At 69.2% G+C, this 54,527-nt stretch carries 60 protein-coding genes and 1 tRNA gene (2 of these 61 only partly in view); 26 read left to right on the top strand and 35 right to left on the bottom strand.

The window, feature by feature from the left end:
* Window positions 1–1,287: the 3' portion of an FAD-dependent oxidoreductase gene (locus HCT63_RS11100; protein WP_167004159.1), read on the top strand. The gene continues 54 nt to the left of window position 1, outside the view; 1,287 of the gene's 1,341 nt are visible here — the last part of the coding sequence; the start codon falls outside the window, past its left edge; the stop codon is at window positions 1,285–1,287.
* A gap of 9 nt (window positions 1,288–1,296) precedes the next feature.
* Here HCT63_RS11100 and HCT63_RS11095 read toward each other — a convergent pair whose 3' ends face one another.
* The gene (locus HCT63_RS11095; protein WP_167004157.1) at window positions 1,297–2,028 is read right to left on the bottom strand and encodes an SDR family NAD(P)-dependent oxidoreductase; all 732 of its coding nucleotides are present in this window, start codon (window positions 2,026–2,028) and stop codon (window positions 1,297–1,299) included.
* A 132-nt stretch (window positions 2,029–2,160) separates the two neighbouring features.
* On the opposite strand from HCT63_RS11095, the gene HCT63_RS11090 reads away from it, so the two are divergent.
* From HCT63_RS11090 to HCT63_RS11080, 3 genes are all read left to right on the top strand, one after another.
* On the top strand, window positions 2,161–2,988 hold the full coding sequence (locus tag HCT63_RS11090; RefSeq protein WP_167004154.1) for a hydrolase: 828 nt from the start codon (window positions 2,161–2,163) through the stop codon (window positions 2,986–2,988).
* A 75-nt stretch (window positions 2,989–3,063) separates the two neighbouring features.
* The gene (locus tag HCT63_RS11085) at window positions 3,064–3,306 is read left to right on the top strand and encodes a hypothetical protein (protein ID WP_167004151.1); all 243 of its coding nucleotides are present in this window, start codon (window positions 3,064–3,066) and stop codon (window positions 3,304–3,306) included.
* Window positions 3,307–3,314: 8 nt separating this feature from the next.
* Window positions 3,315–3,620 carry a hypothetical protein gene (locus tag HCT63_RS11080; RefSeq protein ID WP_167004148.1) on the top strand — a complete coding sequence of 102 codons (306 nt, stop codon included), beginning with the start codon at window positions 3,315–3,317 and terminating at the stop codon, window positions 3,618–3,620.
* Here HCT63_RS11080 and HCT63_RS11075 read toward each other — a convergent pair.
* Entirely contained in the window at window positions 3,610–4,128 is a 519-nt protein-coding gene (locus tag HCT63_RS11075) for a MarR family winged helix-turn-helix transcriptional regulator (RefSeq protein ID WP_167004145.1), read from the bottom strand. The genes HCT63_RS11080 and HCT63_RS11075 overlap by 11 nt on opposite strands.
* A 105-nt stretch (window positions 4,129–4,233) precedes the next feature.
* Between HCT63_RS11075 and HCT63_RS11070 the strand changes: the two genes are divergently transcribed.
* Together HCT63_RS11070 and HCT63_RS11065 are read left to right on the top strand one after the other, a co-directional pair.
* A complete protein-coding gene (locus HCT63_RS11070) occupies window positions 4,234–4,866 on the top strand; it encodes an NAD(P)H-dependent oxidoreductase (protein ID WP_167004142.1) in 633 nt (210 codons plus the stop codon).
* A 136-nt stretch (window positions 4,867–5,002) separates the two neighbouring features.
* Window positions 5,003–6,862 carry a glycoside hydrolase family 3 protein gene (locus tag HCT63_RS11065; RefSeq protein ID WP_167004139.1) on the top strand — a complete coding sequence of 620 codons (1,860 nt, stop codon included), beginning with the start codon at window positions 5,003–5,005 and terminating at the stop codon, window positions 6,860–6,862.
* A gap of 63 nt (window positions 6,863–6,925) precedes the next feature.
* On the opposite strand, the gene HCT63_RS11060 is transcribed toward HCT63_RS11065, so the two are convergent.
* The gene (locus HCT63_RS11060) at window positions 6,926–7,501 is read right to left on the bottom strand and encodes a TetR/AcrR family transcriptional regulator (protein WP_167004137.1); all 576 of its coding nucleotides are present in this window, start codon (window positions 7,499–7,501) and stop codon (window positions 6,926–6,928) included.
* Window positions 7,502–7,670: 169 nt separating this feature from the next.
* Between HCT63_RS11060 and HCT63_RS11055 the strand changes: the two genes are divergently transcribed.
* Both HCT63_RS11055 and HCT63_RS11050 read left to right on the top strand, forming a co-directional pair.
* Window positions 7,671–8,054, top strand: coding sequence for a hypothetical protein (locus tag HCT63_RS11055; protein WP_167004135.1), 384 nt, complete (start codon window positions 7,671–7,673; stop codon window positions 8,052–8,054).
* Window positions 8,051–8,560 (top strand): hypothetical protein, encoded by a 510-nt coding sequence (locus tag HCT63_RS11050; RefSeq protein WP_167004132.1) that lies wholly within the window; start codon window positions 8,051–8,053, stop codon window positions 8,558–8,560. The genes HCT63_RS11055 and HCT63_RS11050 overlap by 4 nt, the downstream gene beginning before the upstream one ends.
* Window positions 8,561–8,748: 188 nt before the next feature.
* Here the strand turns inward: HCT63_RS11050 and HCT63_RS11045 are convergent, their stop codons facing one another.
* Together HCT63_RS11045 and HCT63_RS11040 are read right to left on the bottom strand one after the other, a co-directional pair.
* Entirely contained in the window at window positions 8,749–9,843 is a 1,095-nt protein-coding gene (locus tag HCT63_RS11045) for a HAMP domain-containing sensor histidine kinase (protein WP_167004129.1), read from the bottom strand.
* Window positions 9,836–10,531, bottom strand: coding sequence for a response regulator transcription factor (locus HCT63_RS11040; protein WP_167004126.1), 696 nt, complete (start codon window positions 10,529–10,531; stop codon window positions 9,836–9,838). The genes HCT63_RS11045 and HCT63_RS11040 overlap by 8 nt, the downstream gene beginning before the upstream one ends.
* Window positions 10,532–10,618: 87 nt before the next feature.
* Between HCT63_RS11040 and HCT63_RS20265 the strand changes: the two genes are divergently transcribed.
* The 6 genes from HCT63_RS20265 (at window position 10,619) to HCT63_RS11015 (ending at window position 14,673) form a co-directional block, all read left to right on the top strand.
* Entirely contained in the window at window positions 10,619–11,125 is a 507-nt protein-coding gene (locus tag HCT63_RS20265) for a D-alanyl-D-alanine carboxypeptidase family protein (protein ID WP_243842989.1), read from the top strand.
* Entirely contained in the window at window positions 11,122–11,517 is a 396-nt protein-coding gene (locus HCT63_RS11035; protein ID WP_243842988.1) for a VanZ family protein, read from the top strand. Before HCT63_RS20265 ends, HCT63_RS11035 begins: the two co-directional genes overlap by 4 nt.
* A gap of 245 nt (window positions 11,518–11,762) precedes the next feature.
* Window positions 11,763–12,740: a helix-turn-helix domain-containing protein gene (locus tag HCT63_RS11030; RefSeq protein WP_167004120.1), complete on the top strand. Its 978-nt coding sequence runs from the start codon at window positions 11,763–11,765 to the stop codon at window positions 12,738–12,740.
* Between the two features lie 68 nt (window positions 12,741–12,808).
* Window positions 12,809–13,714, top strand: coding sequence for a DUF1838 family protein (locus HCT63_RS11025; protein ID WP_167004117.1), 906 nt, complete (start codon window positions 12,809–12,811; stop codon window positions 13,712–13,714).
* 46 nt (window positions 13,715–13,760) lie between these two features.
* Complete coding sequence (locus tag HCT63_RS11020; RefSeq protein WP_243842987.1) at window positions 13,761–14,156, top strand: DoxX family protein; 396 nt, start codon at window positions 13,761–13,763, stop codon at window positions 14,154–14,156.
* Between the two features lie 55 nt (window positions 14,157–14,211).
* Window positions 14,212–14,673, top strand: a complete 462-nt coding sequence (locus HCT63_RS11015) for a GNAT family N-acetyltransferase (protein ID WP_167004114.1) — start codon at window positions 14,212–14,214, stop codon at window positions 14,671–14,673.
* Window positions 14,674–14,858: 185 nt separating this feature from the next.
* Here HCT63_RS11015 and HCT63_RS11010 read toward each other — a convergent pair whose 3' ends face one another.
* From HCT63_RS11010 to HCT63_RS10940, 15 genes are all read right to left on the bottom strand, one after another.
* On the bottom strand, window positions 14,859–15,419 hold the full coding sequence (locus tag HCT63_RS11010) for a DUF1269 domain-containing protein (protein WP_167004111.1): 561 nt from the start codon (window positions 15,417–15,419) through the stop codon (window positions 14,859–14,861).
* An 85-nt stretch (window positions 15,420–15,504) separates the two neighbouring features.
* Window positions 15,505–15,900, bottom strand: coding sequence for an SHOCT domain-containing protein (locus tag HCT63_RS11005; protein WP_167004108.1), 396 nt, complete (start codon window positions 15,898–15,900; stop codon window positions 15,505–15,507).
* An 84-nt stretch (window positions 15,901–15,984) separates the two neighbouring features.
* On the bottom strand, window positions 15,985–16,896 hold the full coding sequence (locus HCT63_RS11000; RefSeq protein ID WP_167004106.1) for an alpha/beta hydrolase: 912 nt from the start codon (window positions 16,894–16,896) through the stop codon (window positions 15,985–15,987).
* Window positions 16,893–17,654 (bottom strand): 3-hydroxybutyrate dehydrogenase, encoded by a 762-nt coding sequence (locus HCT63_RS10995; RefSeq protein ID WP_167004103.1) that lies wholly within the window; start codon window positions 17,652–17,654, stop codon window positions 16,893–16,895. The genes HCT63_RS11000 and HCT63_RS10995 overlap by 4 nt, the downstream gene beginning before the upstream one ends.
* The gene (locus HCT63_RS10990) at window positions 17,651–18,319 is read right to left on the bottom strand and encodes a TetR/AcrR family transcriptional regulator (RefSeq protein ID WP_167004101.1); all 669 of its coding nucleotides are present in this window, start codon (window positions 18,317–18,319) and stop codon (window positions 17,651–17,653) included. The genes HCT63_RS10995 and HCT63_RS10990 overlap by 4 nt, the downstream gene beginning before the upstream one ends.
* On the bottom strand, window positions 18,316–19,890 hold the full coding sequence (locus HCT63_RS10985) for an AMP-binding protein (protein ID WP_167004098.1): 1,575 nt from the start codon (window positions 19,888–19,890) through the stop codon (window positions 18,316–18,318). Before HCT63_RS10985 ends, HCT63_RS10990 begins: the two co-directional genes overlap by 4 nt.
* Window positions 19,887–20,966 carry a branched-chain amino acid ABC transporter permease gene (locus tag HCT63_RS10980; protein WP_167004095.1) on the bottom strand — a complete coding sequence of 360 codons (1,080 nt, stop codon included), beginning with the start codon at window positions 20,964–20,966 and terminating at the stop codon, window positions 19,887–19,889. The genes HCT63_RS10985 and HCT63_RS10980 overlap by 4 nt, the downstream gene beginning before the upstream one ends.
* On the bottom strand, window positions 20,963–21,838 hold the full coding sequence (locus tag HCT63_RS10975; RefSeq protein ID WP_167004092.1) for a branched-chain amino acid ABC transporter permease: 876 nt from the start codon (window positions 21,836–21,838) through the stop codon (window positions 20,963–20,965). Before HCT63_RS10975 ends, HCT63_RS10980 begins: the two co-directional genes overlap by 4 nt.
* Entirely contained in the window at window positions 21,835–22,569 is a 735-nt protein-coding gene (locus tag HCT63_RS10970) for an ABC transporter ATP-binding protein (RefSeq protein WP_208322377.1), read from the bottom strand. Before HCT63_RS10970 ends, HCT63_RS10975 begins: the two co-directional genes overlap by 4 nt.
* Window positions 22,566–23,330: an ABC transporter ATP-binding protein gene (locus HCT63_RS10965; RefSeq protein ID WP_167004089.1), complete on the bottom strand. Its 765-nt coding sequence runs from the start codon at window positions 23,328–23,330 to the stop codon at window positions 22,566–22,568. Before HCT63_RS10965 ends, HCT63_RS10970 begins: the two co-directional genes overlap by 4 nt.
* Before the next feature lie 31 nt (window positions 23,331–23,361).
* Window positions 23,362–24,552, bottom strand: coding sequence for a substrate-binding domain-containing protein (locus tag HCT63_RS10960; protein ID WP_167004087.1), 1,191 nt, complete (start codon window positions 24,550–24,552; stop codon window positions 23,362–23,364).
* Between the two features lie 158 nt (window positions 24,553–24,710).
* On the bottom strand, window positions 24,711–25,403 hold the full coding sequence (locus tag HCT63_RS10955) for a response regulator transcription factor (RefSeq protein WP_167004084.1): 693 nt from the start codon (window positions 25,401–25,403) through the stop codon (window positions 24,711–24,713).
* Window positions 25,400–26,557: a histidine kinase gene (locus tag HCT63_RS10950; RefSeq protein WP_167004081.1), complete on the bottom strand. Its 1,158-nt coding sequence runs from the start codon at window positions 26,555–26,557 to the stop codon at window positions 25,400–25,402. Before HCT63_RS10950 ends, HCT63_RS10955 begins: the two co-directional genes overlap by 4 nt.
* A 5-nt stretch (window positions 26,558–26,562) precedes the next feature.
* Window positions 26,563–27,282: an ABC transporter permease gene (locus HCT63_RS10945; RefSeq protein ID WP_167004078.1), complete on the bottom strand. Its 720-nt coding sequence runs from the start codon at window positions 27,280–27,282 to the stop codon at window positions 26,563–26,565.
* Window positions 27,279–28,196: an ABC transporter ATP-binding protein gene (locus HCT63_RS10940; RefSeq protein WP_167004075.1), complete on the bottom strand. Its 918-nt coding sequence runs from the start codon at window positions 28,194–28,196 to the stop codon at window positions 27,279–27,281. Before HCT63_RS10940 ends, HCT63_RS10945 begins: the two co-directional genes overlap by 4 nt.
* Before the next feature lie 200 nt (window positions 28,197–28,396).
* Here HCT63_RS10940 and HCT63_RS10935 point away from each other — a divergent pair, with 200 nt between their 5' ends.
* Complete coding sequence (locus tag HCT63_RS10935) at window positions 28,397–29,503, top strand: hypothetical protein (protein ID WP_167004072.1); 1,107 nt, start codon at window positions 28,397–28,399, stop codon at window positions 29,501–29,503.
* A gap of 71 nt (window positions 29,504–29,574) precedes the next feature.
* On the opposite strand, the gene HCT63_RS10930 is transcribed toward HCT63_RS10935, so the two are convergent.
* A complete protein-coding gene (locus HCT63_RS10930; RefSeq protein ID WP_167004069.1) occupies window positions 29,575–30,210 on the bottom strand; it encodes a hypothetical protein in 636 nt (211 codons plus the stop codon).
* 184 nt (window positions 30,211–30,394) lie between these two features.
* Here HCT63_RS10930 and HCT63_RS10925 point away from each other — a divergent pair, with 184 nt between their 5' ends.
* The 4 genes from HCT63_RS10925 (at window position 30,395) to HCT63_RS10910 (ending at window position 33,312) form a co-directional block, all read left to right on the top strand.
* Entirely contained in the window at window positions 30,395–31,540 is a 1,146-nt protein-coding gene (locus tag HCT63_RS10925; protein ID WP_167004066.1) for a sensor histidine kinase, read from the top strand.
* Window positions 31,537–32,220 carry a response regulator transcription factor gene (locus HCT63_RS10920; protein WP_243842986.1) on the top strand — a complete coding sequence of 228 codons (684 nt, stop codon included), beginning with the start codon at window positions 31,537–31,539 and terminating at the stop codon, window positions 32,218–32,220. Before HCT63_RS10925 ends, HCT63_RS10920 begins: the two co-directional genes overlap by 4 nt.
* A gap of 66 nt (window positions 32,221–32,286) precedes the next feature.
* Window positions 32,287–32,562 (top strand): hypothetical protein, encoded by a 276-nt coding sequence (locus HCT63_RS10915; RefSeq protein ID WP_167004063.1) that lies wholly within the window; start codon window positions 32,287–32,289, stop codon window positions 32,560–32,562.
* A 21-nt stretch (window positions 32,563–32,583) separates the two neighbouring features.
* Complete coding sequence (locus HCT63_RS10910) at window positions 32,584–33,312, top strand: AAA family ATPase (protein ID WP_167004060.1); 729 nt, start codon at window positions 32,584–32,586, stop codon at window positions 33,310–33,312.
* A gap of 308 nt (window positions 33,313–33,620) precedes the next feature.
* Here the strand turns inward: HCT63_RS10910 and HCT63_RS10905 are convergent, their stop codons facing one another.
* The 7 genes from HCT63_RS10905 to HCT63_RS10875 all read right to left on the bottom strand — a co-directional run bounded on the left by HCT63_RS10905 (window position 33,621) and on the right by HCT63_RS10875 (window position 39,953).
* The gene (locus HCT63_RS10905) at window positions 33,621–34,421 is read right to left on the bottom strand and encodes an SRPBCC domain-containing protein (protein ID WP_167004057.1); all 801 of its coding nucleotides are present in this window, start codon (window positions 34,419–34,421) and stop codon (window positions 33,621–33,623) included.
* On the bottom strand, window positions 34,418–34,996 hold the full coding sequence (locus tag HCT63_RS10900) for a helix-turn-helix domain-containing protein (RefSeq protein ID WP_167004054.1): 579 nt from the start codon (window positions 34,994–34,996) through the stop codon (window positions 34,418–34,420). Before HCT63_RS10900 ends, HCT63_RS10905 begins: the two co-directional genes overlap by 4 nt.
* Before the next feature lie 146 nt (window positions 34,997–35,142).
* Window positions 35,143–35,433: a hypothetical protein gene (locus tag HCT63_RS10895; protein WP_167004050.1), complete on the bottom strand. Its 291-nt coding sequence runs from the start codon at window positions 35,431–35,433 to the stop codon at window positions 35,143–35,145.
* Between the two features lie 236 nt (window positions 35,434–35,669).
* A complete protein-coding gene (locus HCT63_RS10890) occupies window positions 35,670–36,884 on the bottom strand; it encodes a cation:proton antiporter (RefSeq protein ID WP_167004048.1) in 1,215 nt (404 codons plus the stop codon).
* Entirely contained in the window at window positions 36,866–37,390 is a 525-nt protein-coding gene (locus HCT63_RS10885; RefSeq protein ID WP_167004045.1) for a potassium channel family protein, read from the bottom strand. The genes HCT63_RS10890 and HCT63_RS10885 overlap by 19 nt, the downstream gene beginning before the upstream one ends.
* Before the next feature lie 19 nt (window positions 37,391–37,409).
* Window positions 37,410–38,366, bottom strand: coding sequence for a hypothetical protein (locus HCT63_RS10880; RefSeq protein WP_208322376.1), 957 nt, complete (start codon window positions 38,364–38,366; stop codon window positions 37,410–37,412).
* An 18-nt stretch (window positions 38,367–38,384) separates the two neighbouring features.
* On the bottom strand, window positions 38,385–39,953 hold the full coding sequence (locus HCT63_RS10875) for a DUF1254 domain-containing protein (protein WP_167004042.1): 1,569 nt from the start codon (window positions 39,951–39,953) through the stop codon (window positions 38,385–38,387).
* 223 nt (window positions 39,954–40,176) lie between these two features.
* Here HCT63_RS10875 and HCT63_RS10870 point away from each other — a divergent pair, with 223 nt between their 5' ends.
* Complete coding sequence (locus HCT63_RS10870; protein WP_167004039.1) at window positions 40,177–40,488, top strand: carboxymuconolactone decarboxylase family protein; 312 nt, start codon at window positions 40,177–40,179, stop codon at window positions 40,486–40,488.
* A gap of 5 nt (window positions 40,489–40,493) precedes the next feature.
* Here the strand turns inward: HCT63_RS10870 and HCT63_RS10865 are convergent, their stop codons facing one another.
* The gene (locus HCT63_RS10865; protein ID WP_167250195.1) at window positions 40,494–42,740 is read right to left on the bottom strand and encodes a LuxR C-terminal-related transcriptional regulator; all 2,247 of its coding nucleotides are present in this window, start codon (window positions 42,738–42,740) and stop codon (window positions 40,494–40,496) included.
* 227 nt (window positions 42,741–42,967) lie between these two features.
* Between HCT63_RS10865 and HCT63_RS10860 the strand changes: the two genes are divergently transcribed.
* Window positions 42,968–45,013, top strand: a complete 2,046-nt coding sequence (locus tag HCT63_RS10860) for a histidine kinase (RefSeq protein WP_167004033.1) — start codon at window positions 42,968–42,970, stop codon at window positions 45,011–45,013.
* Between the two features lie 19 nt (window positions 45,014–45,032).
* Here HCT63_RS10860 and HCT63_RS10855 read toward each other — a convergent pair whose 3' ends face one another.
* Window positions 45,033–45,638 (bottom strand): response regulator transcription factor, encoded by a 606-nt coding sequence (locus tag HCT63_RS10855; protein WP_167004031.1) that lies wholly within the window; start codon window positions 45,636–45,638, stop codon window positions 45,033–45,035.
* Between the two features lie 85 nt (window positions 45,639–45,723).
* Here HCT63_RS10855 and HCT63_RS10850 point away from each other — a divergent pair, with 85 nt between their 5' ends.
* Window positions 45,724–46,455: an ABC transporter ATP-binding protein gene (locus HCT63_RS10850; RefSeq protein ID WP_167004028.1), complete on the top strand. Its 732-nt coding sequence runs from the start codon at window positions 45,724–45,726 to the stop codon at window positions 46,453–46,455.
* 11 nt (window positions 46,456–46,466) lie between these two features.
* Complete coding sequence (locus HCT63_RS10845) at window positions 46,467–48,914, top strand: FtsX-like permease family protein (protein WP_167004025.1); 2,448 nt, start codon at window positions 46,467–46,469, stop codon at window positions 48,912–48,914.
* A gap of 80 nt (window positions 48,915–48,994) precedes the next feature.
* Here the strand turns inward: HCT63_RS10845 and HCT63_RS10840 are convergent, their stop codons facing one another.
* Window positions 48,995–49,651: a response regulator transcription factor gene (locus HCT63_RS10840; protein ID WP_167004022.1), complete on the bottom strand. Its 657-nt coding sequence runs from the start codon at window positions 49,649–49,651 to the stop codon at window positions 48,995–48,997.
* The gene (locus HCT63_RS10835) at window positions 49,648–50,706 is read right to left on the bottom strand and encodes a histidine kinase (protein WP_243842985.1); all 1,059 of its coding nucleotides are present in this window, start codon (window positions 50,704–50,706) and stop codon (window positions 49,648–49,650) included. The genes HCT63_RS10840 and HCT63_RS10835 overlap by 4 nt, the downstream gene beginning before the upstream one ends.
* A 243-nt stretch (window positions 50,707–50,949) precedes the next feature.
* Between HCT63_RS10835 and HCT63_RS10830 the strand changes: the two genes are divergently transcribed.
* Entirely contained in the window at window positions 50,950–51,432 is a 483-nt protein-coding gene (locus HCT63_RS10830) for a DUF6326 family protein (protein WP_167004015.1), read from the top strand.
* Window positions 51,433–51,479: 47 nt separating this feature from the next.
* Here the strand turns inward: HCT63_RS10830 and HCT63_RS10825 are convergent.
* A tRNA-Lys gene (locus HCT63_RS10825) sits at window positions 51,480–51,555 on the bottom strand.
* Between the two features lie 148 nt (window positions 51,556–51,703).
* Between HCT63_RS10825 and HCT63_RS10820 the strand changes: the two genes are divergently transcribed.
* Window positions 51,704–52,768 (top strand): alpha/beta hydrolase, encoded by a 1,065-nt coding sequence (locus HCT63_RS10820; RefSeq protein WP_167004013.1) that lies wholly within the window; start codon window positions 51,704–51,706, stop codon window positions 52,766–52,768.
* Between the two features lie 31 nt (window positions 52,769–52,799).
* On the opposite strand, the gene HCT63_RS10815 is transcribed toward HCT63_RS10820, so the two are convergent.
* Window positions 52,800–54,023: an MFS transporter gene (locus tag HCT63_RS10815; protein ID WP_167004010.1), complete on the bottom strand. Its 1,224-nt coding sequence runs from the start codon at window positions 54,021–54,023 to the stop codon at window positions 52,800–52,802.
* Complete coding sequence (locus tag HCT63_RS10810; RefSeq protein ID WP_208322374.1) at window positions 54,020–54,397, bottom strand: rhodanese-like domain-containing protein; 378 nt, start codon at window positions 54,395–54,397, stop codon at window positions 54,020–54,022. The genes HCT63_RS10815 and HCT63_RS10810 overlap by 4 nt, the downstream gene beginning before the upstream one ends.
* A 125-nt stretch (window positions 54,398–54,522) precedes the next feature.
* Here HCT63_RS10810 and HCT63_RS10805 point away from each other — a divergent pair, with 125 nt between their 5' ends.
* Window positions 54,523–54,527, top strand: partial view of a helix-turn-helix domain-containing protein gene (locus HCT63_RS10805; protein ID WP_167004007.1) — the start only. 979 nt of this gene lie beyond the right edge of the window; 5 of the gene's 984 nt are visible here — the first part of the coding sequence; its start codon is at window positions 54,523–54,525; its stop codon lies off the right edge, out of view.

Here is a 54,527-nt window from a genome sequence, read left to right as displayed (position 1 = left end):
GCGGACATCCTGACCAAGCAGCACGAAGCGGCTCAGGTCGACGTGTTCGATCGACTCCCCGCCCCGTACGGGCTGGTCCGCTACGGCGTCGCGCCGGACCACCCACGCATCAAGGAGATCATCAAGGCTCTGCGGCGCGTCCTCGGGGGTGACCGCGTCCGGTTCTTCGGCAACGTCGAGTACGGCGTCGACGTGTCGCTCAAGGAGCTGCAGCAGCACTACCACGCGGTCATCTTCGCGACCGGCGCGATCGCCGACCGTCCGCTGGACGTCCCCGGGATCGACCTGCCGGGCAGCTACGGCGCCGCGGACTTCGTGTCCTGGTACGCCGGCCACCCCGACGTCCCGCGCGACTGGCCCATGGATGCCGAGAGCGTCGCCGTCATCGGCGCCGGCAACGTCGCGCTCGACGTGGCGCGGATGCTCGCCAAGCCTGCGGACGAGCAGCTGACGACCGAGATCGCCGACAACGTCTATCAGGGGCTCGCCGCGAGCAACGTGAAGGACGTCCACGTCTTCGCGCGGCGCGGTCCGGCGCAGATCAAGTTCTCGCCGATGGAGCTGCGCGAGCTGTCGCACTCGCCGTCGGTCGACGTGATCGTGCACCCCGAAGGCTTCGAGATCGACGACGCCGGCCAGGAGGCGATCGCCAAGAGCAAGGGCACGCGCCTGGTCGTCAACACCCTGCTCAAGTACCTCGAGGCCGAGCCCACCGGTGCCCCGCGACGCATCCACCTCCACATGTGCCAGGCGCCCGTCGAGGTGCTCGGCACCGACCGCGTCGAGGGGCTGCGGACGGAGCGTACGGAGATGCGGGGCGACGGCGTCGCGCACGGCACCGGCGACTTCACCGACACCGAGGTCCAGGCCGTCTATCGCGCGGTCGGCTACCTCTCCACGCACGTGCCCGACGTCCCGTTCGACCACGACGCCGGCGTCATCACGAACGACGCGGGACGTGTGCTCGAGGTCGACGGCACTCCGATGCCCGGCGTGTACGTCACGGGGTGGGTCAAGCGCGGACCCGTCGGCCTGATCGGGCACACCAAGTCCGACGCGAACGAGACGATCACGAACCTCCTCGCCGATCTCGACGGCCTCGAGCTGCCTTCGTACGACGACCCGGCCGCGATCGTCGAGCACCTCACCGACCGCGGTGTCGAGTTCACCACGGGGGAGGGGTGGGATCGCCTGGACGCGCACGAGCTGGCGCTGGGCGAGGCCGTCGGGCGCGAGCGCGTCAAGGTCGTCCCGCGCGAGGAGATGCTGCGCGTCTCGCGAGGGTGACGGCGGCGCTCAGGCGGTGAGCTCGAGGCCCGTGTGGGCCTCGAGAGCACGGACGACCGCGTCCTGGAAGCCGGGGTCTGCCGCGGCGGGATGAGGTGCGCGCGTGGTCCGGTGATACCAGTATGCGCCGGTCGGCGGATCGATCGCGTCCTCGTCGGCGGTCGCGAGCCACTCCTGGGTCGCGTGCCCCTCGTCGAGATCGTCCGGCGCTGACGGCCCGCCCATCCGGGTCGGGACCCAGCCGGGGTCCACCACGTGCGTCCGCGTCTGGGGCCGGAGGCGGGCCAGGGCCAGCGCGAAGGCGGTGATGAAGAGCTTGCTGTCCTCGTACGAGGTGCGGGCGGGGTCGGAAAAGTCGGGCGCGAGACGGCGTGGTGATCCCGACAGGTGCATCCCGCTGCTCAGGAAGATCGCGCGACCCGGTGGCGACATCACCGCGGTGAGGACGAACGGCGCGACGACGTTCACGGCGAGCGCGTCGCGGCTGCGCATCACGCCGGCATTGTGGATGACCGCGTCGAACGCTCCGATCGCGTTCGCCTGCTGGGCGACCTGCACCGTCTCGTCGTGCTGGGACAGGTCGCCATAGACCACGCCATACATCTGCTCGAGGACGCTCGCGTCGTCGAGGCGCCCGGCGTTGCGGGCGTGGAGGACGACGTCGTGGCCATCGGCGGCGAGGGTCGTCGCGGTCGCGAGGCCCAGGCCCGTCGACGCGCCGGTCACCAGTACGAGCGCCATGGTGCTCCTCTCGGACGGATCATCCACGCCCCACTGTAGGGAAGGTTCTCGTGAGCGCCGCGAGCCCGCGAGCGGCCCCACCGTTGTCGTACGGTGTGCGGGTCGAGCGACGAGCACCCACGAGGGGGAGCGATGCGGATCTGTGCCACGTGCGGCGTCGAGTTCAGCGAGCCTCTGCCGGAGGTGTGCCCGATCTGCGCGGACGAGCGTCAGTGGGTGCCGGCGGACGGGCAGCGCTGGACCACGATCGCGGACCTTGCCGCCGCCGGCCAGCAGCTGGTCGTCGCCGACCGCGAGCCGGGCCGCGCGGAGATCAGGGCGAAGCCGACGGTCGGGATCGGTCAGACCTCCCAGCTCGTGACGACGGCACAGGGCTCGCTGCTCTGGGACCCGCCCGGCTACGTCGACGACGAGACCGCCGCGCGGATCCTCGACCGTGGTCCCGTGCTGGCGGTCGCCGCGAGCCACCCGCACATGTTCGGCGTCCAGACCGCGTGGGGCGACGCTCTCGACGCGCCCGTGCTCGTGTGCGCGTCGGACGCGGAGTGGATCGGCCGTCGTACGGAGCGCATCGCGGTGTGGGAGGACGACGTCGAGCTCGCACCCGGCCTGAGCCTGCACCGCATCGGGGGCCACTTCGCGGGATCCGCGGTCGCGCTCTGGGCCGACGACTCCACCGGGCGAGGCCTCCTGCTCAGCGGCGACACCGTGTTCCCGAACCCCGACCGTGCGTCGCTGGGCTTCCTGCGCAGCTATCCGAACAAGATCCCGCTGTCAGCCGCCGTCGTTCAAGCGATCGCGGACCGGCTCGCGACGCTCGACTTCGACCGCATCATCGGCAACTTCGGCAACCCGATCGACGGCGACGCGAAGGCGGTGCTCGCGTACTCCGCCGCTCGCCACATCGCGTGGGTCCGCGGCGACCACGACGGCGAGACCGGGATCGCGACCAGCGGCTGAGTCGCGGGTCAGCCCGTCGAGCGAGAGTGTCGGCGGTTCAGCACCGACCTGTTCTTGCGCCGGCTGAGGATCGAGGTGCTGCTCTGGTCGCTGAGGATCGAGCAGTTGCTCTGCCGACACAGGATGGAGCAGTTGCTCTGGTGCGAGAGCATCGACATGGCCGACATCACGGATCCGATCGACCCGGCAGACAGGACCGAACCGATCGATCCGATCGAGGCGATCGATCCGATGCTCCCGATGGACAGCACCGAGCTCTCGGAACAGATCGACAGGAACGAGTTCTTCGAACGCCACGAGAGCACGGCGGCAGTCTAGCCACGAGCGTGACCCCGGCGCTCAGCCTGGTGGGCGCAACCTTCGTGTCCCGCCTCGACGTCATCCGCACGACCGCGCGACGTGCGCTCGCCGTGCGCTGCGCGGCGTCAGCCGTCGTCTACAGCGTGCTTGCTGTTGCCACCGGAAACCCCGAACCGCCGGCGTCGGGGCAGACTGCCTTGACGATCGCGGGACTCGCGCTCGCGCTGGCTGCCGCGGCGACGGTCGTCGGGAGCCGGAACGGCGAGGGGCCGGCATCGCGCGCTGAGGCCTCGCGCTCACGAGCCGACGAGGACCGCTCGGTCAGCCCGTAGGGGCGCGGTCGATCACGGCCGCGAACTCGGGAGCGGTGGCCGCGACGATCGTCCGCGCGGCGTCACCGAGCGCCTCGAGCTGAGAGGGGTCCAGGGTGTCGATGACCAGGCGGCGGACCTCGCGGACATGGCCGGGCGCCGCGGCCACGAGCTTCTCGCGGCCCGCGTCGGTGAGGACCGCCCCCGTACGACGGCCGGCTTCGTTGCAGGCCCCCCGGCGTACGAGGCCCGCGCGTTCGAGGCGGCCGACCGCGTGCGACAGGCGCGAGATCGACCCTTGGGCGAGGTGCGCGAGGTCGCTCATCGCGACCATGCCGGTGGGAGAGGCGTTGAGGTGCACAAGCACGTGGTATTCGAACAGGTTCAGCCCCGCGTCACGCTTGAGCTGTGCGTCCAAGGCGGACGGCAGCGTGGTGAACAGCGCCATCGCCGAGGCCCAGTCCTTGATCTGGTCGGGTGTGAGCCAGGGGACGTCGGAGTCGTCTGAGGCGTTGGTGCGAGGGGCCATGATGCGATCCTATCCGCGTGACTTGAACATTCAACTCGATTGCATTACGGTCTGACTTGAACATTCAAGTTCGACCCTTCTGCTGTCCCCTCCCAAGGAGAAGCCATGTCCGTCCTTCGTGTCGACTCGAGCATCCAAGGCCCGCACTCCGCGAGCAGCGCGCTCGCCGACCTGGTCATGTCCGAGCTCACCGCGGCCCGTCCCGACGTGCCTGTCGTGTCCCGCCACCTCGCCGCCGATCCATTGCCCGCCGACGCCTGGCCGACGGCGATCGGCGCAGCGTTCACCGCAGCCGAGGATCGTACGCCCGAGCAGCAGGCCGCAGTCGCTCTCGCGGGTGAGGTTGCCGACGAGCTGCGCCGTGCCGAGCTGGCCGTGCTCGCGCTCCCGCTCTACAACTGGGGCGTGTCCCAGCACGTGAAGGCATGGATCGATCTGGCCCTCGCCGGCGGGGAGCAGGGCGAGCCGCTGCTCGCGGGCACGCCGACGGTGCTCGTCACCACCCGCGGTGGGGCGTACGGACCGGGCACGCCGAAGGAGGGGTGGGACCACAACCTCGACTACCTCCGTCGCATCGTCGCCGATGTCTGGCAGGCGGACCTGACCGTCGTCGAGCGCGAGTTCACTCTCGTCGGCGTCAACCCGGCACTCGACGCGTTCCTCGAGCCGGCGGCGCTGATGAAGAAGGAGGCTGAGGACGCGGCTCTGTCTGCCGGACGGGCGCTGGCTGCGCGCTGAGGCTGCGCCGAGGCGTGTGTATCGCATGGGGATGATCCGGTACGTAACTGTGAATCTGAGGTAGTGCTTTCTGGAACGTCAAGCGCTACTGTTCGTGTGATCCGCATCACACGAACGGCCACTCCCGGAGGCGCTCATGTTCGGTCGGTCAGCATCCATCCGCGAGAGCCGGACGCCGCTCCGGCTCTTGATCCTCGGCCTGGCCCTGGTGCTGGCCGCGGCGTTCGGCCCACCCGCTGCCACGGCCGGCGGCCCAGGGCACTCCGGTGATGCGCCGTACCGGGGCAAGATCATCTCCCAGCTCCGGCACATGACTCTCGAGGAGAAGGTCGGCCAGCTCTTCGTCATCGAGGTAGCCGGCCGCGACGCGAACACACCGAGCGACGCGGCGAAGGCGATCAACCAGCGGATGTATGGAGTCGACACCCCGGCCCAGGCTGTCGCGAAGTACCGACCCGGCGGCGTCATCTACTACACGACACGCAACAACGATGACAACATCGGCGACCCGGCCCAGGTCGCGACACTGTCCAACGGTCTGCAGGCCGCTGCGCTCGCGCAGCCGCGTCGCATCCCGCTGCAGATCTCGGTCGACCAGGAGGGCGGCGCGCTCGTGGCGCGCTTCGGTGCTCCCGCGACGCAGATGCCCGGCAACATGGCGCTGGGTGCTGGTCGTTCGGCGGCAGACGCAAAGCGGTCAGCGCAGGTCATCGGCACCGAGCTCGACGCGGTCGGCGTGACGCAGGACTACGCGCCGGTGGCCGACGTCAACGTCAACCCCAACAACCCGGTCATCGGGATCCGGTCGATCGGCTCCGACCCAGCGCTCGTGTCCGATCTGGTCGCGGCGCAGGTCCGGGGCTACCGCGCCGGCGGGGTGTCGGCCGTCGCGAAGCACTTCCCCGGCCACGGTGACACCGGGAAGGACAGCCACTTCGGGCTCCCCGAGGTGACCCACACGCGCGCCGAGATGGAGGCGATCGACCTGCCGCCGTTCCGTGCGGCGATCGCCGCTGGCATCGACACGATCATGACCGCCCACGTCGTCCTGCCGGCGATCGATCCCGGCGTGCCGGCGACGATGTCGCACAAGATCCTCACCGGGCTGTTGCGCGACGATCTCGGATTCGACGGCCTGGTCGTCACCGACGCGCTCGACATGCAGGGCGCGACGTCGACCTACCCGCCGGACGTCGCGCCAGTCCGGGCCTTCCTCGCCGGCGCCGACCAGCTGCTCGTCCCGCCGCAGATGGACGTGGCGTACGGGGCGGTGCTCGACGCGGTCCGTAGCGGTGAGATCAGCAAGAAGCGGCTCGACGAGTCGGTCTATCGGATCCTGCTGCACAAGCACCGCGAGGGCATCTTCCGCGACCCGTTCGTCGACCCGGCCGCCGCGACGCAGGTCGTGGGTGCGCCGCAGCACCTGGCCGACGCCCAGGCGATCACCAACCGCACCACGACGCTGGTCAAGAACGACGCCGGGCTGCTTCCGCTGACGGCCGGTCCGCGCCGCGTCCTCGTCGCCGGGTGGGGCGTCGGGACCACGCAGGGCATCGCGAACGCGATGGGCGCGCGAGGCGCGACGACGCAGGTCCTCGAGTCCGGCACGACACCGTCGGCAACGGCGATCGCCAATGCCGTCGCCGCCGCGCAGAACTCCGATCTCGTGGTCGTGTCGACCAATAACGCCTACGCCATCAACGCGGACACCGGGCAGCCGACCCCCGCAGCAGTGGCGCAGACGGCGCTCGTACGGGCGTTGCTGGCGACTGGGAAGCCGGTCGTCGTCGCGGCGATGCGCAACCCGTACGACGTCGCGTCGTTCCCGGAGGCCGCGACCGTGCTCGACACCTACGGCTACACCGTGGGCCAGCTCGAGTCGCTCGTACGGGTGCTGTTCGGTGAGGTCAACCCGACCGGCAAGCTGCCGGTCTCGATCCCGCGCGCGGACGGCACCGGGGTGCTGTTCCCGTTCGGCCACGGGCTCGGCTACTGAGGGCGCCGGGCACGGTGGTCAGCGAAGGCGCATCCTCCGCTGACCACGGTGCCCGCCTTCGGGTTAGAGGCGGCGTAGCGCTCCGAGAGCGGCCTCGAGGACATCGGCGATCGGCCGGCCGGCCGGGTCGCGGTGCCACTGCTCAAGTGCTGAGAAGTAGCCGAAGACCAAGGCAGAGGACACGACGCGAGCTTCCGAGGTGGTGAGGCCACCGGACGCGGTCAGGATCGGAGCAATCCGTTCGACAGCGTTGGCCAGAGTCTCGTAAGAGGCCTTGCGGACCGCTGGTTCGTCGAAGAAGTAGCGAATACGTCGTCGTGCAAGGCTGTCGTCGGGGTTTTGTTGGTCTGGGCCTGGCTCGAACCGTGCAACAACGGTTCGTACGGTGCTGACCAGGTCATCGGGGTCGATAACCGCGGCAAGTTCGACGTCGCTCAGGGCGTCGAAGTCGTCGGCGAGGACGAGCCCTTCCTTGGTGCCGAAGTAGCGGTAGACCGAGGACGGTGACACATCTGCTGCCTCGGCGATCTGCTCGACACTCACATGCTGGTAGCCGCGTTCGTCGAACAGGTCGAGGGCGACTCGCTGGATGTGGCCCATCGCCGTGCGCCGCTTGCGCTCTCTCAGCCCCGGTGCCATTGGCCCATCATACTGCAAGTCACTACTAGTTGACACTACCTCTGCGGCTCAGTACAGTCACCATCAACTGATAGTGACTGTCAATTAAGGGGTTGTGATGACATCAGAACGCACGGCGTCACGAAGGGTCGCGCTGTCAATCTGTCTGGGACTCGGATTGGCCGCCACGGTGGTCGCCATGATCTGGATGGCTGTCGACCAGGCGACCGGTGACAGCGTCGCGTCACGCGTCCACGAGCTTTACGAGCCATACGGCCAGATCCCCGACCCGATCGTGCCCTGGATCTGCCTGTACAGCGTGTTCGGTCTCGGAGCGTTGGGGTGGGCGACCGCCCTCGCAGTAACGTGGCGCGGGGCGAGTTGGGCGCGGTGGTGGTCCACGGCCTGCTTCGTGGTGGGCAGTGCACTGTTGATCTTCACCGCGGTCGTCTTCGAGCACGAGACACCCATTCTGCCGCTCTCGTGGCGCGTCGTGAGCATTGCTCTGGCCGTGTTCGGCGCCATAGCCCTCGCGGTCGCGTGGCTTCCTACCACCGAACGGATCAAGGAGTGAGCATCCTCATCGCCACCGAGTCCTACTTCGGCAACACCTCGGCGATCGCGGATGCGATCACCGAAGGGCTCACCGACGTCCTCGGGGCAAGCCGGACCTTGATCGTGACGGCGGGCGATGCGGGTGCGACCCTGCCGGCCGGGTTGAAGGCCGTGATCGTCGCGGCGCCCACACACGACTTCTCGCTGCCCACTCCACGGACGCGAGAGCAAGCTCGGACCAAGGGATCAACCGCGAGCAACACGCGGGGAGTCCGTGAGTGGATCGAGGTCCTCCAGCCAGTCGCCGACCTCCCGGTTGTCACGATCGATACTTCGACCAAGACACGCTTCACGCCTGGCACCGCCTCCAAGGCGGCATACAAGTCGCTCAAGAAGCGAGGATTCAACGACGCGCGACGCGGTCCGAGCTTCTACGTCACGGGAGTCCAAGGCCCACTGCTCGAGGCGGAGCTTCGACGCGCGCACCGATGGGGACAGGACTTCATCCAGTCCCTGACCGTGTGAAGGTTGATTTTCGTGCGGGCTGGCTCGGCGATCCCCGCCGTAGCTCTGGGCGAGCGTGGTCCACCGCTGCCCGTCGTTCACGGTCTTCCTGACGTGGAGCTGCGTACCGCCTCTGACAGTGCTTCGGCCTCGACGGTCCTCCCTCGATCATCCCTTCGGCGGCCTTGGTCGTTGCTGTCGACGCCTCGTCACCTCTCGCGTCGTGGTGGTGCGGCGGGGAGCCGTACCGTGACGCAGAGCCCGCCGGCCGGGCGGGCGGTGAGGCTGAGGGTGCCGTCGTGCGCACGGCCGATGTGCTCGACGATCGCCAGTCCCAGGCCGACACCGGAGTGGTCGTCGTGGACACGGTCGGAGCCGCGTCTGAACGGCTCGGCGAGCGTGGCGACCAGGTGCGGGCTGAGCTTCGCGCCGGTGTTCTCCACGGTGAGCAGCACGCCCGACGACTGGACGCTGGTGGTGACCCGCACGCTCCCTTGGTCGGGGGAGTTGTGGACGATCGCGTTGTGCACGAGGTTCGTCGTCATCTGCAGCAGCAGTGCAGGTGAGCCGACTGTCGTCGCGACGTCGCCGGACGTCTCGAGGGTGATGCCGCGCCGTTCCGCGAGGGGAAGGAGCGTCTCGGTGGCTTCTTCTGCGAGGAGGGACAGGTCGACGGGCTCTCGGGTGAACGAGCCCTGATCCGCCCGGCTGAGCAGAAGCAGTGCCTGCGTGAGGTCGATCGCCCGGGCGTTCACGGCGTAGAGGCGGTCGACGAGCTCGGCGGGGTCGCGGCTCGGATCCTTCCGGGCGAGGTCGAGGAGTGTCTGCGTGACCGCCAGCGGCGTACGCAGCTCGTGCGAGGCGTTCGCGGCGAACCGCTGCTGCTCGGCGACCTGGGCCTCGAGGCGCCCGAGCATCGTGTCGAAGGAGTCGGCGAGCTCGCGGAACTCGTCCTGGCGGCCTTCCATCTCGATCCTGTGCGAGAGCGACCCGGTCGCCGCGCGGCGGGTGGCGTTGGTGATGCGGGTCAGGGGAGCAAGCATCCGTCCCGCGAGAAGCCAGCCCCCGATGACACCGATGACGAGCAGGAACACCAGCGCCTGGGCCGCTCTCGGCGCGAAGGCTTCCAGCAGGTCGGAGCGCGTGGGCGTGAAGGGGCCGGGGCCGCGGTTCGCGCGATCGGGCACGTAGCGCAGGAGGAACACCCACACGGTGGCGAGCAGCAGTGCACCGGTGACCATGACGAAGCCCGCATAGCTGAGCGTGAGCTTGAGGCGGACACTGAGACCCGGCGCTCTAGCCACGATCGCCTCCCTCGCGCTCGGTCTCGGGCTGCGTGTCGATGCGATACCCGACGCCGGGGACGGTGGCGATCAGTCCGGGTTCGCCGAGCCGTTTGCGCAGGGCCGAGACGGTGATGCGCACGGCGTTGGTGAACGGGTCCGCGTTCTCGTCCCACGCTCGCTCGAGGAGCTGCTCGGCGCTGATGACACCGCCTTCGGCTGTCATGAGGACTTCAAGCACCGCGAACTGCTTGCGGGTGAGGGCGACGTAGCGGCCGTCGCGATAGACCTCGCGGCGGAACGGGTCGAGCCGCAGGCCGGCGATCTCGCGTACGGGAGGTCGGATGTGCGCGCGCCGACGGTCGAGTGCTCGCAGCCGGAGCACCAGCTCCCGCAGCTCGAAGGGTTTGGTGAGGTAGTCGTCAGCACCGAGCCCGAACCCGGAGGCCAGGTCGTCGAGGCGGTCGGCCGCGGTGAGCATGAGGATCGGCATGCCGCTGCCGGAAGCGATGATGCGTCGGGCGATCTCGTCCCCGGAGGGACCGGGGATGTCGCGATCGAGCACGGCGATGTCGTACGAGTTGACGCCCAGCAGCTCCAGCGCGGTGTCGCCGTCCCCGGCGAGGTCGGCCGCGATCGCCTCCAGCCGGAGCCCGTCGCGTACGGCCTCCGCGAGCAGGGGCTCGTCCTCGACGACCAGTACGCGCATGCTCCGATGGTAGGGACCCGCCGCCTATCGTCGCCGTATCGAAATCCGCGTACGTGCTGGCAACACCACCTTTCTTTGACTGGTGGCATGTCCCGCAACCACGCAAGACGCGCCCTCGCCGTGACGATTGCCGTCGCGGCGCCCGTGCTCTGTCTCGGCTGCAGCCCGGCCGCTGATCCGCCGGAGCAGACCCGTGCGGCGGTGGCGAACCTCGACCCGAAGCTCCTCGCCGCCCTGCGCGAGGCCGCGGCTGAAGCGGCCGACGACGGGGTCGAGCTCGAGGTCACCAGCGGATGGCGCTCGACCGGCTACCAGAAGCAGCTCTTCCAGGAAGCAGTCACGCGGTTTGGATCGGACCACGCGGCCGAGCGATGGGTCGCGCGTCCCGGCACCTCGGTGCACGAGGACGGCGACGCGGTCGACATCGGTCCGTCGTCGGCTGCGACATGGCTGGCCGAGCACGGCGCCTCCTTCGGGCTGTGCCGGATCTACGGCAACGAACCGTGGCACTTCGAGCTGCGTCCCGATGCGATCGCCGAGGGGTGTCCGGAGACCTACGCCGACCCCACGCACGACCCGAGGCTGCAGCGGTGAGCAGGCCGGCGCTGCGTACGACGCTGGCCGAGATCGGCATCGTCTGCGGGACGCTGCCATGGGTGTGGCTCACTCTGCGGCCGGCTGGCGGCGCCGCGCACGGCACGGTGAGTCTCGTGCCGCTGCGGGACCTGTCGAGCATGCCGCCCTACCAGATCGTCGGGAACCTGCTGGTCTTCGCGGCGCTCGGTTTCTTCGCCCCCGTACGGTTCAGCGCGCTCGCGTGCATCCCCCGTACCGTCGCCGTCGCGGCAGTCTGCTCGGTCCTGATCGAGACCGCGCAGTACGTCGCACAACAGGGCCGGGTGTCCTCCGTCGACGACGTCCTGCTCAACACCGCCGGCGCCGGGCTTGCCGCTCTCGCGTCCCGCCGATGGTGGCGCCGGCGGTGAGGAGTTCTGATCCGTCAGGAGCTCAGAGCTTCCGGCAGACGTTGGGGTCCTGGTCGCCCTCCCACGCATCCTGGCGGTGCAGCATCGCGTACCGGGTCCCCGGGCCGTAGACGCCGTCGGCAGTGATGCCCGCGATCTGCTGGACGCGCTTGACCGCGGAGCCATTTCGACGAGGCTTGAAATGCGGTGGGCGGTGAGTCCCTGAGTCTGTGACTCTTCTCGGAAGCCTGACCAAGGGGGATTCAGTGCTTCGCATCCACTTCAGTGAGCTCGATCTTGCCCGGACCAGGGTCACCGCCCAACCCGACCCGATGTGGGAGATCGCCTCGAGCCTGCACCGATTCCAGACTCGCCGGGGGCGCTGGGCGCACGAGCGCTGGCACAAGCACGCCCTTCATACGCTGCGCGACACCGCACTCGGTCGCACCGTCCGCACTCTGCTCATGCCGCTGTACCCGCGGGCCCAGTACTTCCCGGACTTCCTCACTCCTGGGGAGGGCGCGGACAGCCTCGACGCAGGGCTCGACGCGATCCTCGCCCTCCCGGAGAGCCAGGTCACCCAAGAGATCTCACGGCTCGATCTCCGCAAGGGAAACGGGCCGATGCTGCGTGCTCTCGCGGAGCCGCGAGAGCGACGTGTCCTGACCGAGACGCTGCGTGCCTACCACCAGGTCGTGATCGAGCCGGTCGCCAGCGAGATGCAAGCCCTGCTCGACGGCGAGCGGGCGGTGCGCTCTCGCCATCTGCTGGATGGGGGAGTGGATGGCCTTCTCCGAGGTCTAGGCCCAGCGTTCCGCTGGCAGCCGCCGGTTCTCAGCGTCCTCGACCACATCGACGATCGCGATGTCCACCTCGGCGGACGCGGGCTTCGCCTCGTCCCTTCGTACTTCTGCTGGCACCAGCCAGTCACCTTCGCAGACCCGTCGCTGCCGCAGGTCCTCGTCTATCCGCTGCCGCGTACTGCTGCGGACCACGTCGCGGCTTACCCGGAGCGGGCGCTTGCTGCCCTCATCGGTGGCAGCCGCGCTCTCGTGCTGGCGGCCTGCGCGGCCGGCGCCACCACCTCCGAGATCGCGCGCCAGCTGGGGATTTCGGCCGCGACGGTCAGCTATCACACTCGTACGCTGCGCGAGGCTGGGCTGATCAGCAGTCGACGCGACACCGACTCCGTGATGCACTCCGTCACCCAGCTCGGCATCGAGCTGATGCGCCAGACCCGTTGAGGCGCCGCACGGTGCTAGCGTCCCTCCACCACCGCCCGCGGAGGGCGGCGCTGACGAAGGGACCCACCGTGACCAGCTTCGTACCGCTCGACCTGGCCGCATCACCGCGAGACAACCTGTACGCGTTCGGCAAGACGTGGGGGACCTTCGGCGACGACCCTTTGATCTCGACGTTCCACGGCACGATGTACGCCTCGATCGGGACGTCGAGGCAGCAGCCGTTGTTCGGGTACGCCGGCACCGGGATCACGAAGGTTCGCTTCGTCGGCGAGGGCGCGGACGAGCGGCTGCAGATGCGCGGCAAGGAGACCGGGTTCTTCTACGACCTGCGGACGGGTGAGGTCATCGAGACCTGGGACAACCCGTTCACCGGTGAGACCGTCGACGTCTTCCCGTTCCTCAACGACAAGATCGGCGGCGAGCTGACCCTCGAGATGCCGAGGCTGTTCGTCGGTGACGCCGAGGAGCACGGCGTCGCGATGAACGAGAACGTCGATGCCTCCGACGACGGGTCGTTGCCGTTCCTCCTTCCGTGGGCGGTGTACGGGGACGAGGTGCTGCTGGAGTGGGACTACGCTCACGAATATCCGAACCCGGTCACGCCGTCGGGTTGGCCGCGCTCGTCGACGGGCGCGACGATCAATCCGTCGGAGCACTTCGTCATCTACACGTCCAAGCGTGAGCTGGAGGACCGCGACCTCGCCTCGGCGCACTTCCGTGCTGGCTTCTCGCGGGTCTCGCCGTTCTGGCCGTGGATGCGGATGGGCGGCTCGGGACTCGAGGGCGGTGTGATGACCGGGCGCTTGCACAGCCGCAAGACGATCCGCGGGCTCGACGACGTGCCGCCCAAGATCCGTGCGTACACCGAGAAGCACCACCCGGAGTTCTTCGAGGCGCCGGAGGGCTGGGACGTGTCCGGCCCGATCCTGTCGTCGTGGGAGGCGTACGCCCGCGACACCCCGCGCGAGGCGTAGCCGCCGCGATCTGTCACACGGAGCGATCGCCCGGTGTCTTCATGGCATGACCATCGAGATGAACGTGGTGTTGTGGATCGCCACCGGTCTGCTGGCCGTGGTCGCCTTGGTCGGCGGCGTGACCAAGACCTTCGTCCCCAAGGAGAGGCTGGCCGCGCAGCACGGCGGCGAATGGACCGCTGACGCGAGCGTCGGCTTCGTCAAGACGCTCGGTGTCCTCGAGCTTCTTGCCGCCGTGGGCCTCGTCCTGCCCGCCCTTGTCGGTGCTGCGCCGGTGCTCGTACCCGTGACTGCAGCCTGCTGGGTCGTCCTCATGGTCGGCGCGATGATCACTCACGGCCGTTTGGGGCAATCCTCGCTCGTCGTGCTCACCGGGGGCTACCTCGCCCTCGCGGCCTTCATCGCGTGGGGTCGCTTCGGGTCCTACCCGCTCGTGAGCTGACTGGCAGCGCCCGGGGTCGTTGCGCGGCTTGGGCGTACGGAGGATCGTGAGGTGCGTGCCTGACGTGATTCCCGTACCCGCCGAGCCTGCGGACGCGACGGCCGTACGCGAGCTGGTGCGCAGCGCGTACGCGCCGTACGTCCCGCGCATGGGGCAGGAGCCGGCACCGATGAACGCCGACTACGCGCGTGACATCGAGGACGGGGACGTCCACGTCGTACGCGAGGCCGGCGAGCTCGTCGCTGTTGTCGTGACCCGCGGGGGAGGCGACCACCTCCTGGTCGAGAACATCGCGGTCGTACCTGCGCGGCAGTCGCGGGGACTCGGCCGCGGGATCTTGGCCTGGACCGAGGCCCGCGCGACGAGTCGCGGGTACGACGAGGTCCGCCTCTACACCCACGAGACGATGGTCGAGAACATCGCCTTCTATCAGCGGCACGGTTTCGAGATCACGCGCGTTGCTGCGGAAGACCCGTTCCGGCGGGTGCACATGCGGAAGGTGTGCGCGGCTCGCTGAGGTCGAAGATCAGCGTCCGAGCGCGTGCAAGGTTTTGGCAGCCTTACCGCGGTCGTCGTCGGTCGCGGCGCGGAGGCTCGGCTTGGTCGATCTCGCGCTCGCACCGGGGCTGACCGACAAGCAACGCTGCGCCGATGACCAGAGTGGCGAGTCCCGCAGTCCGGCTCGCCTGCAGCACGGCTTCTTCATTCATCCTGCTGGGCCTGCTTGGCCGCCGCCTTGATGTCATCAGCCTCGACCGTGTCGATGGCGGACTCGATGATGGCGTCGGCCCGCTCGAGAGCCTTCCGGATCTTGACGGCGCCGGGGTCGGAGACGAGCGCGAGCAGGCCGGAGTGTCCGGGCGGGATGGCGTTCTCGAGCTGCTGCTCGAGCTCGCCGTGGTGGTGGCGCTGACGCAGCTTGCCGACGAGGGCGCCCGCGGATCCGCCGACGACCGCGGTCCCGAGGATCGATGGCGGGAAGATCACGCCGAGCGCAATGCCCCCGACCACGCCCCACTTGAGCCCGGTCTTCGTGCTGTGGTCGGTTGCCTTCTGTACTGCCAGCTTGCCCTCGGCCGAGCGGGTCACCACGACCACGCCCTCGATCTCGACAGTGCGGCCGTCTTCGGTGGCCTTGAGGGTTTCGTACGCCTCCCATGCCGCGCTGGTGTCACTGAAGTCTGCGACGAGGAGGGTGTAGGCGCCGTCGGAGACGACGGCCGCGTTGATGTCAGGGTCGGGGGTGTTGCTGTCGTCCGACATGGCGAGCTCCCTTGATCGATAGGGCTCTCACTCTTCGGCGGCACGAACGCTGCGGCATCACCCGATGCGGGTGATGCCGCCGGCGTCACGCGAGGGCCTTGGCCTTCAAGGTCTCGTACTCGCCCTGGTCGATGGCGCCGGAGTCGAGGAGCGCCTTGGCGCTGGCGATCTGGTCGGTTGCCGACGTCGAGGTGCTGGCAACCTGCTTGATGTAGTCGGCTTGGGCGGCTTGGAGCTCCTGGGCCTTGGCCTGCTGCCGTTCGGTCATGCTTCGGCCGCGTGCGATGAGGTAGATCAGAGCGCCGACCCAGGGCACGAAGATGAGGAGCACTGCCCATCCGGCCTTCGCCCAGCCGCTGAGCGTGTGGTCGCCGAACATGTCGAACAGGCACCGGACCCACACCATGAATGCGGCGATCCAGATGAAGAACCAGAAGGACCAGAGAAGGACATCTCCGAAGTCATTGGTCACGGAGTCCATGGCAGCCTCTTCTCCTAGAGCCGGGTCGCTGTCGACCGGGTAGACGGAGTGTGGCAGAGCCTGGCGGGCTCGGACAGTCTGAATTCACGGGTGGGATGTTTCTGGGGTGGTCAAGGCAACCTCGTCACGCACCAGTTCTGCGACCGCGTCCGCGCCGCGTGCCGACAGGACGAGCGTGTAGTGGTTGGCGTCGTCGACCCGGTGGTGCCGGATCGTGGGCTTGTCGGCGAGCAGTGCGGGGATCCGCTCGTCGGCGTACAAGCCGGGCTTCTCGTCGAGCAGCCCTCGGGGCACCGTGACAAAGAGTGTCGAGTGCCGCAGGTGCGCGATCGCCTGCGCAGGGGCGGCGCCTGCGTTGAGGTCGACGGTGTCCTCGGACATCGTCGCGTAGCTGGTTGCCGCCCGCAGCGCCGGTGGTTCCCCGACCAGGTCGTACGCGAAGTAGTCCTCGAGCTCCGAAGACCAGCCGTCGGCAAAGGCGGGGTGCCTGCGCCAGAACGCGAAGTAAGCCTCGACATCGGCGAACTCCATCGCGAGCCGCTCGGCGGTCGGCCCGAGAACGGTGGCGATCACCTCGTCTGCGTTGAGCCCCTCGGGGACGTCCAGCGGGAGCCCGCCGTCCAGCAGCACAAGGCTGCCTACTCGGTCCGGAAACTGGTCAGCGAGCACGCACGCGACGAAGCCACCCATCGAGTGCCCGATCACGGTGACCGCATCGGCACCGACGGCGTCCAGCACGGCGACCAGGTCCCGCGCGTGCGCCGTCATGCCCGCGGGCCCCTCGACGCCGTTGCTGCGACCGCGGCCGCGCAGATCGGGGGCGACCAGACGGACCTCGGGGAGCCGCTCAGCGAGGAGGTCCCATGACCGGTGCGACGCGGTGACCCCGTGCACCAGCAGCAGGGTGGGCGCTGAGGGGTCGCCTGCGTCCCAGACCCCGACCCGCAGGTCGCCGCCGGGCACCGGAACGTCGATCGTGCGGTACGGGCGCGTCATCGGGCGGTCCACCCGCCGTCCATCGTGTACGAGGCACCGCTCACCATCGCCGCGTCGTCGGAGCACAGCCACGCGACGAGGGAGGCAACCTGCTCGGGTTCGATGAGCCGCTTCACCGCGGACTCGGTGAGCATCACCTTCTCCACGACCTCGTCCTCGGGGATGCCGTGCGCGGCCGCCTGATCGGCGATCTGCTTCTCGACGAGAGGAGTGCGAACGTACCCGGGGTTCACGCAGTTGCTCGTGACTCCGTACGGGCCACCCTCGAGCGCGGCGACCTTCGAGAGTCCCTCGATCCCGTGCTTTGCGGTGACGTAGGCGACCTTGTACGCGCTGGCGCGCAGCCCGTGCACGCTCGACAGGTTCACGATCCGCCCCCATCCCCGGTCGCACATACCGGGAAGCACAGCGCGCACCAGCAGGAACGGCGACTCGACCATCAGCCGCTGGATCAGCCGGAAATCTTCGGGTGCGAACTTCGCGATCGGGCTCACCCGCTGGACCCCGGCGTTGTTCACCAGGATGTCGGCGTCGAGGGCCAGCTCGTCGAGGGCCGTCGTGTCCGCCAGATCGACCACCCACGCGTGCGCGCCGAGCTCGTCGGCGATCCGGGCGGTCGCGTCGGGATCGACGTCGGCGACGGTCACCTCGGCACCGCGCTCGGCGAGCGTGCGAGCGCAGGCGAGACCGATTCCGCTGGCACCTCCGGTGACGACGGCGCGGCGGCCCTGGAGCGTGCGGTCGGGACGATCGGTCATGAGGTCTCCTTCGGGGCCAAGCCGTCGTTGACGAGGCGCATCATCTCGGTGAGAACGTGGTCCGGGACGTGGGAGGGCGGCTTGCCGTCGGCGTTGCGCTCCCACAGCAGGTAGCGCATGCCGAGGAGCTCACCCATGCCCATCAGCGCCCAGGCCGCGACCTCAGGGTCGATGTCGCTGATCTCGCCTGCCGCCTGCGCCTTCGCGAGACCGGCGCGGTATCCCTCGACGATCCGGGTGTAGTGAAGGCGCAGCATCTCCGGCGACACGAACTCGGCCTCGCGGACGACCCGATACAGCGCGGGGTGCTGGGCGGTGAACTGGAAAAACCCCGCAAACCCGGCGCGCTCGGCCTCGAGGCGGTTCTGCGCTCCCTCCATCGCCTCCGCCATCGAGCGTCGGACCCGACGGTTCAGGTCGACGACGAGGGCTTCGAAGATGGCCTGCTTCGACTCGAAGTAGAGGTAGAAGGTGCCGAGCCCGATGCTGGCACGCTCGGTGATCTTCACGATCGAGGCCTCGTGGTAGCCGAGCTCGGCGAACACGTCCTCCGCAGCAACGAGGAGCCGCGCACGTGTTGCCTCGCCTCGTTTCCCGAGCGGCTTCCCTTGGGCAGACGAGACCGTCTCCACCTCGTCGAGCCCGAAGTCCTCTGTGGCACTCATGCCTGCCCCCTGTTTGCCATGGCGTCCGCCTGCAGTCGCGGCCGGACAATCTTTCCAAGCGCGGTACGCGGAAGCGTCGCGCGTACGTGCACGTACTTCGGGATCTTGAACCCGGCGATCGACCCTCGGAGGTAGGTCCGGATCTCCTCGGCAGTGAGGGGAGCGCCAGATCGCGGCACCACGAACGCGGCGCCGACCTCACCCCACACCTCGTCGGGGACACCGACCACCGCGACCTGCTCCACGAGGGGGTGCGACGCGATCGCCGCCTCGATCTCGGCGGGCGCGATGTTCTCCCCGCCGCTGATGTAGAGGTCCTTCAACCGGCCGACGATCCGAAAACGACCTGCCGCGTCGCGGTCGGCCAGATCACCCGACGTCAGTCGTCCGTCGACGAGTGCTTCTGCTGACGAGCCGGCATCACCTAAGTAGCCGACGAAAAGGCTCGGCCCTCGGACCCACAGCTCGCCGGTGCCTGGACCGACCACGTCCGTCCCGGTGACGATGTCGCGCAGCCCGACCTCGACGTACGGGTAGGGGTGCCCGACGGACCCGGGGTTCGCCTCGGCCTCGTCGGCGCGCAGCATCAGCACGTTCGGGCCGGCTTCGGTAAGGCCGTAGCCCTGCGCGATCCCGACACCGCGATCCGCCCACCGTCGCCACAGCCCGTACGGCATCGCCGACCCGCCGGACATGGCTGCGCGCAGGCTCGAGACGTCGGTGTCGGCGAACGCAGGATCTTCCGCGAGGAGGAGGTACTGCGTCGGCACCCCCATCATCGCCGTGACCCGTCGTTCGGTGATCAGGCTCAGGACACGCGACGGCTGGAACGAGCGTTCGAGCACCACGGTCGCGCCGGCGCGCCAGGCCAGGAGCGGCTGGATGTTCCAGGCGGCGACGTGGAATTGCGGCAGGGTCGCCAGGACGACGTCGGAGGAGGTGATCTCGACAGCCTGTCCGAGCGCGAGGTTGTTCCAGAAGCAGCTCGCGTGGGTGAGGACGACCGCCTTGGGCTGCCCCGCACTGCCCGAGGTGACGATGATCAGCAGCGGGTCGTCGTCGCGCACCGGCCGGTGTGCGACGCCGGAGTTGTTGGCCGCGTCCGCTCGTACGGACAGCGGGACGGCCGCCTCCACGCCTGTCGTCCCGAGCTCGGCCACGGGCGGCGGTGTCCCTAGCCGCGACACGGCGTCGCGGCCGAGCGCGGAGTACTCGTCCTCGACGAGGAGGATCGCAGGGTCCACCCTCTCGAGCAGGTCGGCGAGCTCGATCGCGGTCAAACGCCACGACAGCGGGACCAGCGCAAGCGCCGCCTGAGCACAGGCGAAGAAGACGACGACGTGGTCGATCGAGTTCCCCGTCAGCGTCGCGACCCGGTCACCCGGGGCGTACCCGGCAGTCTGCAGGGTACGGGCGAGGTCGCTCGAGCGACGGGCGAGTGCGCCGTACGTGATGGTGACGCCCCGATCGTCGATGGCGACGGCGTCGGGTTCCTGCCGGGCGCGGTCGGTCAGCCATCGCCCGATGGTGTGGGCACCCGCGTCGGCACTCTGCCACGTCGCGTGGGTCATGCCGCCGACTCTGCCGGCGAAGACTCCTCGCGCGGGCGTTCGTGCCGAGACCGCGTACGGGTGGCCGCCGCAGTCGCCCCTGCGATGCCGCCGGGGAAGAACATGACCACGAGGATGAACAGGGTGCCGAGGATGAACATCGGCTCGGAGAGCGGGACCCGCAGCACATCGGGCAGTGACTCGACCGCATCGGAGTGGGCGAACACCGACAGGCGCTGGTTCAGCAGCGTGTAGAGGACGCCCCCGACGATGACGCCCCAGCGCGATCCGACTCCGCCGAGGACGACCATCACGAGGATCGTGATCGTCAGGTCGGCCGACACCGAACGCGGGACGGCGCCGCTCTGCAGCAGCAGGTAGGTCGCACCGGTCAGCGAGGCGAGCACGCCGGCGACGGTGAAGACCATCAGCTTCGCGGCGTACGGCGAAAGCCCGAGGACCCGCACGCGCAGCTCGTTCTCGCGCGTCGCCGCAGCGACGTGGCCGACCCGCGAACGATCGATCCAGACGACGATCACGTAGACGAGGACGAGCATCACCAGCGTCAGCCAGTAGAGGTTCCGCGTGTTCGCGACCCCGACCATCCAGTCCGGGACGTGGTCGGTCGGGAGGCTGAGGCCTTCCTCACCGCCGGTGGCCCCGCCGGGGTTGCGACGGACGAGCACGGAGCCGGCCTGGGCGAAGGCGAGGGTGACCATCGCGAACGGGATGCCCGTGACGCGCAGGCTGATCGCCCCCGTCACCTGAGCCAGCACGAAGCCGCCGACCAGCGTCACCAGCAGCGCCGACCACAGCGAGAGGCCGGTGTGCTCGAGGACGATCCCCAAGCCGTACGCGCCCGCGCCGAACGCCAGCGCGTGACCGAACGAGAGGAGACCCGCGGTGCCGAGCAGCAGGTTGTACGAGAGTGCGAGGGCGGCGAACACCATGCACAGCGCGAGCAGGCTCAACGCGCCGGGCTGGTAGGTGGGCCCCGGCAGGACGCCCGGGATCTGCAGGTTGACCAGCGGCAGGATGGCCATGACGACGACCACCGCCGTACCGCCGACGACGGGTCCGATCCGTAGGCGGCTCATGCGCGGGCTCCCATCAGTCCGGTAGGCCGTACGAGAAGCACGGCCGCAAGCGCGAGGACGACCACGAAGTCGCCGGTCCCGGACAGGTAGTAGTTGGCGAACTGCTGGAGCATGGCCACGAGTACGGAGGCGACGGCCGCGCCCGTGAGGGAGCCCAGCCCGCCGATCACCGTGACGATGAACGCGAAGATCAGGAGAGAGCCGCCGAGGCTAGGCGACACGTAGCCGAAGTAGTGCGACGCGAGGACGCCCCCGAGTCCGGCCGCTGCGCCACCGATGGTGAAGACGAGCGTGAACGATTTACGGACGTCGATCCCGAGGGCGGTGACCATCGCGCGGTTCTCCACGCCGGCGCGGATGATCATCCCGTAGCGGGTGTGCCGCAGGAACATCACGATCGCGATGAGCACCATGGCGGCGACCGCGATCACCACGAACCGGTCGTTGGGGATCCGGGCGCCGGCGATCCCTGTGGTCTCGTCCAGCCATGCGGGGCCACGGATGAAGCGCGGGTCCGACCCCCAGATGCCTTCGAACAGCGCCACCGTCGCCAGCGAGAGGCCGACGGTGACGAGGACCTGCTCGATGTGGCGCTCGTACAGCGGCCGGATGAGGACGAGCTCGGTGAGCGCAGCCACCAGCGCACCAACGGCGGCTCCCACCAGCATCGACGTCGCGAACCCGAGCCAGCTCGTCGCGTCGATCTGCTGAGCGACCATCCAGCCGAGGAACGCGCCGAGTGTGAGGAAGCTGCCGTGCGCGAAATTCAGGACGTGCATCAGGCCGTAGATCAGCGAGAGGCCCGAGGCGACGAGGAAGTAGAGGGCGCCGAGTCCCAATCCGGTCACGGCGAGCAGGACGACCGTGCTCATCGGGTCACCTCGCTCGTCGTCTCGCCGTGGACGCCGAGGAGCCGTGTCGTCAGCTCGTCGTCGTCCAGCAGTGCCGTGGCGTCGCCGGTGTGGACCACACGGCCGCTCTCGATCACCACGGCCGCGTCGGCAAGGCGTCGTACGACGTCGAGGTTCTGCTCGACCAGGAGGATCGGCACCGTCTTCGCCGCCTCCTGGAGGGCCTCAGCGACCTCGTTGACGACGCGCGGAGCGAGGCCCTTCGTCGGCTCGTCGACGAGAAGGATCTGGTTGTCGTTGATGAGGGCCCGGGCGAGCGACACCATCTGCTGCTGGCCTCCCGACAACGTTCCTGCCATCTGATCCCTCCGGGCGACGAGGTCGGGGAACAAGGCGTCGACGAGGTCGCGCCGCGGGTGTGCCGTCCGCTCAGCCAGCCGGATGTTCTCAGCGACGGTGAGCTTCGAGAAGACCTCCCGGTCCTCGGGGACGTAGCCGACTCCGCGCTGCACGATCTTGTACGTCGGCAGCCGATCGATGCGCTCACCGGCGAGCCGGATGTCGCCTGTGCGGTGAATGAGGCCGAGGATGCTCCGCAGCGTGCTGGTCTTGCCGACGCCGTTGCGGCCGAGGACCGCGGTGACCCCGTACGGCGGCACGGTGAGGCTGACGTCCTCCACCACCTGTTGACCGTCGATGTCGCCGGCAAGATGCTCGACGACGAGCACCGGGTCGCTGTCTGTCATGGTCATGCGTTCGTCCCGAGGTAGGCGTTCTGGACTGTCGGGTCGGCCATCACTGCCGAGGGTGTGTCGTACGCGAGGACGTGTCCGAAGTGCAGGACCGCCACCTTGTCGACGAGGCCGAGAAGCACGTCCATGTGGTGCTCGACCATCAGGACGGTGCACCCCTTGTCGCGGTGCAGCGAGTGGATGATCGCGCTGAGGCCGGCGACGTCACCGGACCCGACGCCCGCCATCGGCTCGTCGAGCAGGATGACGGACGGGTGGGAGGCGAGGAGCATGGCGATCTCGAGCTTGCGCTTGTCGCCGTGCGAGAGCCCGCCTGCCAGGACGTCCACCTTGTCGGCGAGCCCGACCTCGTCGAGATGGTCGAGCGCCGCCTTGGTCGCGGCGTCGGTGCGCCGGGGGAACCGGACGACCGAGAGGCTGCCTCCTCGCGAGACCTGCGCCGCCAACCTCACGTTCTCGAGAACGCTGAGGTCGGGGAACAGGCTCGAGGTCTGGAAAGTACGGCCCAGTCCCGCCCGTGCCCGGCTCGCGACCGGCATCGTGGTGATGTCCTTGCCGTCGAGCAGCACGGATCCGTCGGTGGGGGTGATCAGACCAGAGACCGCGTTGAACAGCGTGGTCTTGCCTGCGCCGTTCGGGCCGATGATCCCCACCATCGAACCGCGGTCGACGGCGAGGTCGATCCCCTCGAGGATGGTCGCTCCTCCGATCCGCAGGCCAAGGCTGCGGATCTCGAGCGCGGGCGTGGCTGGTGCCGTCATTTCGTCGTTGTTCCTTGTCCGAGTCGGACCGTCACGGGGCCTCGGGCGGGGCGACCTGGTCGGACGGCACGGCCGCGACCAGCTCTGGCTTGAACCCGTCTCCGTCAGCCACGAGCTTCGCCTGGAACATGTCCTGGACCAGCGCGTGGTCGCTCGCGCGCACCGTGGTCTTGCCCTTGGGGCCGTCGAACGACCATCCCTCGAGTGCCTTGACCATGGCGTCGACGTCGCCGTCGCCCTCCTCGATCGCGCGGACGATCATCTGACCGGCGACGAAACCGTCCGGCGAGAAGAGGTCGGGCTTGCTGCCCTTCTCCTCGAGGTACGAGACGAGGGCCTTGTTGACGTCATTGTCGCTCGCCGTGCCGAAGTAGTGGCTGAGGAAGCTGATCTTCTCCGAGGCCGGTCCGTACGCCCCGTACGTGGCGATGTCACCGAGGCCGGTCACGACCGGGGCAGCGTCGAACACACCCTGCTGCTCCAGCGACTGCCACAAGCTGCCGGAGGTGGCACCCGCCCACGCGACGAACACGAGATCGGGCTTGGTGTTGACGACCTGGCGGGCGAAGGAGGTGAACTCGGTAACGTCCTCGGCGACCAGGACGGGCTTCACGTTGCCGCCCAAGCCGTCGGCCCCGAGGACCGCCTGGACCGCCGCGACGTTGCCCTGACCGAAAGCGTTGTCCTGCGCGAGCACAGTGATCGTCTTGCCCTGCACCTCGTCGAGGAAGGTGGCCGCCGTGGCGACGTCCTGGAAGCTTTGACGTCCAGAACGGAACGTGTAGTCGTTGATGCCCGTCACGGCGTCGGCCGCCGCCGGGCCGGAGATGTAGAGGACCTTGTTCTGCTTGGCCTGCTCGGCCAGTGCGAGGGCGACGCCGGAGGACGCAGTGCCGGCGATGATCTTCACGCCGTCGCCGATGTACTCCTTGGAGAGCTGCACCGCCTTGTCGACGTCGGCGGCGTCGTCGCCCTCGGTGATCTTGATCTTCGTGCCGTCGACCTTGCCCGAACCATCGGTGGCGTAGTCGAGGCCCGCCTCGAGTCCGTCGAGGTATGCCTTTCCGTACGCCGCGAGGGGACCCGACTTCGATGTGATGACGCCGACCTCGATGGTGCCGCCGTCGGCCGAGGCGTCGTCCGATGACGGTGCGCATGCCGCGAGCGTGAGTGCTGCCGCGACTGCCGCGACAGCGAGTCGGGTGTTCTTACGTGTGCTCATGTCCGTGCCTTTCCTCCCTGAAAGGGCCCGAACCTGAAACCTGATTCGGGTCGCAGGAAACCTAGCTCGCAGGGTGATGTGCTGTCAAACACGTCGCAGGAGTCTGCGTCGACAAGGAGACGCAGAAGCGTGTCGATGACGACGAGTGCGAAATGAGGTCACATGTTTTCGTGGGTGTCGTCGAAGGTGTCGACCGCGCTGACCAATCCATTCGCGTAGGCGAGGATGACCAGCTGCACCCGGTCGCGCGCGGCGAGCTTGGTGAGTACGCGTCCGAGGTGGCTCTTCACGGTTGCCTCGGTGACCACGAGCTTCTCGGCGATCTCGGCATTCGTGAGGCCGTGGGCGACCGAGACGAGCACCTCGCGTTCGCGCTGGGTCAGGGTGTCGAGCAGCGGTGATCGGCGTACGGGGAGCGCCGGGCGGGCGGCGAACTCCCGGATCAGTCGGCGGGTGATGGTGGGCGAGAGCAGTGCGTCGCCGGCATCGACGACTCGGATGGCTTCGGTGAGGCGGTCGCGTGGCGCGTCCTTGAGGAGAAATCCGGACGCGCCGGCGCGCAGTGCGCCATACACGTAGTCGTCGAGGTCGAAGGTGGTGAGGATCAAGACCCGTGGGGCGTGCTCGCAGTCGGACGCCGTGAGGCGTGCGGTCGCCGTGACGCCGTCCATGACAGGCATCCGCACATCCATGACGACCACGTCCGGCCCCAGTTCCGCCGCCCGCTCTACCGCCTCGACACCGTTCTGTGCCTCGCCGACGACCTCGATGCCGTCCTGGGTGCTGAGAAAGAGTCGAAGGCCCGTCCGGATCAGGTCCTGGTCATCGGCCAGCAGCACCCGGATGCTCACGGGGCCACCCTAACGGGCACGACGGCGACGACGCGGAATCCGCCCTCGGGACCTGCAGCAGCTTCGAGGGTTCCGCCGAGGAGTCGAGCACGTTCTCGCATTCCCACGAGTCCGTGGCCGGCCGCGGACGACTGCGCGACGGGACCCACTCCCCGGTCGGACACTTCGACATCGATGCGGCCGCGTCGGGTCCTGAGTCGGACCCGGGCGTGGTCGGTCTTCGCGTGGCGTAGGACGTTGGTGAGCGCCTCCTCCACGATCCGAAAGACCGAGAGGCCGACTCCTTCGTCCAGGGCCGGGCTTTCACCGTCAATCTCAAGGTCGACCGTGAGCCCGACGGCGCCGAAGCTGGCCACCAGCTCTGGCAGCTCGGCCAGACCCGGCAACGGCCGGTGCAGCGCCGCACCTGAAGCGGCGGCTTCGCCGGAGCGCAGGATCGTCAGCAACCGGCGGAGCTGAACGATGCTCTGTTCACCGCTGGACTCGACTTGTGCCAGGACGCTGGCAGCGGCTTCGGGTTCAGTCGACAGGACGTCTCGCGCGCCGCGTACGCCCACCAACATCACCGTGACAGAGTGCGCGACGATATCGTGGAGCTCCCGCGCGATCTGTGCGCGTTCCTCGTGCGCGGTGAGCGCCGCCCGTTGTTCGCGCTCGACCTGCGCGGCGATGGTGCGGGCGCGGAGGTCGGCATGGTGCAGGCGCCGACTCCGAAGAGCTGCGCCCGCCGCCCACACCGCCACCGGCGGCGGCACCGAGGTCACCGAGAGCGCCACCAGCACCGCGGTGGCACCGATCAGCGCAAACACGGCGACGCGGGTCCGACAACGCTCGGCGACGGTGAAGAGTGCGACGCAGACCAGCACTCCACCTGGAGACGCATCCAGGGCGAAAAGGGTGCCGGTGGCGGCGAGCGTGGCAGCCAGCAGCACCATCGGATGCTGTCGCCGCCAGAAGAGCGCCGCACCGACTGCCACGGTGAGGATCACCGGCACCGGCCGGGCGGTCGATTCGTCGTTGTAGAGCAGGCTCAGCTCGCCCACGACGCCGACCACGACGCCGAGCAGGTCGGCCAGCACCCGCTCGGCGCGAGGGCTGAGCCAGCGGCCGTCCCCCGGCGTGGTCAGCATGCGGGGGACGGCGAGCCGGGTCATGACCGTCACCCTAGATCTCGACGGCTCTCAGCGAGTATCGCGATCAGAGTGAGCCCGACGGCCCAGGCGGCAAGCGCCGTCGCCGACTCCGAGAAGGAGTGCGTTGCGCCGTGCACGCCACGGGTGAGCACCTGCATGCTGCCGGAGGGGGTGTAGTCGACCGCCGACGCGTCGATCGTTCCGACGAGTGGAGGCGCGACGAAGTAGACGACGATCCCCGCCACCACCGCCGCGATCTGGTTGCGGAGCAGAGCGCCGAGGGTCGCGCCAATCAGCACCGAGAGCGCCCCGGCGAGAACACATCCTGCGGCCAATGGCACCAAGTGGTCCGCGGTGAGGTCAGGACCGGGATGGTGGCCGTTGACGATGGGCACGCCGAGGGCGAAGGCGGCAACAGTCGTGAGCACCGCCACGGCCAGTCCGACGACGAGGGTTGCGCCGAGCCGGACGGCCGTGACCGTCGTGGAGCTCGTGCCGGAGACGAGGACGGTGGGTGCCGCGGTGCGATGCCGGAACTCCGCGGTGACGGCCACGGCGCCGAAGAACAACAGGAGCATCGGCATCCCGCCGAGCGCCTCTTCTTTCTCACCGATCTCGTCGAGCGTTCCGGAAGCGAGCCCGACCGCGACGACGTTGAGGATCGCCAGGACGACTGAGCCGAGCGCGAACCAGAGCGGCGTACGAATCGTCAGGAGCTTGCGCACCTCGCCCACCGCAATCCTCATGACTGCGCCCCCGTCAGCTCGAGATAGACGTCTTCGAGAGAGGTCGACTGTGGTGTCAGCTCCTGGAGTGTGACCTGTTCTCGGCGGGCCAGGTCAGCGAGGGCGGAGGCATCGAGACCGGTGACGAGGAACCGGCCGTCGGCCGACTCCACCGAGATCTGGCCGCCCGCGCGTACGACGCTCTCCGTGAAGTGCCCTCCATCCTCGGTGCGGACCCACACGCCGGCGGCGGGGGAGAGATCCGCAACCGCGCCGGAGTAGACCACGCGGCCCCGCTTGACGACGACGATGTCGTCGACCGCGCTCGCCGGCCCGCTGAGCTGGTGGCTGGAGACGAGGACCGCACGCCCGCGCTCCGCCCGGTCGCGCAGCAGCGTACGAAGCCAGTGGATCCCCTCCGGGTCGAGGCCGTTCGCAGGCTCGTCGAGCAGCAAGACGTCGGGATCACCCAGCAACGCGACTGCCAGACCGAGTCGCTGCCGCATGCCCAGGGAGAAGGTGCCGACTCGGCGACCCGCCACCTCGGTCAAACTCGAGATCGCCAATACCTCCTCCACCCGGGTGCCGGGGAGCCCGGCGAGCCCAGCGAGGATGCGCAAGTGTTGTCGCGCGGAGCGCCCGGGATGCGCCCCGCACGACTCGATCGCCACGCCCACGGTGCGGGCATCGGGGCGGCGGTCGGCCAGCGGCGTACCGGCGAGCAGCACGCGGCCGGATGTCGGGCGCGACAGACCGGCCAACATCGCCAGCACGGTTGTCTTGCCAGCACCGTTGGGCCCGAGGAAGCCGGTGACGGCGCCGTAGCGCACGGTGAAGGAGACGTCGTCGACCGCAGTGAGTCGGCCGTACCTTTTGGTCAGGCCTTCCGCTGTGATGACCGCGGAAGGCGGGGAGTGGGTGGATAGTCTCGTCATGTCGACAACGGTCCCGCTCAGGAGGGTGCTGAGTCATCCGACTGGAGACCACACTTTGTCTGCCACTCAGGTCGGAGAAGCGAGAGGGGTGCTGGCGAGTCAGAGCGCCTCTTCGCGTGAGCTGCTGAGCGACTTACGCTGGCTTCAGCGCCTGCGCCTGACCCCGACTCGGGGTCCGGTCTCAGATGAGGGAGACGCGCATGAACAGATTCACCCGTTCGTTCCTCGCGATCAGCGCCGGATTCCTCCTGGCGCTCGGGGCCCTGAGTCCGGTCGCCACCGCGACCGCAACGCCCGGGCAAACCGCGGTCTCCGCTCGCGGGCCCCTGGTCGAGATCCCGGCGAAGGCGGCAGTCCAGCGGGCAGTCCCTCCCAGCGAGTGCTCGGGCACCCTGCTCGACGACTACGTCGACGGGCTGCTCGGCGACATGACGAACGCACAGCTCGCCTTCCTCTTCGCCCACCTCGACACCCTGCTGAACGTTCCGACGTACGATGCGCTGTTCTTCGGCACCACCGGTGACCCGGACTACGCGCTCGAGTCGCACACCCACCAGCTCCAGAACACCTTCCGTGACCTGCGGCGGTTCTGGGACATCGAGTCTGACGACATCCAGCTGATGGCGATGCACGGGGACGTGCTGCTCGACGCCGACCGCATCGCAGCCACACTGACGGCCATGGTGGCGGCAGGGGAGATCGCCCCGATGACGCCCGCCGCGATCGCCCTCGAAGCCCAGACCGTCGCGACCTTCATGCAGTCGCAAGGGGGCTTCTACGACAACCCGCTCTGGACTTTGAACGCGTTCGCGTTCACCGGCGAGGGGGAGTCCGATCCGGTGATCTCGGCGCTGCCGGACAAGCTGGTCTTCGGCGACGGCATCCTCGCGGCGTACGACGCCATCGGCCTCGGCGACGTCGGCCCGCGGGTGATCATGGCGCACGAGTTCGCCCACCACGTCCAGTACGAGCTCGGCGTCTTCGACACCGGTCCGTCGGATCCTGCGGCGGCCACGCGCCGTACCGAGCTGATGGCCGACGCCATGGCGTCGTACTACGGCACCCACAAGCAGGGTCTCGCGATGAACAAGAAGCGGGTCACCGACGCGCTCCTGAGCTTCTACACCGTCGGTGACTGCCAGTTCGCCAGCCCGGGTCACCACGGGACACCGCTGCAGCGCGAGCGTGCCGCAGCGTGGGGTGCGGATCTCGCCGCCGCGGCCCAGCCCCGAAGCTACGTGCTCCCGGCTGAGACCTTTGTCGCGCTGTTCGAGGCTGCTCTGCTGGGCATCATCTCGGGGCCGTAGCCGCACAAAGCGGTGCGCTCACGCGTCAGGAGTGACGAAGGCCAGGCATCATCGTGATGCCAGGCCTTCGGTCAGACCAGCGACTCCGCCGGTCGCTCGCCGCCCCGGCTCACGCTCGGCCGCCGATGGGACACCGCCCAGATCCCGAAGACCAGCAGCCACAGCAGGTAAGCGCCTGCCGTGAAGTACAACGCCGCGGTGATGGCGCAGAGGCCGGCCAGCACGGTGAAGACGCGCAGCCAGACGGGCATCTCTGCCTTCGCCGCCAGCAGCAGTGCGACGATGCCGATGAAGAAGGCCGGTGCCGGCCCCGCGCACAGGTGACCGATCGTGCCGATCGTGTACGCAACCGACTGCGGAATCTCTTGTGCCTGCTCGCCGCCTTCGGCCATCGCGACCTGGAACCCGCCGAGCAACCACAGGCCGGTGACCGCGGTCGCCACGCCAGCGACGCACAGGCCCCAGATCAACCCGCCGACTCGTTCGAATCTGTCGCGGACCGCCCAGCCGAAGACGAGAAGCCCCAACGAGGCGAGGGCGCCGACGGTGTACAGGACGAAGTCGAGGTTGCGGTGGTGGCCTTCGATGAAGGCTTGAACATCGGCCTCGTGAAAGGTGCCGCCCATCGTGCCCGCAAAGCTCCAGGCGACGATGCCGGCAAGGAAGACGAGCAGTCCGAGGCCCGCACTGCGTGGGATGGCGTTCATGATTCCTCCTCAGAGTGAAGAGTGGTAGTGGGGTCGGTTCGATCCGACCGACCGCTTCGACGCTAGGCGGCTGTCGACGCGCACGTCGTCGTCGGCTGGGACGAGATCTGCTGACTGCGAGGAGGAGGCCGAAATCCTCCCGAAGGAGGACGCGCCGCGACATCTCTGGAAGTAACGTCGGGATGTGACCCGCAGGCATTGGGCCTTCGACATCGCAGTCGCGATCGCCGTCGGCGTGCAGGGGCAGGCAGAGGCATGGTGGGGCTACGGCGAGACCCACCGGCAGGGTCCGTTATGGGCACAGTCGGCGCTGTACGCGGTCCTGGCACTGCTCCTCGTCATACGCCGCTGGCGCCCGCTCACCTGCCTGGTGGCGATGACGGCGGCTTGTGCCGTCGAGCATGCGCTGTACGGGGCGCCGGAGGGGTTCGCGGTCGCCCTGGCGCCCCTGATCGCGACGTACACGTGCGCGCGGTGGCTGGAGTGGCGACGCTCCTGGATCGCGCTGGCGCTCGCGCCGGTGGCGTGGCTTAGTTGGTCGGCGTTCGATCCGATGAACGACTCCCTCGCAGACTGGTACGGCAGCAGCGTGTGGATGTCGCCCTTCGTCATCGCCTGGCTGCTCGGCGCGCTCGTCCGCAGCATCCGGATCAGCGCCGACCAGCGCCGGCAGGCACGTGAGCAGCGAGAGGCCCAGGCCGTCGCGCTGGAGCGCACCCGGATCGCCCGCGAGCTGCACGACGTCCTCGGGCACAGCGTGAGCGTCATGACGGTCCAAGCCTCCGCCGTACGTCGTCGGCTGACCCCCGATCAGTCGGTCGAGCGGCATGCCCTCGAGACCGTCGAGTCGGTCGGCCGGGAAGCCCTCGCAGAGATGCGCCGCATGGTCGGGGTGCTTCGCGAGGAGGGGACGCCGGGCGACCGCGAGCCGCCTCCCGGCATCGATCAGCTCGAGACGCTCTTCGAGAAGTTCCGCTCCGCCGGGCTGCCGGTCGACCTCACCATCTCCGGTACGCCCCGCCCGCTCGCACCGGGGCTCGACCTGACGGCGTACCGGCTCGTCCAGGAAGGCCTGACCAACGCCCTGCGCCACGCCCGCAACCCACGCGCAGCGCAGGTGGAGATGGACTACGGCGAGACCAGGCTACGGCTGTGCGTCAGCGACGACGGAGAACCAGCCAGGTTGGCGCATGCGGCCGTGGCCGAGGCGGGCAGCGGCCTGCTCGGCATGCGGGAGCGCGTGGCGGTGTACGGCGGCCGGCTGGTCGCCCGGCCGCTGCCCGACGGCGGCTTCGAGCTGCTCGCGACACTGCCGTTGGAGCCGGCGTGACAGCGCCCGCAGACACCGAGACCATCAGTGTGCTCGTCGTCGACGACCAGGCGCTCGTGCGCACCGGATTCCGCCTCATCCTTGAGATCGAACCCGACCTCACGGTGGTGGGAGAAGCGGCCGACGGTGAGGAGGCGGTCGACCTCGCTGCTGCCGTCCAGCCGGACGTCGTGCTCATGGACGTGCGGATGCCGGGCACCGATGGCATCACCGCGACCGAGCGCATCGTGGCGGCGGGCGGGGAAGATGTCCGCGTCGTCATGCTCACGACCTTCGACATGGACGAGTACGTCTTCGACGCGCTGCGCGCCGGCGCGAGCGGATTCCTGCTCAAGGACGTGCAACCGGAGTTCCTCGTCGCCGGCATCAGAGCGGTGCACGGCGGGGACTCCCTGCTGGCGCCCTCGATTACCCGACGGATGATCGAGACGTATCTGGATCGCCCACGTGCGATCGACCCTCGTGCTCGCAGTCGCCTCGACGCGCTCACCAACCGTGAGCGCGAGACCCTCTTCCACCTGGCCGAAGGGCTCACGAACTCCGAGATCGCCACGCGCATGTTCGTCTCCGAAACCACGGTCAAGACGCACATCGGTCACATCCTGACCAAGTTGGGCCTGCGTGATCGCGTTCAGGCGGTCATCTTCGCGTACGAGACCGGCCTCGCCGGAGAGCGCTGAAGCGTCACTTCGACCGCAGGCATTGCGCGAGGTCGTTGCGGGGTGTCGGGCGCACGGAGGATGGTGGTGTGCGTTCCTGACGTGACGCCCGTACCAGCAGAGCCCGCGGACGCGACGGCCGTACGCGAGCTGGTGCGCAGCGCGTACGCGCCGTACGTCCCGCAGATCGGGCAGGAGCCGGCGCCGATGACCGCCGACTACGTGCAGGCCGTCGAGGACGGGGACGTCCATATCGTACGCGACGCCGGCGAGCTCGTCGTCGTCGTGACCCGCGGGGGAGACGACCATGCGCAGGATCCGTTCGGGCGGGTGCATTTTCGGAAGGTGTGCGCAGTTGTCTGATCCTGCTGCGACAGTGTTCGCGTGACCTTCGACAAGCAGCCGGTCGTACGAGTCTCGGCGAGCCCGGGCGCGCCGCCGCCCGAGGACTGGTCTGGTGACATTCCCGCCGTGCAGCAGCTTCTCAGCGATGGCCTCACGCTTGCTCCGGGCGTGACCTTCCTCGTCGGAGAGAACGGGTCAGGCAAGTCGACCATCGTCGAGGCGATCGCCGTGGCGTACGGACTCTCCCCCGAAGGTGGCACCGCGTTCGGACATCACGAGACGCGCACGACGGAGTCAGACCTGCACGGCTCGCTGTTGCTGCAGCGAGGTATCGGAGCGAAGCGGTGGGGCTTCTTCCTGCGCGCGGAGACGATGCACGGCTGGTACTCGTTCATTGAGGAGCATCCGGACAGCCGCGATCCGGCCTTCCACGCGATGAGTCACGGCGAGTCCTTCCTTGCGGTGCTCGAGGCACGTTTCGACTCTCCAGGTTTCTATGTCCTCGATGAGCCCGAGGCGGCGCTCTCGTTCGCGTCGACGCTCGGGCTGATGGCACGTCTCGACACGCTGGCTCGGTCGGGCGCGCAGGTCCTCTGTGCGACTCACTCGCCGGTCCTTGCGTCGCTCCCGGGTGCGCGGATCCTTGAGGTGGGTCCGTGGGGTATGCGGGAGGCTCGCTGGGAGGATCTCGAACTCGTCCGTCATTGGCGGGCGTACCTCCAGACGCCCGATCGCTATCTGAGGCACCTCCTCGACGCCGACGCATGACACGAATCGCTCGGCGGGGCGAGCGCTCCACCGAAGCAGCGCGGCGGCAATGACGACGCCGACGAGCGAGAAGAAGCCGGTCACCACGGCGAACCCGGACAACGGGATCGTCTCGCCGGCAGAGACTTCGAACTCGACGCCGACGGCCTGGGCGAGCGCGGCGGCGAGCGTGGTGGCGACGACCGCGGCGAGTGCGGCGATGGCGCCGGTTCCGATGAGCCTGCGGAACCGGTGGATCTGGCCCGATGCCGGAGGTGCGACGACCCCGGCGTCATCCGTGCTGTCCATGGCGCTCCTCCGTCAGTCGGTCACTGGCTGCGTGTCGGGACGGAGAGCCCTTGCAGCCACGACTGCCAGGCCGGCTCTTCGCGCCGTACGTAGTCCGCGGCGTCGGCAGAGAACATGTAGGCCCGTACGGACGCCTTTGCGGTGCCGTCGCCCTCGTCGTACGCGAAGACGCTGAGCATCCCGGGCACGGGAGCGGCGAGCCGGACCAGCGTCTGATGCTCGCCGACACGCTCGACCGTGCCGGTGGCGCCGCGCAGCTCGACGGCCGCACCCACGTCGCCGAGCCCGAGCGCGTCGTGCATGGTCGACCAGAGGGTCTCCGCATCGGCGGGGTGGGACGCGGCGGCTTCCAGCGGCGTGGCCTCCTGGCCGGGGAAGTGCGCCAGATAGAGGCGCAGGTTGTCGAAGAACGGCATCCAGCCAGGGCTCAAGGTGTCCCACCACTCCGACTCCCAGTCGGCGCCGGTCCCGAAGCCGCTGCTGGTCACGCGGACGACGCAGGTGCCGCCGGACTGGGCCTCGACGAGGAACTCGGTCGTCAGCGGGCTGAGCGCGTCCGGGTCCTTGCCCATGAGGGCGGACCAGTCCTCCTCGAAGGCGAGGCGGCGCGGCGGGTCCCAGCCGGTGACGTGACCGTCCGAGCCCATCTCGGCGCCGATGGTGAAGTGCACGGAGCCGCCCTCGTGCTCCTCGAGCTCGGTCGGCAGATACCAGGAGCTCATGCCCTTGGCGGTGGCGATGGCCTGCCAGACCTGCTCCGGGGTGCCGGGGACCTCGACGCTGAACTCCAGGCGGTACGGGACGGTCGGTGTCGTACTCATGTGTTCTCCTCAGGAAGGGGGTGGGCGGCGACGACGAGCCGGTGCGGACGTCCGTCGTCGTGGTGGTAGCGAGCGGCTAGGTCGAGCACCGCAGCGGTCAGCTCGTCTGCGAAGGCAGCACGATCGGCGGCTGACCGGAAGCCGATCTTGGTGTCGATCGTGAGCGTCGGGAGGCGCTTGCCGGACGTCCCGGCCCGGCGTGCCAAGGTGCCGACCTCGCGCACCAGCCGCCCGGCGAGCGCGACGAGGTAGCCCGCCGACAGGTGGTCGGCGTTGGCGTCCGGATCGGCCGCGGACGCGCTGACAACAGCCGGCGACACGACGTACGACGACGCCGATGCCTGCAAGACCCGCTCGGTGATGCCGCCGTGGTGGCGCTCCTCGGACAGCTCCACCAGGCCGTGCGCCTCGAGCGCCTTGAGGTGGTAGTTGACCTTCTGTCGCGCGATGCCGACCCTGGCGGCGAGTCCGGCAGCGGAGGCTGGGACGGCCAGCTCTCCGAGCAGTCGGGCCCGGACCGGATCCAGGGCGGCGGCGGCTGCGTCCGCGCTCTCGATGACTTCGACGTCTTGCATGACTCCACCGTGCCCTTGACAAGAAATCTTGTCAAGGGACGATCGTCGGCCTGGTCATCGGCTCCGGGCTCACCTGTGCCCTCGAGATCCGGCTGGCGGGCCGCGCCGGTACCGAGTCGAGCTGGTGGTCGACGAAGCGCTGAGTCTCAGTCGGGGTCGTCGCTGTCGTCGAACACGTCGATCCAGTCGTCGTCGGGTTGCGGGAAGGCGTTCTCGCCGGACGCGAGAAGGCTGCGGGTGAACAGCTCCTGGTCCGACATCAGCTCCTTGAGGGCGGCTGCGAGATCGTTGTCGGCGGCGGCGCGGTCGGCGAGGACGGCGCGCAGGACGGAGCGGCGTACGAGTTCCTTGGCGAACGAGGCGGGGCCACGTCCGCGTCGGCGAGCCGAACCCTGCTGAGTTGTTCCGTCACGATCGCGACTTCGCTCGCCGTGCATCCGAGATGACGGTCGACGACGGCGGTGAGCGGGGACGAGTCCGAGCGCCGCTCGTGCTGGTCGACGACGTCGCGCAGGAAGCGGGAGAACGTGTCGACGAAGTCAGGGACGTCGGTCGTGAGCGAACACTGCCACGTGGCGGACAGCATCCGCGCGAAGTTCCGACATCGCGCCGGAGGTCAGTGCGAAGGGTCGAGGACGCGTCTTGGGTTCTTGTGTCGAGCTCGAGATGATCGTCATGGCGCCTCTTCTCTGTCGCCAGCGGGCTTTGGTGTCGCTGGGAACCTGTTCGCGAGCGGTACGGCGGTAATCCCGTGCACGACCACGCTGACCAGCACCGCGAGCGCGATGACGGCGACGACATCGGACCCCGCGTCGTCGTGCAAGCCTTCGAGCGCGAGCAGCGCGAAGACGACGGAGGCAAGGCCTCGGGGGCCGAACCAGCCGATGAAGAAGACGCCGTACCGGCCGAATCCTGCGCCGAGAAGGGCGAGTGCGACTGGGAGCATTCGTACGAGGGTGAGGCTCAAGGCGACGTACAGGACAATGCTCCAGCTCAGGTGGTCGCCGATCATGGGAACGGCGAGGGCGCCGAAGACGAGCCAGCAGATCATGGAGGCGAGGGCCCCCGTCTGCTCGACGAAGTAGACCTCCTTGTCGCCACCCCGCCCCGCGACGTTGCCGAAGACCAGGCCGCCCACGAAGGCCGCCACGAAGCCGTTCCCGTCCACCACGAGGGCTCCGGTGTACGCGAGCAGTGCGAGAGCCAGGCCGGCGGGGCCGGCGAGCTCCTCGGACAGCCACCGTCGGCGCCGGGCTTCCTTGATGACCGCGCCGCCGAGCCAGCCGATCACGACGCCCGCGACGACGCCTACGACGAGGGCGAGGACTGCGCGGCCCGGGCTGTCCACCCCGGCGATGCCCTCGTCCGAGGCGACGCCGGCGATCGCGACGAGCACGATCGGGGTCGCGATGCCGTCGTTGAGCCCGCTCTCGACGTTGAGGGCCCCTCGTATCGGCCCGGGGACACGCGGGTTCGACATCACCGAGGCGCCGAGCGCAGCGTCCGTCGGCGCGAGTGCGGCGCCCAGCAACAGCGCAGCCCACGGTTCGAACCCGAGCACGGTGATCGCCACGACCGTTCCGAGAGCGACGGTCAGTGGGAGCCCGACCCCGAGCAGACGGACGTACGTGCCGAGGTCCCGCTCGAACTGCATCAGCCGAACCTTCGACGCGTCGCTGAACAGGATCCAAACGAGCGTCACCTCGGCGATGGACTTCACCAGCTCGGGCTCGAGCTGGAGGTCGAAGAGTCCAGCCACTTCGGTGAACACGAAGCCCGCGGCGACGAACACGATCGGGGCGGTGAGGCCGGCGCGTTCGAGCCGGCTGGCGAGGACGCACCAGCCGAAGATCGTGACGAGTGCCACGGTCAGCGACAGGACTTCCATCGGTCATCTCCCATCTCGGTCAGAGGAGCTTGTGGATCACGGATCAGGTCGCGGTGCCCGCGTCCGCCTTGCCTCGTCATGACGACGAGCCGGGCAGTCTCGGACTGGGGTGAGATGTCGCCGAAGCCGACCGTGGCGAAGATGGTGACGGTGAAGTAGAGCGCGTCGGACCGGTTGAGCGGCTCGGTAAACATCGCGACGTCGTCAGCGCCGAGGACGAAGTACGTGGACGCGAACAGCAGCAGGAAGAGGGGCGTCGTGGCGGCGAGGGACTGGACCGCACGGATGCTCGGATAATCCGAGCGGACGATGGCCCGGGCCTGCCAGGCGATCATCGTGGCGAGCAGCGCGACGCCAACGACGAGCACGGCGAACACTGAGGCGTCCGAGAGGCGGTCCAGGGGCAGGACGTAGTACAGAACGACCAGGACCACCGAGGTGGCGAGTGCCCTGAGCGGTCCGCGTGTGATGAGCCGGCGTCGCCGCCGGGCGGTCAGGGGCACCATGGTCTCGAGCCGTTCATCGTCAGTCCCGTCGCCCGTACTGCTCCTCCGCGGTGTCGATGGTCAACCCTGAGCCGAAGTGCGGTCCGCCGCCGACGTTGTAGACCCCTGCGATGCGCTGAGGGTAGGAACCGGCGTCGATGATCGCCTCGGACCAGGTGTCAAGGTGATCGAGCAGCTCGTCGAGATCGTCGCCCAGCGCATCGAGGAGCGGCCGTTCGAGCTCGTCGGTACGGACCTCGATCTCTTCGCGGAAGGCCCGTCCGGCGTCGGTGATCTGCTCGTCGGCGGTCATCAGCCCACGTTCCCGGAGGCGTTGGAAGCCGGCATCCATGTCGGCATCGGTCCATCCGCGGCTGGGGGTGTAGGCACGGGGTGGCAGGCCCCACCACTGCTCGGTCAGGAGCAGCACCTCCACGGCGTCGGTGCCGCCGACCGCCCAGGTGATGACGTGACTGTCGCCGCGGTGCTCGCGTACCAGGTCGGCGGCCCGCCACAGGTCGCCCACGGGGGTCCCAGGCAATCCGAGCGAGTGCAATCCGGAGTAGATCGGGCGACCTGCCCAAGGCGCCGCGTCAGCCGCTCGGCGCAGCAGCTCGGTGACCCGGGCCACGTCGTCGGGCTGCTCGCCGAGCACACGCTGCAGCATCGCGGTCGCACCCTGCTCCCTTGCCGCGAGGATCGTTGGCCGGTCGGTGATCTGCCACCCGACCTTGGTGGCCGGCACCACGACCTTCGGATTGAAGCAGCCGAAGGCGGCAGCCACCACCTCACCTGGCACCTGCCCCAGACAGGCGCCGCGACTGGTGAAGTACGCCTTCATCTCCGGGCGAGCCACACCGTCCTGAGCGACCGGGCTCCCGTCGAACCCGAGCGCCTCGTACGCGCTGTGCGCCTCGGGCGCGAAGTACACCCCGGCCGCCACCGGCTCGACCGCGTTGCGTAGACGGCGCGCCTGCTCGCCGTACTCGGTCCCCATGGTCGCCCCTCGGCTCGTCTACTCGACCGGTTCGATCTCGCCGGGTCGCCAGCTCTTGTCGAAGAACGGCTGGAGCGGGCTGTAGAGGCGCAAGATGACGAACCATCCGCGCTCGGGGTCGGTCTGGATCCAGTTGCCCGGCGAGACGTCGTCGGGTTGCGCCGGTGCGAAGTACACGACGGTGCTGCCGTCGGACTCGGCCTCCGCGGCAGGGGAGGGGTACTGCTGGCTGCCGGCACGGGGATAGCGCTGCTCGGTCTGCAGCATGGACCGGGTCTGGTTGTCGTACAGGGTGAGTGACCAGAACCGGGCGGCCGGGATGCCCTTGGGCAGGCTCAGCCGGTAGGTCTTCGCGCCGTCGAATGGTTCGCCGTCGGGACCCACGTTGGAGACGAGGTACTGCGAGCCGACGCCGGTCAGCCGCATGCACATCGCGGGCGTGATGCCGGTCGCGGTGTAGAACATCGACGTGCGCGAGTGCAGCTGGCGCGCGCCCTTGTTCGGGAACGGCTTGACGCCGTCCGCGGTGATCATCGGCGGTGGGTTGGTGAACTCGAAGCCACCGGCGAACAGCATGTTCCACCAGGCCGAGTCGCCGTCGTAGTAGCGGAAGTCGTCACTCGGGTGCGCCCCCATGCCGAGGGTGCGGGACGCCGCGTTGCCCACCGCCGCCGCCTCGTCGAGGATCTTGCGGAGTCGGTGGTCGGGGTCGAACTTCTCGTCCTTGACGATCCCGAGGGCGGCGAACTGGCCGGCGAGCTCGGTGTCGAGGGCCTCGGCGGGCTCTAGCTGGACCAGGGCGTCGAGCATCTCGTAGTGGCCGAAGTCGGCCGGCGGGATGGTGTTCATCGCCAGGCCCGTACCCTCCACGAACCGAGGGGTGTGCGGGGTGGCTGCCTGGCCGAGCGGCCCCTTGCCTGTCAGGTACGCCCCGATGCTGGAGCCCACGCCACCAGGGGCGTAGGGGGAGAACCTCAGCTGTTCCTTGATCTGGGACACCGTCGGGGTGGGGTCGTTGCCAGGATTCTGGTTGATGAACGAGCGGCCGAGCACGACGACGTGGTGGGTGCGGGAGTGCCGGATGTAGCAGCCCCCTTCGGGCAGCGGCCCGTCGTACCCAGGGCCGACCAGCAGGTACGTACCGCCCTGGCCGCGGTCGGCTCCGGGCAGACCGAAGTCGCTGATCCAGCGAAACCACATGTCGTCGAAGCAGCCCAAGCTGTCGGCCGGGGTCTCCACGACCTGCGGTCCTTGCGTCAGGTCCAAGAACGACCAGAAGTACACGGTGTCAGCGTTGCCAGTCAGGAAGAGTGACCGTGAGTCCATCAGCTCCGAGAAGAGCAGCACGTCTCCGTCGTTCACCCCGGCCGCCAAGAACCCCTGCCGAATGGCGTAGGTCGACACAGCCTGGGTGGTGTTCATGAACGTCTCGACACCGTGCAGGTAGTCGAGGTGGTCGCGCAGCCTCTCCGCGGCCTCGCTCGTCGGGTAGCCGTCGGTGAACTCGAGGGCCCCGATCGCTGCTTCCACCCTCGATGGGGTCGTGATCGACGCGGGCACAGATGTCTTGGTCACATCTACGGGCATCGCGGCCTCCTCGAGCTCGGTTCCTTCCTGGAACCGTAGGTTCGGCCGCGACCGGCGTCATCACGCAGAGTGTGTGAACGTCCGGCCGTCGGCGCTTGACGGCGATTCACCTGATGTGAGTGATGCGTGCGGCAGCAGGCGCACCGTTGAGTGTCTGGTACGACCCCGCGACGGGACCCGCAGATCACGAGGTTGGCGTTCCGAGAGGAAGGAGGGGGTCGCGTTGGACTACACCGACATGCTGCGCCGCCTCGCCCTTCACGACGAGCAGCTCGCGACCGACACGCTGCTCGACCCGAGAACGCTGGCGATGGTCCGGCTTGCGGCGCTCGTCGCCGTGGGTGGCGCGGTTCCTTCGTACGGTGCACAGGTCGATGCCGCGGTCGATGCCGGGGCGACTGCGGCCGAGATCGTCGACGTGCTCGTCGAACTCATCCCGGTCGTCGGATTTCCGCGCGTGGTCGCGGCGGCCCCGAAGCTGGCGCTGGCGCTCGGGCACGATGTCGACTCTTTCGGGATCCTGCCGAGCGGGTGATCGCCTCAGCCGCCGAGCAGCCCGAACCTGGTTGCCTGCTCCACCGCGTCGTTGCGTGAGGAGACTCCCAGCTTGCGATAGATCGAGGCGACCTCGGAGCTGACGGTGTTGCGGCTGATGAACAGCCGGTCCCCGATCTCCTTCATCGTCAGGTGCGTCTGCAGGTACGGCAAGACCCGCAGCTCCGCCCCGGTCAGGGGTGCGGCGCCCGCGACTCCGATCTGGGCGCTTGCCTCCACCGTCTCGCGGACCGCTACCACCTGGTCGACGAGTGCTCCCAGGTCCGGCCGGTGCAGCAGGAGCTCGTCGATCTCGCGCAGGAGGTGCCGAGCGATGGTCTGGTCACCGCGTGCCGAGTAGGCCTTGGCAAGCTGAATCCGGGCACGCACCGCGTAGAAAGGGAGCACGAAGGTGCAGGACGGGCGCGCTCGCATGGCCCTCGTCAGCTGGCGGTCCGCGTCGTCGAGGTCGCCGCGGTGCAGCGCCAGGCGAGCGGCAACGGCGAAGACGAGGACGCTGAGCGCGTACTCATGCATCCGATGCTCCTCGATGACCGCCAAGGCGTGCTCGACGCGCTCGGTCGCCTCGGCCGAGTCCCCGCGGTCCCACGCGATCAGTGCGAGTTCGGCCTCACCGTCGACGACCGTGTCGGTGTTGCCGAGCGTCGCCCCGAGGGTGGCCGCCTCGGCGAACAGTGCCCGTGCTTCGTCCACGTCGGCAGCAAGGAGATGAGCATGCGCGGACAGGATGAGAGCGGTGTCGCGCCACGGGCTCCATGGCGGTTCCTGGGCCACCGCGGCACTGGCATCGACCATCATCTGCTGGGGCCCAGAGGCGCACATGACTGCCCGCAGCATGGCCCTGGCGGAGTCGAACGAAGCCGTTCCGTCGGTCGGCGCCTGGTTGAACGACGAGGCCTCCACGACCGCTGCCCACCGTTCCGCCGCCACGGTCTGTCCGGTCAGCGCCGTCGCCCAAGCTGCCAGGACGGCGAGCGGCGGGTATCCCTCGACAGCGGTGTCACCCAGCGCTGCGAGCCACCGGTGGACGGTCGACATCTGGCCGGCACTGTAGGTCCGCAGCACCAGATCCGTGACTAGCTGCACGCACCGCTCTCGTTCTGGGGTGTCCAACAGGTGCTCGACGGCCAAGGCAGGAGATCCGTTCGCCTCGTACCAGTCGGCGGCGCGCAGGTGAAGCTTCATGACGACCTCGGGCTCGATCCGCCGCAGCTCTCCTAGCAGGAACTCCCGGTACAGGGTGTGGAACCGGTACCACTCTCGGTGACGGTCGAGCGGGATCAAGAACGAGTTCGACGCCTCCAGCGCACGCAGTCGTTCCTGCCCGTCGGTCTCGCCGAGCAACGCGTCACACAACGGGGCGCAGAGCTGATCGAGCACCGCCGTACGTCGCAGGAAGCGCTGCATCTTCTTGGGCAGCAGCATCAAAGACTCGCGGTAGAGGTAGTCGGCGACGAAGCGGTCGTCGCCGGAGACCGTCATGCCGTCGGCACCGTCGTGGCGCGCGATCAGCGCCGCGAGGTAGAGACCAACGGGCCAGCCCTCCGTCCGCTCGGTGATCGCCGCGGCTACCTCGGGAGCCACGTCGGAGTCGGCTTCGGCGAAGATCTGCTCGGCCCCGGTCGCGTCCAGCGCCAGATCGCTCCCCTCGAGCTCGAACACGTCCCCTGACGCGCGGAACCGCGGTAGGTGCGGTTGCTCGAATCGGCTCGCTGCGACGAGCTGAGAGCCCGACGGTATCCCCGAGATCGCCACGCCGAGAGCGTCATGGCAGGCGGACGCACGGAGCTCGTGGAGGTCGTCCACCATGAGCACGAAAGGCTCCGGGCTCGACGTGAAGGCCGCGGCCAGCCGAGGTGCGGCCCGGCCCAGCACCTCCGCGCCCAGGCCGCCCATGTCGGCGACCAGGTCGATGTAGCCAGGCGAGATTTGGGCGAAGGCTGAGGCCAGCAGGGTGAGCAGAACTGTCGGGTCGTCGTCGTACCGGTCCAAGGACACCCAGGCGACCGGTCGGTCCTCGGCGAGCGCCCACTGTGCCAGCAGAGTCGTCTTGCCGTACCCCGCAGCGGCGGTCACCCCGACCACGCGGCATTCGCTCGCCCTCGCGACGTCGATGATCCCCGCGCGACTCACCGACCCTGGGCGAGGCTGCGGAATGGAGAACTTGGCCTCGAGCAGTGAGCGACCGAGCCCCACCGCCGCCGAGGCCGCAGGACGCGGGACCTCCACCACACCAGCGAGCGTACGGTCTGCGGTGGAGGCTGCAATGACAATTGCGGGGGTATACGCGTAAGGCCACTGCTCGGCCGATTGACTCCGGTGACGTTCGAGACCGTCGTCAACCCGTAGGAGCAACGAGTGCCTTCGCGCGTCCTGCAGCAGTCCCATAGAAGGTGACGCGCTGACGTCGCTGACCCGCGAGTCGACCCGTCGCCTGCGACTCGTATTCTGAGCGCTCGATGAGCTGGACAAATGGTGGCGGTCTGCACGCACGCGCGGTCACGGTCGCCGTCCTCGGGGCGTTCGTCGCCGTTTACCTGGTCGCAGCGGGAAGCGACCTCCCCTGGGTTGCACCGCTCGTCGTCGGCGCTCTCGTGCTGCACCTCCGCTTTCTCCTGCCGGGGTGGCCGCACGGGCCCCTTGTGTCGGTCGTCCAGGCGGCGCTCCTTTATGGGGCGGTGCTCGGGTTCGGTGTATCGGTCGGCGTGCTGGGGTTGGCGATCGGTGCGCTGTGGCTCGAGGGGCGTCGTGCGGCTGCGGTCGCGGTGGCCGTCAGCGCCCCCGCGATCGCTGCGGTCGAGGAAGGTTGGTCGCGTGCCGTCATCGACGTGTCGATCTCCGCGTGGCTCATCGGGATCGTCGCTTACGGTCTGACGCGTCTTACCTACGATGTCGACGAGGTGCAGTCCACCCGCCTGACCCTCGCCGCCGCCGCCGTGCGGGAGGAGAGGCTACGCATCGCTGCGGGGTTGCGTGGCGTCATCGAGGACGGGCTGACGGCGATGGCCCGCGCGGCCCGACGTCCTTCCGAGCTCGGCGACGCCTTGGCGGAGGCCCGGAGCTCGCTGGACGCAGCTCGTACTGCGGCGTCGGAGATGCGAGAGCTGTCGCTGGCGCCGCAGGTGTCAGCAGCGCAGGGCATGCTCGAAGCGGCCGGCGCCGAGGTGACCGTCCGCACGGGGCACCGCGAGCCGCTCGGTCCCGGCGGATCTCTGCTGGCGGCGGTGCTCCGTGAGGCGGTCACCGATGCCGTACGCGATCGGGCGTGTCACTGCCTCATCGAAACCATCCAGGACGACGGCGAGGTGCGTCTGACCGTCGTCGCCGATGGGGCCCGCACCACCGAGCGTGGTGAGGCCGCGCTCGAGCCGTTGGCCGTCCGCCTCGCGGCAGCGGGCGGGCGGCTCGACGTCGACCTGGACGCCGACGGCAGGATTCGCGTCGTGGCGAGCTTGCGGGTTGCTGAAGAGGCAGCGCCGGTGTCGGATCAGCAGCGGTTCGCGACGGCCCTGCTCGCCGTGGTGCTGGTGGGTTTCTGCGGGAAGGCCCTGCTCCAGCTGTCGGGCGTCGAGCTGCTGGTGGCGCTCCCGCTGCTGGCCGTCGTCTGCCTCCTGAACCTGCGCCTCCGGAGTCCCTGGCTGCTTCCCCTGCAGGCGGTCATCGCGTTCGTCCCGGTGGTGTGGCTGGGGAGCGCGTGGGGTGGCGTCGCCGGATTCCTGGCGGGCGCGTTGCTGGTGTCGCTCCCGCCCCGGGCTGCGTGGCCGCTGGTTGGTACGACGATGGTCGGGGTGTTCGCCACCCAGTCGGCGGTGGGCACGGCGCCTCCGCTGACCGTGAACCTGACCATCAGTGTCCTCGTCACCGGTCTCGTCGTCTTCGGGCTCGCCCGGCTCGCCGTCCTGGCCGACGAACTCCACGCCGCGCACGACGGCCTCGTACGGGCGGCGGTCGTCCAGGAACGGCTGCGTGCCGCGCGCGACCTGCACGACCTTCTCGGGCACACCTTTGCGGCGATGATCCTGAAAGGCGAGCTGGTGCGTCGTCTGCTCGACCGGGACCCGGATCGCGCCAGCGTCGAGCTCGACGAGATTGCCGAGATCGCGGTCCGAGCCCGTGCCGACATGGCGACGGTCGTCGGTGAGGCGCCTCGGCTCGAACTCGCCTCGGAGGTAGAGGCCGCTGGGTCGGTCCTGCGAGCAGCCGGGATCGCGACCACCGTGGAGGCGTCCGTGTCGGCGGTGGACGGCGAGCGCGCCGCGGCGTTCATCGCCGTCCTGCGCGAGGCGGTGACGAACGTCCTGCGACACAGCGCCGCGAAGGAGGCGCGCATCACGGTGGACGGCTCCCAGCTGGTGGTCGAGAACGACGGAGTTCCGGCCGAGATCACGTCGCCGGGTGCGGGCATCGGCAACCTCCGCACGCGGGTGGCGGCGCTGGGCGGAACGCTCGACGCGGGCCCGGTCGGCGACGGCCGCTTCCGCGTCACTGCCGCTGTCGACCGCTGACGGCGCCGTCGGCCCAGCGCTAGATCCAGCCCGCCTCGCGGGCGATGCGGAGGGCGTCAGTGCGGCCGCGTGCGTCGAGCTTTGCGACCACCGTCGTGAGGTGGTTGCGTACCGTGCCTGTCGACAGCCTGAGCGACGTGCCGATCTCGGGAGGCTCGGCACCGTCGGCGAGGAGCCGCAGCACGTCCTTCTCACGCGGGCTGAGCGGGTCGTCGGCCAGTCCCCACGCGGTGACGGCGAGCGACGGGTCCAATACGCGTCCTCCGGCGGCGACCGTACGGATCGCTCCGAACAGCTCGTCCAGCGGAGCTGTCTTCAGCACGAAGCCTGCGACCTGCGCCTCGAGTGCTCGACGCAGCTGGCCGGGGCCCGCGTTGCCCGTGAGCATCAGCGACCGGCAGGACGGCAGGCGTGCTGAGAGCTCGGCGGCCGCGGTGAGTCCGTCGGAGCCGGGCAGGTCGATGTCTAGCACAGCGACGTCGGGGCGGTAGGCCAGCGCGGAGGGGACGATCGCGTCCCCGGTGCCGACCTCGGCGACGACCTCCAGGTCGTCCTCGAGATCGAGGAGAGCGACGAGTGCACCTCGTACGACCTGCTGGTCCTCCGCGAGCAGTACCCGAATCACGTCATGAGGGTACCCATGAGGATCTCACGGGGGACTGGTGATCGCGTCTGTGTCGTCCGTCGCCGCATGCCAGGAGGCTAGAAGCATGAGTGGAGCAGTGGTCCTGGATCAGGTGAGCAAGGTGTACGGCAAGGGTGGCGGCGCGGTCGCGGCGCTGCGCGAGGTGTCCGTGACGCTGCCCCGAGGCGGCTTCACGGCGGTGATGGGACCGTCCGGCTCGGGCAAGAGCACGTTCCTCCACTGTGCCGCTGGCCTCGACGTTCCGACGTCGGGCACGGTGCGGCTCGGTGGCACGGATCTGTCGGAGATGAGCGAGTCGGCGCTGACGCGGCTGCGACGTGAGCGGGTCGGATTCGTGTTCCAGGCGTTCAACCTGGTGCCGACGTTGACCGTGGAGCAGAACGTGGCGCTTCCGCTCACGCTGGCGGGTCGGCGAGCCGAGCGCGGCGCGGTGGAGGACGTGTTGTCGCGGGTCGGGCTCGCCGGGCGGGCGACACACCGACCGCCGGAGCTCTCGGGCGGCCAGCAGCAGCGGGTGGCACTTGCCCGCGCCCTGATCACCGCACCAGAGGTCGTCTTCGGTGACGAGCCGACCGGAGCGCTCGACACCGTGACCGCGCGCGACGTCCTCGGACTGCTGCGGGAGACCGTCGACATCCTCGGGCAGACCGTGGTGATGGTGACGCACGACCCGGTGGCCGCCTCGTACGCCGACCGGGTCCTGTACCTCGCGGACGGTCGCATCGTCGATGCCGTCGACTCGCCGACACCGGCCGAGGTAGCGGACCGCATGACGCGTCTGGGGGCGTACGCGTGAGCGGCGGGACGGTGAGGGTCAGGTATGCATCGAGCTCGCTGCGGCAGCGGAAGGGGGCCTTCGCCGGCACCTTCGCCGCTCTGCTGTGCGCGGCAGCGCTGGTGTGCGCGTGCGGGATGCTGATGGACACCGGGTTGCGGTCGACGGCGAAGCCGCAGCGGTACGCCGGTGCGCCGGTCATTGTCGCAGGCGACCCGGCGTCACACTTCCTGAAGGACCTCGACAAGGACAAGCGCAAGACCAAGCCCAACACGAGCCGCCGTTGGATCCCGGCCGCGCTCGCCGACGTGGTCCGCGACGTCCCCGGGGTCGAGCGGGTCGTCGTGGAGCGGGCGGCGCCGGTCGTGCTGCCCGACGGCGAGCGGGTCGACGGGTACGGCTGGGAGTCGGCGGCGCTGCTGCTCGACCCCTCGGAGTCGGATGCCGCTCCGGCGGCACGGGATGAGGTCGTCACCGACCGTGCACCGGTAGGGGAGCGTGTCCGGCTGGTCACCTCGGCAGGGGCGGCGACGTACGCGGTGGTCGGATCCGCGCCCGGGCTGTACTTCGCCGAGACGGAGGCCGAGCGCCTCGCTGACGCGGCGGGTCGGTCTGGCCAGGTGTCGGCGATCGCCGTGTGGCCCGAGTCGGCCGCGTCCGCCGTGGAGAAGGCCGTACGGCGCAGCGAGTCGACCAGCGGGTCGAGCAGGCCGACGACGGTCGGTCCGTACGAGCCGGTGGAGAGCGCAGTCGTCGCGACGGGCGACGAACGGGGAGCGGTCGAGTTCCCGACGGCAGCGTCGGCGCGCGCCAAGCTGGTCAGCATGGGCGGCGCCCTCGGCGGTACGTCGTTGATCGTCGCGATCCTTGCCGTGGCCGGCACCCTCGCGCTGGCGGTCCGTCAGCGTGAACGCGAGCTGGCGGTGCTGCGCGCGGTCGGCGCGACACCGCGCCAGCTGCGGCGGCTGGTGGGGCGCGAGACGCTGCTCGTTGCGACGGCCGCTGCAGTGCCGGGCGCGCTGCTGGGCCTGCTGCTCGGCAGGTTTCTGTACGGACGGTTCGTCGCCCTGGGCGCGGTGCCCGAGACGGTCCCGCTCGTCGTCGGACCCTTCCCCGTGCTGGCTGCCGTCGCGGCGACGGTCTCCGCGGCCTGGGTGGCGGCGTGGTTCTCGAGCCGGCGCATCTCGGGCCTGCGACCGGTTGCCGCGCTCGGCGAGGCGTCGGACGAGAAGCGCAGCCGAGGACGGTTGCGCGCGATCGTCGGGCTCGTGTTCGCCGCGGGGGGTGTCGTGCTGGCGCTCGTCTTGACGAAGGTCTCCACCGATGCGGCGGCCGGACCGCTGGCACCGCTGACTGCGTTGATGGGGGCGGCTGCGGTGACCCTGCTCGCTCCGCTGATCGCCCGCGTCGGTCTGGCCCTGATGACCCTGCCGATGCGGCCGCTGCGCGGGTCGGTGGGCCTGGCCGGTATGAACCTGCGTGCCGCGTCGGGGCGTACGGCGGGGATCCTCGGTCCTCTGACCCTGATGGGCGCGCTGGCGGGAACGCTGCTGTTCGCCCAGACGACGCTGCAAGGTGCGGCCGAGCAGGAGGTACGAGAGGGCACGGTCGCCGACCGTGTCATCGGCCCCGCCGTGCCGGACGACGCCGCTCGGGCGTTGCGGGAGACACCGGGGGTAGCGGCGGTGACCGAGGTGCTCCGCACCCGCGTGCGTGCGGTGAACACCCCGTACACGGTCCAAGGCGTCACGACCGACGGGCTGTCGGACACGCTGGACCTGACGGTGACGGCGGGCTCGCTCGACGACCTCGTCGAGGACACCGTCGCTGCCAGTGAAGGCACCGGGCTCGCGGTGGGGGACGACCTCTCTGTGGCGATGGCCGACGGCTACCCGGTGACGCTGAAGGTGGTGGCCCTGTACGAACGCGGGCTGGGCTTCGGTGAGCTGACCATGGCGCACGCGCTGGTCGCGCAGCACGTGGACGACCCGTTGGGCGTCGCGCTCGTCTCCGCTCCTGGTGTGCCGGACACGCAGCTGCAGCAGGCGGTCGCGCCGTACGGTCTGACGCTCGGCGCCGCGGTGGACACCCCGGACACCACGAACGACAGCACGGTCAACTACATCGCGCTGGCGGCGATCGTCGGCTTCGCCGCGATCTCGCTCGTCAATTCGGTGGCGATGACCGTCACGGGTCGTTCGCGCGACCTCGAGCTGCTGCGCCTCGCCGGCGGGACGCGACGCCAGGTGCTGCGGACCCTGCGGTGGGAGACGCTGGCTGCGGTGATGCTGGCGATCGTGCTGGCTTTCGCGATCGCGGCGACCACCGTGACGGCGTACGCCGCGGGGATGACTGGCACCCCGACGCCCTACGTCCCGCCGGCACTGGCGGTGGCGGTGGCCGGGAGCATCGCGGTGCTGGCCCTGATCGCGACCTCGCTGCCGGCACGAGCCCTGCTGCGGCCGCCGCCTGGCCGGTGATCGGGGAGGGGGCGAACGGGCGCCGCGACGACCATGACGATCACGAGCTTCGGATCACCCGTCTGGTCGAAGCGGCGTGACTAATCGGCTCTCGCGCGTCTGGTGTCGTATGCCCACATCGCGATCTCGACGCGGTTGCGGGCGCCGAGCTTGGTCATCAACGAGGCGACGTGGGTCTTGACTGTGCTCAGGCCGACGAAGAGCTCGGTGGCGATCTCGGCGTTGGTCCAGCCCCGTGCCACCAGCGCGAGCACCTCCTCCTCGCGCTCGGTGAGCGGGTCGATGGGCTGGACCGGCACGACTGGCGCCTGGTCGGCGAAGGTCGCCAGCAGCCGGCGGGTGACGTTGGGGGCGATCAGCGCGTCCCCGTTGGCCGCCGCGTGGATGGCCTGTACGAGGAGCTCGGGCCCGGCGTCTTTGAGCAGGAAGCCGCGGGCGCCGGCGCGTAGGGCGCCGAGGACGTACTCATCGAGGTCGAAGGTGGTGATCACGACGACCGCCATCGGGTCCGTCACGTCTGGCCCGGCTAGGCGCCGCGTCACCTCGACGCCGTCGAGCCCGGGCATCCGGATGTCGACGAGGAGGACATCGGGACGCAGCCGGGTCGCCAGGTCGAGCGCTGCGAGCCCGTCTGCTGCGTCCCCCACGACCTCGAGGTCGGGTTGCGCGTCGAGGATCATCACCAGCCCGGTCCGGACCAGGTCCTGGTCGTCGGCGACGACGACACGGATGCTCATGCCTGCGCCTCCACCGGCAGCACGGCCTCGACGACCCAGCCACCCCCGGATCCCGGCCCCGCGGAGAACGATCCGCCGAGGAGCTTGGCGCGTTCGGCCATGCCCAGGAGGCCGAATCCAGGCTCCGGGACTGGCCCCGGCTCGGTCTGTCCATCGTCGCTGACACGCAGCCTGACGGCGTCGCCCTCCCGGCGTACGTCGATCCCGACGCGGGTCGCGCTCGTGGCGTGCCGTACGGCGTTGGTCAGCGACTCCTGCGCAAGCCGGTAGAGCGCGGCGTCCACGGGCCGTGCCAGCCGGGTCAACGAACCGTCCAGCGAGACCTCGATGGTGGGCGTCGCGTAGGCGCGCGCCAGAGCAGGCAGGTCCGCGACACCCAGCTGCGGTGAGTAGGCGACGGCTTCCTCCTCACGCAGCAACCGCACCATGGATCTCATCTCCACGAGGGTTTGCGACGCTTCAGACTCGATCGCGGCCAGGACCTCGGCTGCCCTCTCAGGCTGAATGCCGGCGACCACGCCACCGGCCTGCGCCTGCACCGCGATGGCCGAGACGTGGTGGGCCACGATGTCGTGCAGATCGCGCGCCAGCGCCACCCGCTCCTGATTGCGGATCTCGCGCTGTTGGCGATGCCAGAGGTCCGCGCGATAGCGGAACACCGCCGCGAGGGCGACGACCAACAGCAAAAGGACGCCTCCGCCGAAAACGTCGGCCCAGCCCGCGGAGGAGGCGTACACCCCCAGCGCGACGACGACGGTCACGAACGCCGTCCCCAAGGCAATCTCCCGTCCCGAGCCCCACCGCACCAGGGAGTAGAGCAGGATCAGGACGGCCATCATGGAGTAGAGGCCGAGGTCCCCGGCGTGCGCAGTCAGTTGGAGGACCGAGAGCAGCCCGGCGACGCCCCACCCGACCAGGGCGGCCATCAGGGGGCGACCTCGCCGCCAGAGCAGGGCAGGCACCAGCGCCAGGGCGTGCACGGTCACAAGGGGTCGCCAGGCCAAGCCCGGCCGAACGATGCCCTCGACCAAGGCGGCGGCCGCGAACACGCCCACCAGCAGCCAGTCGAGACGACCGATGGGTGGGGCGTCAGCAGGCCGCGGCTCATGCCAGAGGGAGCGCCAGACAGTGACCACGGCTCCAGCGTAGAGATCCGCGCGCCTTGGCGTACCCGCCGAAAGAACGAGAGAGAGGCCATGCCATCGGCCAGGCGAACTCCGGCCTCTGGGCCGAGGCGCCCGCCGCCGGGCTCAGCGAGCGTGGACCTACTGATCCTCACGACAACGACGGAGCCCATGATGAGAACACGTCAACCCACCACCGCACTGGACGACCAGCCGATCCCGGTGAGAGCCAAGCTCGCCGCAGCGTGGACGAGCCTCATGTTCCTGTACGCCTACGTGGACATTCTGAACTTCTTCACACCTGGCGTCGTCGACGACATCCTCGACGGCAGGGTCTTCGAGTTCGACCTCTCTCAGACCTTTTCGACCATGGCGCTGACCCTCATGGCCATCCCGATCTTCATGATCGTGCTGTCGATGACGCTGCCCGCCCCGGCGAACCGCATCACGAACCTTTTCGTGGCCGCGGTCTACGTCCCCGTCACGGCATTCAACGTGGCGGGCGAGTCCTGGCTGGCCTTCTACGGCCTCGGCGTCGTCCTGGAATTGATCCTTCTCGCCTTCATCGTGCGGTACGCCTGGACCTGGCCCCGCACGGCACCGGCGACCATGGCGACCGACCCAGACCATGGGTACGTCCGCGCTCAACGGCGGTGAGTACGGACGAAGGCCAGGCATCGATGCGATGCCTGGCCTTCGTTGGATGGTGCGCCATCAGGGACTCGAACCCCGAACCCGCTGATTAAGAGTCAGCTGCTCTGCCTATTGAGCTAATGGCGCGTGGTGCCTCTAAGCCGTCGCTCGAAGCAGTAGGAACTCTAGCAGGGGACCCCAACCGCTCCTAATCGAGGGGGCGCCCTGTGACACGGGTCTCCCGCGCCGTCCGTGCGCCTGCGAAAATGCGGCACCAGCCCCCGAAGGAGCCCCCATGAGCGACGCTACCTCGCGCACGTTGTCCCTCCCGCTGCGGCTCGAGCGGGCCGCGATCCGCGGCTTCGCCCGGCTCCCGCAGGCCGTCATCGCACGCCTGGGCGCGGGCGCCCCGGTCAACCGCGACGGCGAGCGCCTCGCGCCCGAGGTCGCGACTGCGCTGGGCGTGCTCAACCGCATCCCCGGATCCGACTTCTCGACCAAGCCGGTCGACGTCGCGCGTCGTCAGATCGAGGAGGAGGCACTCGTCTTCGCCGACACGTTCCCGCCGTTCGCTGTCGAGGAAGACCTCTTCATCCCGTCCGCACACGGCGACATCCCCGCGACCCGTTATCGCGCCAAGGCGGGGGAGTCGCGCGGTCTGGTCGTCTACTTCCACGGTGGCGGTTGGGTGCTCGGGAGCCGCGTGAGCACCGACTCCGCCGTACGATTCCTCGCGCTGCACGCAGGCGTGGACGTGCTCTCGGTCGACTACCGGCTCGCGCCGGAGCACCCGTTCCCGGCGGCGATCGAGGACGGGCTCGCGGCGTGGGAGTACGCCGTCGCGCAGGCGCCCGCGTGGGGCCTCGACCCGTCCCGCATCGTCGTCGCAGGCGACAGCGCCGGCGGCAACATCACCGCCGTCCTCGCTCTCGCGCTGCGCGGCGCCGCGGTCGAGCCATGCCTGCAGCTGCTGTTCTTCCCCGTCACCGACCTGTCCACGAAGCACCCCTCGTACGAGGAGTTCTCCGACGGATTCTTCCTGACCGAGCAGCACATGGACTGGTATCGCGAGCGCTACCTCGCCGACCCCGCCCACGCCCTCGATCCGCGTGTCTCGCCGTTGCTCGCCGACGACCTGGCGGGCGCGGCGCCCGCGTACGTGGCGGTGGCCGGGTTCGACCCGCTGCGCGACGAGGGCATCGCGTACGCGCGCCGGCTCGAGGAGGCGGGCGTCCCGACCGAGCTCGCTCGCGCGGGCGATCTCATCCACGCGTTCATCAACATCACCGGCGTCAGCCCGAGCGCGTACGCGGCGACGCTGCGAGCGGCGCAGGCGGTGGAGAAGGCAGTCTCCGGCTAGGGGCCTCGCCCCGCGACACGGCGTCGCGGCCTCACGGAGCACGACGGATCTCGGGGGACCAGAGGGGCACCAGGCACAGCGCCGAGATCGCGGCGCCGACGAGCATGACCGCGCGCAGTCCCAGCACCCCGGCGACGAGGCCCGCCAGCAACGTCCCCACCGGCAGCGCGCCCCAGCTCGCGAAGCGATGGACCGACGTCGCCTGGGCGCGCATATGAGGTTCTGCGTGCTCGTGACGCAGGGTTACGGCGTTGACGGCGAACGCTCCTTGCCCCAGGCCGAACACCAGCATCCCGGTGGCCAGGAGTACGAGTGCGACGGGTTGTGTGGCGAGCCCGAGAACAGCGATACCGGCCACCGAAGGAATGCCGGCGAGTGCCATCACCCGACCTTTTCCAAAGCGACGGTTCAGCCGCCCGGACGCGAGGCCGCCCAACGGGAACCCCAGTCCGCCCGCGGCGACGGCGACCCCGACCTGTGCAACGTCGAGGCTGAGCGTCTTGACCCCGTACAGCACGAGCATCGTCTCGAACATCGCAACGCCGATGTTGAAGACCGCCCCGACGACCATGATCCCGCGAAGCACCGGACGGTCGAGCACGTAGCGGAAGCCGACGCGGATGGAGGTGAAGAGCGGTGCCGTCTCCACACGTCGGGCAGGAGGTGGGAGCGACAAGGTGACCACGACAAGCGTTGCCGCGCTGAGGGCGAACGTCAGCGCATCCAGGCTCAGCGCCACCCCGAGCGACCAGACGCTGATCAGCAGGCCACCCAGCGCAGGACCAGCCAGCATTCCCCATGACTCCGACAGGGTGAGGCGGAGATTCGCCGGATGCCAACCTGCCTGGTCAGGAACGACCTCCGGAACGATCGACTGATACGCGATCTGAAAGAACACTGTCGCGGAGCCGATGAGAGCGGCGGCTGTCATCAGGACGACGATGGAGAACTCGCCTCGCAGAAGGATGAGCGCCGCGATGAACCCGAGCACGAGGAGGCGTACGAGGTCGGCGCCCAGCATCGAGCGTCCGAGCCCCCACCGGGTGACCCAGACGCCGGCCGGAAGACCGAGCACCAGGAACGGCAGCTTCAACAGGGTCGCGACGACCGCGATGTCGCTCGTCGACCCTCCCGCATGGGCGACCGCCACCAGGGGTAGCGCGATCAGGGTGACCTGGTCTCCCAGCACGCTGGCACTCTGGCCCGCCCACAACCAGCCGAAGGTGCTCCTGGCGCGGTGTGGCTTGCGCCTCATCTCGCGAGGTCGCCAGGCTCTTCGCCGACCGCGACCGGGAAGCCCTCCGCAGTCCAGCCCAGCATTCCCCCCGGCATCTCCTTCACCGCGCGTCCGAGGGCGGCCGCGCGGATCGCTCCTCGCGTCGAGGCATTGCAGTGGGGCCCGGCGCAGTACGTCACGAGCAGGTCGTCCTCCGGGACACCGAGCAGCTCAAGGGTCTCCCTGTTGAGCCGCCTGTGCGGCAGGCTCAGGGCTCCCGGGATGTGCCCGGCCGCGTAGTGCTCGGGCGATCGAGTGTCCAGCAGCGTGAATCCCTGGATGCCCGCCAGCATGTCGGCGTAGACGTCCGCGCAGTCGGCCTCGAAGGCCAGTCTCGCCTCGAAGTGCCGCAAGGCTGTCTCGCTGCTTGCCGGTGCAGGGTCCAGAACGTGGGAGCGCATTCGCATAGAGGCAACGGTGCTGGAACCCGTGAGCGCTCACTAGTGACTGGAAGGACATCATGTCGTACGATCCGGCCATGTC

It is taken from the genome of Mumia sp. ZJ430 (genome assembly GCF_011751845.1).
Taxonomy (GTDB): domain Bacteria; phylum Actinomycetota; class Actinomycetes; order Propionibacteriales; family Nocardioidaceae; genus Mumia.
Note: the sequence above shows the minus strand (reverse complement) of the source record. Positions and strands in the feature narration are given on the sequence as shown.

Excerpts from the sequence above, each read along its gene's own strand:
- HCT63_RS10940 (WP_167004075.1), bottom strand. The coding sequence starts at position 28,196 with ATGACGAGACTATCCACCCACTCCCCGCCTTCCGCGGTCATCACAGCG.
- HCT63_RS10840 (WP_167004022.1), bottom strand. The coding sequence starts at position 49,651 with ATGAGCATCCGTGTCGTCGTCGCCGACGACCAGGACCTGGTCCGGACC.
- HCT63_RS11040 (WP_167004126.1), bottom strand. The coding sequence starts at position 10,531 with ATGCGCGTACTGGTCGTCGAGGACGAGCCCCTGCTCGCGGAGGCCGTA.
- HCT63_RS11020 (WP_243842987.1), top strand. The coding sequence starts at position 13,761 with ATGACCATCGAGATGAACGTGGTGTTGTGGATCGCCACCGGTCTGCTG.
- HCT63_RS10990 (WP_167004101.1), bottom strand. The coding sequence starts at position 18,319 with ATGAGTGCCACAGAGGACTTCGGGCTCGACGAGGTGGAGACGGTCTCG.
- HCT63_RS10985 (WP_167004098.1), bottom strand. The coding sequence starts at position 19,890 with ATGACCCACGCGACGTGGCAGAGTGCCGACGCGGGTGCCCACACCATC.
- HCT63_RS10895 (WP_167004050.1), bottom strand. The coding sequence starts at position 35,433 with ATGCACGGCGAGCGAAGTCGCGATCGTGACGGAACAACTCAGCAGGGT.
- HCT63_RS10830 (WP_167004015.1), top strand. The coding sequence starts at position 50,950 with ATGAGAACACGTCAACCCACCACCGCACTGGACGACCAGCCGATCCCG.
- HCT63_RS11095 (WP_167004157.1), bottom strand. The coding sequence starts at position 2,028 with ATGGCGCTCGTACTGGTGACCGGCGCGTCGACGGGCCTGGGCCTCGCG.
- HCT63_RS10975 (WP_167004092.1), bottom strand. The coding sequence starts at position 21,838 with ATGAGCACGGTCGTCCTGCTCGCCGTGACCGGATTGGGACTCGGCGCC.
- HCT63_RS11070 (WP_167004142.1), top strand. The coding sequence starts at position 4,234 with ATGTCCGTCCTTCGTGTCGACTCGAGCATCCAAGGCCCGCACTCCGCG.
- HCT63_RS11090 (WP_167004154.1), top strand. The coding sequence starts at position 2,161 with ATGCGGATCTGTGCCACGTGCGGCGTCGAGTTCAGCGAGCCTCTGCCG.
- HCT63_RS10850 (WP_167004028.1), top strand. The coding sequence starts at position 45,724 with ATGAGTGGAGCAGTGGTCCTGGATCAGGTGAGCAAGGTGTACGGCAAG.
- HCT63_RS10935 (WP_167004072.1), top strand. The coding sequence starts at position 28,397 with ATGAACAGATTCACCCGTTCGTTCCTCGCGATCAGCGCCGGATTCCTC.
- HCT63_RS11065 (WP_167004139.1), top strand. The coding sequence starts at position 5,003 with ATGTTCGGTCGGTCAGCATCCATCCGCGAGAGCCGGACGCCGCTCCGG.
- HCT63_RS10995 (WP_167004103.1), bottom strand. The coding sequence starts at position 17,654 with ATGACCGATCGTCCCGACCGCACGCTCCAGGGCCGCCGCGCCGTCGTC.
- HCT63_RS10900 (WP_167004054.1), bottom strand. The coding sequence starts at position 34,996 with ATGCAAGACGTCGAAGTCATCGAGAGCGCGGACGCAGCCGCCGCCGCC.
- HCT63_RS11075 (WP_167004145.1), bottom strand. The coding sequence starts at position 4,128 with ATGGCCCCTCGCACCAACGCCTCAGACGACTCCGACGTCCCCTGGCTC.
- HCT63_RS10890 (WP_167004048.1), bottom strand. The coding sequence starts at position 36,884 with ATGGAAGTCCTGTCGCTGACCGTGGCACTCGTCACGATCTTCGGCTGG.
- HCT63_RS11000 (WP_167004106.1), bottom strand. The coding sequence starts at position 16,896 with ATGACGCGCCCGTACCGCACGATCGACGTTCCGGTGCCCGGCGGCGAC.
- HCT63_RS10815 (WP_167004010.1), bottom strand. The coding sequence starts at position 54,023 with ATGAGGCGCAAGCCACACCGCGCCAGGAGCACCTTCGGCTGGTTGTGG.
- HCT63_RS10875 (WP_167004042.1), bottom strand. The coding sequence starts at position 39,953 with ATGCCCGTAGATGTGACCAAGACATCTGTGCCCGCGTCGATCACGACC.
- HCT63_RS10880 (WP_208322376.1), bottom strand. The coding sequence starts at position 38,366 with ATGGGGACCGAGTACGGCGAGCAGGCGCGCCGTCTACGCAACGCGGTC.
- HCT63_RS11010 (WP_167004111.1), bottom strand. The coding sequence starts at position 15,419 with ATGTCGGACGACAGCAACACCCCCGACCCTGACATCAACGCGGCCGTC.
- HCT63_RS20265 (WP_243842989.1), top strand. The coding sequence starts at position 10,619 with ATGTCCCGCAACCACGCAAGACGCGCCCTCGCCGTGACGATTGCCGTC.
- HCT63_RS11060 (WP_167004137.1), bottom strand. The coding sequence starts at position 7,501 with ATGGCACCGGGGCTGAGAGAGCGCAAGCGGCGCACGGCGATGGGCCAC.
- HCT63_RS11005 (WP_167004108.1), bottom strand. The coding sequence starts at position 15,900 with ATGGACTCCGTGACCAATGACTTCGGAGATGTCCTTCTCTGGTCCTTC.
- HCT63_RS10860 (WP_167004033.1), top strand. The coding sequence starts at position 42,968 with ATGAGCTGGACAAATGGTGGCGGTCTGCACGCACGCGCGGTCACGGTC.
- HCT63_RS10930 (WP_167004069.1), bottom strand. The coding sequence starts at position 30,210 with ATGAACGCCATCCCACGCAGTGCGGGCCTCGGACTGCTCGTCTTCCTT.
- HCT63_RS10965 (WP_167004089.1), bottom strand. The coding sequence starts at position 23,330 with ATGACGGCACCAGCCACGCCCGCGCTCGAGATCCGCAGCCTTGGCCTG.
- HCT63_RS10970 (WP_208322377.1), bottom strand. The coding sequence starts at position 22,569 with ATGACCATGACAGACAGCGACCCGGTGCTCGTCGTCGAGCATCTTGCC.
- HCT63_RS10960 (WP_167004087.1), bottom strand. The coding sequence starts at position 24,552 with ATGAGCACACGTAAGAACACCCGACTCGCTGTCGCGGCAGTCGCGGCA.
- HCT63_RS10945 (WP_167004078.1), bottom strand. The coding sequence starts at position 27,282 with ATGAGGATTGCGGTGGGCGAGGTGCGCAAGCTCCTGACGATTCGTACG.
- HCT63_RS10905 (WP_167004057.1), bottom strand. The coding sequence starts at position 34,421 with ATGAGTACGACACCGACCGTCCCGTACCGCCTGGAGTTCAGCGTCGAG.
- HCT63_RS10820 (WP_167004013.1), top strand. The coding sequence starts at position 51,704 with ATGAGCGACGCTACCTCGCGCACGTTGTCCCTCCCGCTGCGGCTCGAG.
- HCT63_RS10950 (WP_167004081.1), bottom strand. The coding sequence starts at position 26,557 with ATGACCCGGCTCGCCGTCCCCCGCATGCTGACCACGCCGGGGGACGGC.
- HCT63_RS10885 (WP_167004045.1), bottom strand. The coding sequence starts at position 37,390 with ATGGTGCCCCTGACCGCCCGGCGGCGACGCCGGCTCATCACACGCGGA.
- HCT63_RS10980 (WP_167004095.1), bottom strand. The coding sequence starts at position 20,966 with ATGAGCCGCCTACGGATCGGACCCGTCGTCGGCGGTACGGCGGTGGTC.